Consider the following 57671-nt stretch of genomic DNA (forward strand, 5'->3'; position numbering starts at 1 on the left):
GGCGATGCCCGCCGCGAGGCCGAGGGCCTCACCGAGCGGAGGGCGCCTCCGGGCCAGGAGATCGTCCAGGGTCTCGCCCTCGACAAGCTCCATGACCAGCGCGTCCTGACCGTCAACGGTGAGGACATCGAAAACTGAAACGATCCCCGGATGGTTGAGGGCGGAGGCGGATTTGGCCTCCTGCAGGAATCGCCGGCGACGGTCGGGATCGGATGACTTGTCCGGGGGTAGGACCTTCAGGGCGACGAAGCGGTCGAGCACCGTGTCCCGTGCCTTGTACACCACTCCCATGCCGCCCTGGCCGAGCTGCTCGACGACGCGAAAGCGGTCGATGGTCTGACCTATCACTTCCATCTTCCTTCGTGAGTGCCTTGCGAGAGTATAGCTCGTACTTCGCTGCAGGAAAGCGGGGGAAAAACGGGCAGAGGGCAGCGAAGGCGTGCCGCTTTTCTCGTACCCCTCTGCTCCCCTTTTCCTTTTCTCCTCTTCTACATCGGTTTAAAGCAGGTGAGGTGCCCGTCGCCATAGAAGACCTCATAGCGATCTGAGAGGAAGTCGCGGAGACAGTCGGCGATCGAAAAAATGATGGGCGGGGATGCGTCGGATTCGACGTCTTCTGCGAAGCGCGAATAGAAGTCACGGCCGACTCCTTCCGGCCGGACGGGACGGTAGAGGTATATGAAATCGAAACCTCGAGCGGGAACCTCGCGCACGTCATCGACGATCCAGCTGACCCGATTCGAAGGTATGCCGAACCACTCTCGGAGGCATTCACCGATTTCGGCCATCCGCGCCGAGATCTCGATTTGGACGGTTTTTCCGTGAGGGTAGAGTTTCTGCAGGAGGAGTCCCTGCAGACCGTTTCCGGCGCCGAAATCGGCACTGATCGTCGCCGGATGGATCCAGGGCTGCGCCTTGAGGATCGGACTCAACCCTCCAGCGTGGTTCCAGTAACCACCTGCCTCGTCCATCCGCCGCCGTTCATCCTCCGAGTAGAGAGCCTCGTTCATGTGGACGTGCGCGTAGAGTTCGAGAAAAGCCTCTTCGATCTTGTCGCCGTCACCGGAGTGGAGGGTCGACTCCAAACGTTCCCGGAGTGCTCCGAATTTGGGGAAGAGAATCTGCTCGGGTGGCTCTGGTAGCTCGAGAAACAACCGAATGAGCGATGCCAGGCGTTTGAGCTCGTCCGGGGGGCGCTGCGACGCGTCGAGCCGCATGAGTAAATCGTCCGGTGAGCCTGATTCGACGTTACCCGTCATATGACGGTTGTACCACTGGTCGCTTTGATGCGTGTTATTTCAGCGGAAATCCAGGATCCAAGAAGTCGATGGAATCTTGGGAACTGGTGAGTCGGGGAAGCGTAGGCTAAACTTGTTGAGAGGAGCAGCTTAGGTCTCGAGTTCTTCGGCCGGAAGGGGCGGAGCTGGGTGGAAGAAGTCAAATCGATTCTCACGGTCGCTCTCGACGACGAAACCTTCGAACGCATTGCACCGCTTCTCAAGCGCAGCAGTCTATCGGTGAGGTCGGTTACCCAGGCCTCGGAGGCGGAAACCGTGGCGCACAACGAGCAGTTCCACCTCGTGATCTGCCGTTACCCGTTGCCGGATTTGAAACTGCGGGAGTTCGTGACCTCGATCCGAGGTCGATCGAGCGCCAGCCGGAGCGCGTCTCTGATGCTGCTCACCATCCCGGAGATGGCGACGGAGGCGCGATCCGGTGTTCGGGGAGGCCCGTTTCTCGTCTTTTCGGGCCAGGAGCCCGTCGGCACCCTCGGCCAGGGGGCGGCCCATCTCCTGAAGGTTGCTCCCCGCTATGCGCCGCGCATTTCGACACGCCTCAGCACCAGCCTCGAAGAGGGTAGCGACAGCCACCAGGGATGGGTGGTCAACCTCTCGAGGACCGGAATGCTGGTGAGTGATGCACCGATGCTCGCAGTTGGTGCGTTGTGCGCCTTCGATTTCAAGCTTCCCAACGGCGAGATCGTCAGGGGGTCGGCGGAAGTGGTGCGTCACGCCAAACCACGACGGGAAAGGGTCACCGGATTTGCCCTCAATTTCGTGACCTTCGAGCCGGGCTGCAAGGAGGCTCTGATGGCCTGGTGTGATGGGGTCGAGCCTGGGGATTCCTGATTGGTTCCTTCCGGGCGAAACCAGTCTGAATGGGTGTGCAGCGCGTGCGGCGTGGGTCACGCCGGACGGCTTTCGGCGGTTATTTCATGGCAGCCCGAGTGTCTTCGAGAAGAGCCTGCGCCGAATCCAGCTCCCGCCCTTCTCCCAAGGTAGCGATGAGTGCCTCGAGTATATCCACCGTCTCGCCATACCGCCGCTGATTGTAGGCGTCGATGGCGCGGTTGTACTCGTCAACGAAACGGTTGTAGTCGAGGGTTCGACGGATTTCGCGAATCCGTCCGTCGAGCCACTCCTGCTGTTCGCCTCCAACCCTGGTTCGCATCTCCTCCAGAAAGTCGATCGCAGCAGTGAATTCCCTGGCCACGATGAGACGGTTGAGCTCGTCGATTTCAGCGGCGGTCGGGGACGGGCTGAAGGTCGATATCGAAGCGGCTTCGTTCGGGCGCTCCGGGGCGTTGATCTGCGCCAGAAGACGGCGACAGGAAAACGCGATGGGCCCCTCGTCGACAAGTTCCAGCGCCGCTTCGATCAGTTCGCGCGCGCCCTCTCTGTCATCATTCGAGAAGAGTTCCTGCGCATGATTGTAGAGGGATGCCGCCCTGTACTCGGTCACCGCGCGTCGCGCGGAATCGAGGCTCAGGCGAGCCATCCCGGGGTTCAGCGAGCGTTCGATCAGCTGCTCTGACAGCTCGATCCTCTCGACTGCCGCGTCCGGTTGGCCCTTTTGAAGGGACTCGCGGGCGCGCAAGACGTCGTGTTGAATGACGAGCATCCACATTTTCTTTTGGGTTTCACGGTCCGACCGGAGGAACCTTTCGGTCAGCGAAACTGCCTCTTGACGCCGGTCGAGACGCAGGTACAGCCGAATCAGGTCGCGTGCTGCGGCGATATCGGATGGCCGCATTATGAGTGCAACGCGAGCAGCCTCCACCGCCTCCGGAGACGTGATCCCTGCATCGGCGTAAACCTCCGAGAGTGATGCCCACGCCGGAGCGAAGGACGGATCGAGCTCGGTGCTGCGCGTCAGGACATCTACTGCGTGCTCGAACCCTTCGCCCCGGCGGCTCAGAAACTGACCCCAACGAAATGCCACCAGGGCGTCTTCGGGGCTGGCCGCAAACGCTCGTTGATGGAGGCCCCGGGCGACCTCCCAGTCCGCCGCTTTTTCGGCTTCGATCGCCAGCGAGGACAGGACTGGGCCGTAGTGCGGATCAAGCTCCAGCGCCGCCTCGAAATAGGCGCGCCTTTCCGGGCGATCCGGATGTTGGCTCGCGAGCAGTTCTCCGAGACGATGGAACGTCTCTGCTCGAGACATCTTTCGAACCTCGAGGCTTTTGTCGAGGTCGATTTTCGCCTGCAACTCGATCGACGGCAGGCGAAGCGACCGGATATACGCACGGAGTTCGCGCATCAGCGTTTCGTAATCGGATGAAAAGGCTTCCGCGAATGCTTCGTCCGAAGGTGCGCCGTTGCGAATCGATTCGAGGTAGGTGGCGACCTGTGACCTGCGTTCCTCGCTCCCCAACAGAAGGTAGTGGACGAGGGCCCAGCTCTCGGCGTAAAAGACGTTCTTGCGATCGGTTTCGTTGTACAGCTCCGACATGCGATCAACTGCAAACAGCCGTTGGAGAGGTATCAGGGTCGAGTTTCGCAGGAGGATGAGATGGCGGGCGACGGGAAGGCCGATCGTGACCCTGTTTCCGGACACGTGAAAGCTCTCGTAGAACTCGGCCAGGCCTTCCGAAAACCAGACCGGGAGGTACCACAGGTTGTTATTGGCCACATAGTGGACGTACTCGTGATAGATGAGCGCGGAATCGTCCGGGGTGTCGGCGTTGATCGCGATGAAGTTCGCCTCTTCATTGGCGAAGAAGTAGCCACTGACATCGGCCGGCCGGCCGTCGTAGAGGATCTTGAAGGGGAGGAAAGAACGCCTGCCCTTGAAGACATAGATATAGGTCTGCAGGGGAGATTGGAGTTCGTAATCGGTCAACTGAGAGAGGACCGCTCGCAATTCCTCGAGATCGACAGCGATGCTCCTCGTGGTCTGCCGACCCGCATTGCTGAAGAAACGGAAGTTGGTGGTACGGACCTCGATCCAGTTGTCGCCCGGTTTCAGCAAGGTTGACTCTGCCGCCGATTTGTTGAGCGGAGACATCGCGAGGAGAAACCCGAGAACACCGGCGACCAGCTTCATTATCCGAGCCACCGCTCATTATCCCCGCACCCCGGTTCAGAGAGTATTTTCATGGTGGGTGAATACGGCGGGCGGACCGTTCAGGTTACAGCTGATCGAGGCACATCTCGAGACAAACTCGTCGAAAGCCCGTGTGCAAGGTGGGTCATTTGGTTGGATGTTATGGTGAGCTTCCAGGTGGGAAAAATAGGAAGGCTGTTAAGGCACGGGCGTATTCGAACGAGTTTGCGAAAGACCTTTTCGTCCTCGCCAAATAAATATATAAGCATAGAGTTAATTTGTCAAGAGAATCAATTATTTAAGAATGATTCTCAGCTGGCGGCAGCTGAGAATCAGACTGGAAAACCTCGATGCGCAGGGGTTGTCAGCAGACGCCGACCCGCTGCTCAGTATTGTCGACGATGCGGAGCCTGAGCAGTAGCAGAAGATCATGGGCGGAGACCGGTTTCTGAAGAAACGTGAGTCTGGCTTTGCCGAATCTCGCTCCAATCTCGAAAACCGGGTGATCCGTGAGCGCCACGATGTGGCTCTGACAGTCGCTGAGATTGGCGAGGGTGATGAGATCCATCGGTTCGTGCTCGAGCAGCGACATGTCGATGATGAGATAGTTCGGCGGATCTGCAGCACAGATCTGCCTGGTTTGCGGAAGGGTGGAGCACCCGGTCACTCGAACCGAAGAAAGCTCGGCGAAACCATCGAAAACGGCCCACAGGAGCTCCTCCTCGCGGGTCGCAATGACAACGTGGACCATTTCCGGCGTCGTCATCGGCTCGCGGAGCTTTGCGAGCTCGTTTTTCTGATTGCTTGCGGAGTCTGTGTGATTGCCCATTTTGTGCTCCCTGACCGGTGTTCGATCGGTCGCACTCGTTTTGAGCAAGCTGCGTGCCAGAATTTTCCCCAGAGTATCGGCTCGAATCCTGTCTCAAGTTGGGACGGCTGAACCGTTCAGATTCTACCTCGAAGATCCTCTCGCGGGAGCACGACGCCCGCTGGGTCTTCTGGTGGCCGACGGCGAGACGCCCTCGGCAATCACCGTGACGTTGTCGATGTACCAGCCGTCGCGACCGTTGCACCCGTCGATTCCGAAGTCCCACCGGAGCCTGACGCTGTCACCGGGATCAGCGAAGAAACCGAGGTCTATCTGTGACTGGCCCCAGCTCCCGCCGAAGACGTGCCCCTCGTCCTCGCCCGTGTAGGCGGCCTCGCCGGAGAGGGGGTTCGTGTTCGTGTACTCTTCATCTTCGATCGTCATGGTCACGATGACCGAGGAGTTGTACGGATTGTGGATGAAGGCCGCAGATGGGACGATCTGGTACTCACTTCCATTGACGCTAATCTTGAGGTTGCCGCCGTCCCAGCCGTCCTCGGTGTAGACCCAGTGGTCGAAGGCGAGGACGGCGCCAGTGGCTGTGGCCGGTATGCGGATCTCAGGGCTTTCGAGCCGGGTCACGCCCGACTGGTCGTCGTCGTTCGGTTCGCAGTTGCCGATCAAGACGCTGTTGATGGCCCAGAGGGCGCCGCCGGAGCCCTCATCCGGCACGTCATTTGTCCACCGCCAGGCGCTGCGTGCCTCGTCGTACTCCGGGTAGATGCCCTCCGATGTCACCGGCCACGCAGGTCCGGGATCGCTGTTGAAGGTCTCCGAGAAGATCACCTTGCCGCTCGGCAGGGCGGGCGGATCGGGGTCGAGGATCGTCTGGAAGTCGCACCGTGGCGCCGCACGCATGTCGACCGCCGTCATCGCCTTGGCCACCTGCTCGCAATCGTTGCCACTGATGGTGTCGCCGATCGTGTTGCCGGTCGCCAGGGAGGTAATCGGCTGTCCGACGAGATCGGCGCAGCTGAGCTCGAGAATATCTGCGTGCTCGGCGAAGTTGGTGGTCGGGCCCTGGTAGACGCTCATCGCCCGCCAGTAGATATGCGCTGCCTTCGTCATCCCGATCGGTGCGATCTCCAGTCTGTTGGCCGTTCCTCCATCCACCAGCAGGGCGAAGGCGCGGTTCGGGATGCCGCTGTTGATGTGCACGCCGCCGTTGTCGAGAGAGGTGCATTCGTAGAAGCCGTCCCAAACCCGGGCGGGGTCTTCGAAACAGTTCGGGTGCCACATGTCACGGATCGGGCCGCCGTTGATGTCCTCTCCCATCAGCCAGCGGACCGTGTCCTCGGAGGCAGATCTATCGCTCATGGAGACCCGGAGTCCCTGTGCCAAAGCCGACTTGAGGATCTGCCCGTCCGCGAGACCGATTGATATGCCCGGGATGCCCGGAGTCGTATCCAATGCTGTCATCCTGAATGGGTCTTCGCCTTCGTGGTTGGCGACGATGATGGCGGTCGCACCGGCCTCCTCGGCGTTGAACACCTTGTCGCGGAACGGACACTCGCCGCGGTCGATCAGCGCGATGTTTCCGGCGGTGAAACCGACCAGCGCCTCGCAGGCGTCGCTGGTGGTTCCGCTGCCGTCGTCGACCAGCTCAACCATGCCGGACAGCGACCACTGGTCCGGGTTCCAGGTGGCGGTCTGCGAGCTGTACGTGCGGGCAACGGTTGCTGGAGCGGTGACTTCGAGCAGTGGCGTGTTGATACCTCCGGAGTCGGTGCAGGTCCCCGTGGGGCGCGGGGGCGACGGATCGTCTATCCCGCGGCCGTTCAGCTGATCGACGATCTCACCGAAGATGTCGGAAAAGCTCTCGTTGAGGGCGCCCGGCTGCCAGGCGTAGATCAGGTTGTGGCTGGATTCGGTGTAGGCGTGCGTCCACTCGTGCGCGGCCACATCGTCGACCGCCCACCCCCTGCAGAAGTTGGTGGTGAAGCCGTTCCAGGTGGCGTTTTCGCATCTCCCTTCATCGACGAGAGCATCGGCCTCGTAGATGGTCCGCATCGCGATATCGTTGCCGTTGTAGGAGAGATAGCTGCCGCCGGTAAGGTTGGCGAAGAACTCATAGGTGTCCAACGTGGTTTCGATGACGTCGTTGACCTCGGAGTCGCGAGCGCTGTCGAGCCCGGAGAAGGGGAGGGCGTCGCCTTCCTGCCAGATCGTCGTGTTGGTGTCGTGATGGTAGATCCTGCGTGTGATGGGGTGGATCAGGTCGATCCGATCTATCACGAGCCCGTCGTGCGCATCCAGGAAGACCAGTTCCCGAAGGTTGTCGCCGGATGAGATCTCCACCTGCCACGCGAGGTGGTTTTTCCCCGGAACACCCTGAATCAGGCCCGACCGGTAGATGAGCAGGCGAGACTCCGCCACGTCGAAATGGCTCGGGCGAACACCGTTTTCCTTTGCGACCGACGAACAGGCGATTGTCTCTGCGAGGCTGCGATCGACCCGGGGCGAGGTGTCGAGCGACAGATCCGGGATCAGCGCTCCATTCACGACTCTCACCTCGCCGGCGGCATCGAGGTGGACCCTGAGCTGTGCACCGAAGACGGGCAATCCGCGGTAGGACTGATCGAACCGCAGGTGGGTCATGCCGATGCCGTCGGTCGAGCTCCTCACGAACTCCAGATCGCCGGCCCCGGCCCGGACACCGAGCAGCGCGCCGTATCGGAGGAAGAAGTCCTCTGCCTTTGCCTTCGCGGTCGGGCCGTCGAGAATCAGCGACCCGCGCGGCACGACCACGAGCCGCGCTCGGGAGGTCGCCGGATTGACCACCGATCGAGCTCTGCCGCCGGTCGCGGCCGCCAGCTCCGCCTGCGCCCTAAGAAACCTCTCAGGGTTGTCAGCCGCGTATCCTGCTGAAACACAGACGGTTGCAAGAAAGACGACACCCAAGATCCTGTGCGATCGCATCCATTTCCTCCGCTGCTGCCCGATACGGGCGCGGCCGATCATATCAAAGGGTTTGACGGGCCCGACACCTCGGGTTACGCGGCGACTCGAGAAGACGTCTCGACCGTTTTTCGGGGTTTGACAAACAATGTGCAGTAAAATGTATGTAATGGGGGAAGTGCACAGCCCCCCAATGCTCACGTCATGTTTCACAGCAGAGTGGAAGAGGAGGGCGCTCAGATGTTCCGCAAGAGCCACGTGTCGACCGTTTTGGTCGTGGTGGCGGCGATGCTGTTTGTGTGCGGAGTCCAGGCTCAAACCACCACCGGCCGCATCGTCGGCGCGGTGACAGACGTCAGTGGTCAATCCCTGCCCGGGGTCACAATCACCATCAGTTCGCCGGCGCTGATTGGCGGTGCGCAAACCAGAATCACCGATCAAGATGGCGGATTCCAGTTCGTCAGCCTTCATCCCGGTGCATACGACGTCAAGGCGGAGCTAGCGGGCTTCGTCGGCCAGGAGCGGCAGGAGGTCAAGGTACCGCTCGGCGGCGCGGCGTCGCTCGACATCGTGATGCCGGAGGGCCGGTTCGAGGGGTCGATCGAGGTTCGGGCCGAGACGCCGGTGGTCGACCCGACGCAGGTCAATACGGAACAGATCTTCGACCAATCGTTCATGCAGAACGCGGCGGTCGGATCGGACAACCGGGATTACCTGCTGATCGTCAACCAGGCGGCGGGCGTCACAGGAGGTGACAACCCGAACGTCTTCGGGTCGACGCTGGCCGAAAACGTTTACTACATCGATGGTCTGGACACGACCGACCCGGTGGCTTCCACCTGGGGGACGTTGTACAACTTCGACGCGATCGCCGAGGTCGAGATCCAGACCTCGGGTTTCGAAGCCGAGTACGGGCGCGCCACCGGCGGACTCGTCAATCTGGTGACCAAGTCCGGCGGCAATGACTTCTCCGGGACTCTCGACATTCGTTACAGCGACAGCGGGTTCCAGGAGAGCGGCGATCACTACGACGCCTCGAGCCTGGACTCCTCGTACCAGGATATCGCGGCGACCCTGGGCGGACCGATCTCTCGAGACAAGCTGTGGTTCTTCGTTGCCTACGAGTTCATCAACTCCGAGCAGACGCCGGTCGACTCCCCGGCAACACGGGATTTCGAAGGCCAGACCTACAACGCCAAGCTCACCTGGCAGGCCGCGTCGAACTGGCGGCTGGTGGCCAGGGCCTCGGGCGATCCGGCCGAAATCGCAAACGACAATGCCTCCCAGTTCGTGACACCGGAGGCGATGGCACGCCAGAAACAGGGCGCAGACGTGTACGCGATCGAGCTCAACGCGGTACTCGCCGACAACCTCATCTGGAACACGGTCGCTGGCGCCTACCGTTCGATGCTCGACGTGGTCCCGATGTCGGGAGACCTGCAGACGCCGTCCCATTTCGACTACGCGACCTTTCTCACGACCGCCAACTACCCCAATCAGCAGTACACCAAAAGGAACAGGGATGATCTCGCGACGGATCTCACGTGGTTCTTGGGCGACCTCGCCGGCTCGCACGAGCTCAAGGTGGGCTTCCAGTACTCCGGCACCGATTTCCCGGGTGCAAGCTGTTACACCGGCACCGACGGCGGAGCGTGTTCGCCGGGGACGACCGGTCACTCGTACGAGGACTTCGCGGCGATGCCCTACTTCATGTGGGAGGGCGTCACCGCCGGGGTTCAGGACTATGAGGGCAAGCTCTACACGGCCTACCTCCAGGATTCGTGGAGGGTCCTCTCGAACCTGACCCTGAAGCTCGGTGTGCGCCACGATCAGGTGAGTTACGACAACAACGCGAGCCGCGAGATCGCGGACATGAGTAAGACGCAGCCGCGGTTGGGCGTGGCCTGGGACATCACCAACGACGCCAAAAACGTAATCCGCGGGAACTGGGGGCGCTTCATGCACCCCGCCTCGCTGACGTTGCCGTACGTCTTGCGCGCGGGGAACGAACCGGCCTACCTGTGGTCCTCCTGCATGAGCCTCGGTGGGTTTTATTTGGGAATCACCGATCCGGCGGAGTGTGAGACCATGGCAGGTCTCTTCGGTCTCCAGTATCGACCCAACGATCCGGATGGACTGGATCCGTTCGGTTGGTTCCTCCTGCCTTGGGACGTTTACGGCCTCGAAGAAACGCTGGTCCAGGCGGATCTCAGGCCGACCTACGCGGACACGCTGAGCCTCTCCTACGAACGTGAGGTGGGACGGCGCGCATCGGTCGAGCTGACCTATGTGGACAAGAAGACCCGTGACATCTTCGAAGATACCTGCGCCGGGAATTACCCGGAACCGAGTGCCAACGCGCCGTGCGTGGAGTATCTGCTGGCGAATCTGCCGGATCTCGCTCGGGACTACGAGGGCTACATCGTGCGTTTCGAAACCCGTTCATTCTCCTGGTTGACCCTCCTGGCCTCGTACACCTACTCGAAGTCCAGGGGCAATCTGGAATGGAGCCAGGGCGCCAACGCGGATTTCGACATCTATCCGTGGCACTGGGAAAACCGCTACGGTTACCTCAGCGACCACCGTGCCCATCGCGTCAAGCTCAATGGGTTCTTCTACATCAAGGGTGACTGGACGATCGCGTTCGATGGGTTCTGGTCGTCCGCCTTCACGTGGGAACCGCAGGCGACGCCGTTCGACAACCCCGAGATTTCGTACGATGTCTACTTCCTCGAGCCCCGTGGCAGTCGAGAGGCGTTCGACGCCTACAGCCTCAACCTCCAGCTGAGCAAGGGATTCAACTTTGGAAACAGCCTGCGATTGGTGCTGATCGGCACGGTGTACAACACCTTCAGCACAGAGTACGGCACTGATGTCTGCAGCCTGAGCATGGGCTGCGGAGGATTCGAAATGGGCGACGCGACGGATTGGAGCCTGCCGCGAAGCTACGAACTCGGATTCCGTCTCGAATTCTGATGTGAGCCAACCTCCTTTCTCTCGCCCGCCCTTCGGGGCGGGTCTTTTTGTGCGGTCGGTTCAGCTCCAGGGGACTTTTCCGGCGGGTCGGATCACGCAGACCTATAATGACGCTGATGGCGAAGAACACTTGGCCGGACGTGCCCGCCACCATGCCCACTCGAGGCTGGGGCTGGGGCAAGGTAATGGGTCGAACGATGTTAAGTCGTGCCGGCTGGGGTTTCGAAGGTGAAATCCCTTCAATTTCGAAGGGAGTGATCATTGTCGCTCCGCACACATCAAACTGGGATTTCGTGGTTGGTGCCGCCGGGATGCTTGCCCTCGATCTGGATATCCGCTTCCTCGGGAAGCACACCCTCTTCCAGGGCCCGCTCGCTCCGTTGATGCGGGGACTCGGCGGTATTCCGGTCGATCGGTCACAGGTCGGTGGCGGAGTGGTGGAGGACATGGCAGCTCTCTTCGAGCAGGAGGAGCAGCTGCTTCTTGCGCTCGCGCCCGAGGGGACCAGAAGCTCGGTCGAAAGGTGGAAGACCGGATTTCATCGCATCGCTCTGGCCGCGTCGGTGCCGGTGGTGGCCGTTGCTCTCGATTATGTCAACAAGAAGATCCGATTCGGTCCGTGTATGAAGGTAACGGATGACCTCGAGCACGACCTGGAGGTCTTTCAACACTTTTTTTCTGACGCTGGCGGGAAACGGGGAAACCCGGAGGGCCCTTCTGCGTAGTACTCGAGACTACGCCCCAACGCGGAGGGCCTGTGAACAGCAAGGTCGAAGAGATCCTGGTCGCAGCGACGGTAGGCCTTGCAATCTCGGCACCGCTGGCCACACAGGAGACTCAACCGGAAAAAGCCTGCACGGACCCCAAGTACTCGCAGTTCGATTTCTGGAGCGGCATCTATACTCGCGACAGGAAATAGATCCGTCTGGAGGCCCCGTGCGGATAGCCCTCGTCCAGCAGCACGCCACCGACGACCGAGAGGACAACGTTCGGCGGGGCCTCGAGGCTCTGCAGCGGGCGGCGGATGGCGGGGCCGATCTGGTCTGCTTCGCCGAGCTCGCCTTCGAGCCGTTCTACCCGCAGCGGCCGGCCACGGGGAATCCGAAGGTGCTGGCCCAGGAGATTCCGGGCCCCGTGACCGAGGCCTTCGCCGGGGCCGCGGGCCAGCGAGGCGTCGTCGTCGTGCTCAACGTGTACGAACGTGACGGCGACCGGTGCTACGATTCATCTCCTGTCATCGACGCAGATGGTGCCTTGCTCGGCCGTGCGCGAATGGTCCATATCACCGACTATCCGTGTTTTCACGAGAAGGGCTACTACGCGCCGGGCGACACGGGAGCGCCCGTCTTCGAGACGAAGGTCGGGAGAATTGGCGTTTCGATCTGTTACGACCGTCACTATCCCGAGTACATGCGTGCCCTCGCGCTGGCCGGAGCCCATCTGGTTGTGGTGCCGCAGGCCGGCGCGGTAGACGAGTGGCCGGACGGGCTGTACGAGGCGGAACTCAGGGTGGCCGCTTTCCAGAACGGCTACTTCACAGCGCTCTGCAATAGGGTCGGCGTCGAGGACTGCCTGGAGTTCGCCGGTGAGTCTTTCGTGTGCGCGCCCGACGGAACGGTGCTGGCGCGCGCCCCCCGGGGCGAAGACCACATTCTGTTCGCCGATATCGACCCGGCAGAGGTGCTCGATAGTCACGCCCGGAAGCTCTTCCTGCGCGATCGGCGGCCCGAGCTTTATGCCGACTGGCTGGGCTAGTTCGGTGAGAGCCGGCCCGTTGGACGGTACGGCAGCACCTCGCCAAGGCTGAGGCGTGCGGGCAGTGTGAAGACGCTCCCTGCATCGTTGGTGACGATGCAGTCGAAGTCTCCGACCAGCGACTGGTCGACGTGGCGGATCCGAAGCCATTTGGTGCGGCTTCCGGTAATCCCCTCCCCATCCTCGAGCTCGACACTGTTGCGCCGCCACCGATAGCGAACTGGACTCTCACTGTGGGTTTCAATCGCGAAGTGGGTTCTTGAGCCTTCGCGAACCGTCACCGACCGGGGCTGGAGGGTGACGGCGGGTTCGGGGAGATCTGTTTGAACGATGCGGAGCCGCAGGGGATCGCCGAACCGGTGACCGTTGCCGAGGATCATCCTTCCTTCGAGGGTGACCTCGCGGGTCGGTTCCCCGGAGAGATCCGGTGCGGCCTGCACTTCGATCCAGAACTCGTGTGTCTCGCCCGGCGGCACCTCGACGTCGGGTCCGATGAGTTCGGTCGCTATCGCCCAGGCATAGGTTTCGGTCTGGAGATCGAAGATGTGACCCGATGCAGCGGTCCAGGTCGTCGTTCCGGTGTTGCGTACCGTGACCGACACCTCGAGCATCGAATCCGAACCGATGAAGGCCGGGATGGCGTGGGCGACGATCTCGGCATCATCGATCTCGGCTTCCGAAATGAAGTGCTGATACGCGAAAAAGGCGGGCTTACGCCGGAGAACGGCTCCGTCCTCGATGATGCCGAAGCTCGTGGGGGCCGGCTGCGGGCCGTCGAACATGTGGTAGAAGAAGATCCGATCCATCCAGCCGGCCTCGGGGTGCGGTCCGAACCAGTCAGCGAGTAGGTTTTCATAGAACGTTGCCTGCCGGTTCTCGCTGTACTCTTCGGTCTCGATCCCGGTTTCGGTCAGCCAGAAAGGACGTCCCCACCAGCCGGTGTCTCTGAGGAGGTCCCGCACGGAGGGCGAGCTCAATGGCAGGTCGGGTTTCTGGTCGAGATCGTAGGTGATTTCGCTCGCCCTGCCGTAGGAGGGGTAGACGTGGTGCGTCACGATGTCGATCGCGCCCCCCGCGCGCTGGATGACCGCTGTCAGCCAGTCTGCCCAGTCGTAGGTCGAGAGGTGGGCAAGGTCTGGTGCGCAGATCAGAGCGCCGGGGTCCGCTGTGCGGATCGCCTCGATGGCCGGGAGAAGCAGTATCTCGAGATACTGGGTGCGTGTGCCTTCCCAGAAGCGGGGGAGATTGGGCTCGTTCCAGATGCCCCAGGCGTCGACCCTGCCGCGGTATCGCGAGGCCACCAGGTAGCAGAACTCCTGCCATTCGGTAGAGTCTTTGGGCACGCCAGAGAACGCCGAACCCGAGGTGGCCCAACCGGGGGTCGAGCCAAAACTGGCGTAGATTCGAAGCCCTCGCGCCTCGAGCCGGTCGATGAGCCTGTCGTACCTTTGCCAGCTGTAGGCGTCCCGCTCCGGCTCGATCACCATCCATTCGAAATCGACTCTCACCCAGGTGATGCCGGCCTCGACGATCTCGTCGGCGATTGGGTCGAGTGGCACGTGCGCGTTGATGCCGAAGGTTGATGCCTGTGACGGACTCGCGCTCAAAACGAACAGGGCAAGAGTTCCCAAGACCAGAAATGGGTGCCGCTTCGCGGTTCGGGATGATATCGATCGATTCTTCATCGTCGCGTCGTGATGCCGTCAAGCGACTTCGGGCAGATACTTCTCGCGAGCCAGGCGCCAGAACACGACCAGAAACGCGGTCAGCGGGATCGCCAGAATCATGCCCATGATCCCGTTGAGAGCGGTGCCCCAGAAGAAGATCGCGATGATGATGACCACCGGGTGGAGACCGGTACGATCGCCCATGATCTTGGGTGTGAGGAGATAGCCTTCGATCAGTTGCACCGTGCCGACCACTACGAGCACCAGCAGCACGCGCACGATTCCGCCGTCCTCTTGGAAAAACGCGAGCGGTATCGCGGTGCAGAGGCCGATGATGTTGCCCAGGTACGGGACGATGTTGAGGAATCCAAGGGCGAGCCCTATGACAAAGCCGTACTTCAGTCCGACCAGTGTGAAACCGATTGCGAAAAGCAGGCCCTGCACGGATGCAATGACCAATTGGCCGCGGAAGAAGGCAACGATGATGTTGACGAATTCCTCGAAGAGATAGAGCAGGTCCTGACGTGTTTCCGGTTTGAGGAAGGGAAGGAACCGCTCGAGATTACCGATTTGAGAGGTGTCGGCCATGAGGAAGAAGGCGAAGTAAATCGGTGTCACTACCCACCCGAGGAGGGCTGCGATTTTCGACAGAACGCCGGCGCCAGCGGAAACCACCCGCTCGCCAACGAATTGGACCGCATCGACCACCGCTCCGCCCTGTCCCTCGACCGCATCGCCGAACGCCTGGCCGAGCGGCGTCTCGTTGAAGAACTGGACCAGGCCAGGGGCACGTTCGCGCGCCCATGCGATGGCTGATTGCCACCACGCGGGGAACGCCTCGACAAGTCCCTTGACCTGTTCGACCAACAGGTCGCCGAAAAACCACGCGAGAGCAGCGACGGGGATGATGAAAGACAGGAAAACCACGATGACTGCCGGGACTGGCCCGAGCTTCAGCTTCGTCGAAATAAACTCGTAATACGGTTTGACGACCAGGGCGGCGACGGCCGCGACCGCGAGAGGTAGGAATACCGCCGAGAACTTCGCGAGAAACGCGCCGACGATCCAGAAGAGAGCCCCTACCGCGACGATAATGACAACAGTCGCCAGAATCGTGATCGCAGCGGCAATTGTCTTGCGCTGTCGCTCGCTGAACTCGATGGCCATCCAACCTCCGGATGCAGATGATAGCAAGATTGCGACCGAAAGAATTAGGAACTAGGAATTAGGAATTCGGAATTTCCACACGCACCCCCGAAAGAGAGGGTCCGGTGGAGGAGAATTCAAAATTGAGAATTCTCAAATGGTGGCCATTCTTCCCGGATCGGTGTCAAGCCGCTGACCGGGCGAGGTCACGGTCGATTTGGTGGGCGGGTGTGAGAAAGCGCAGATTCGCGTAGAACTCGGCACGATCGATGAACTCGCCGATCGCTGCTCCAAGCATGGCCACTGGGGCTGGAATCAAACCAGTTGCCGCGAGGGCGATTGCCGGAAAGAGCCCGACACCGATGCGGATCGGGGCGAGGGCGTTGCCGCCTGGCCTCGGCCGTTTGTTCCGCGCGAGATAGAGCACGAGCTTGAGCACCACCACCGGCCAGAGGATGGCCGGGTTGCCGGCAAGAATGCCGACGTAAAGCGCGGCCGTGAGCGTCGCCATGGCACTGTGGGGCACGGTATGAACCGGTTGGTCGGGTGCCCGGTAGACCATGTCCATGGCGAACATCGAGGCAAAACCGATGCATGCGATCGCCTGTTGCGGCCAGAAGACCGTCCTCGCGCCCATCAGGCTGACACAGGCGGCGGCGAAGAAGCTCGAAAAAAGGACGACCTCTCGGCTCACCCAGGATCGGCGCAGGTTGAGCGGCGCACGCCACGCACGCGAGATTCGCCCGAGGTGAAGGGTGCTGATCCCCATCGCGAGCAGCCCCGCAACGGAGAACACCGGCAGAGAAACCCTCGTGAAATCTGCTGCGGATGCGGTGAACCACGCCACTAACATGGCAGCTACCCAGGAAAAGAAAAGCAGAGACCACTCGTTTCTCAGACCGCTCCAGTCGATCGAGGAGGGTCGGGCGGGGAAATTGAAGGCGACAGGAGCCGCTGTCATGGCTGGGGCCGTCTCGTGCCGCGAGCCTTCGAAGCGCACCGCAGGTCGCAGGCCGGTGTCCGGGAAGCCCGGCTGATGGTTCGCCACCGGTGTGTTGATCCGCTCGAAATCGAGCGCATCGGTGGGGCATGCCGAAACGCATGCCGGACGCCGCCCCTGTTGCAGCCTCTCGTGGCAGAACGTACATTTCTCCATCAACCCGGATACCGGGTCGAAACGAGGTGCGTCGTAGGGGCAGACCCAGGAGCAGTAGCGACACCCCATGCACCGCTCCCGGTGGATCAATACCGCACCGGACTCGGGCTCTATGACGTATGCGTCGGCCGGACAGTTCGCCTGGCAGGCGGGGTCGAAACAGTGGTTGCAGGCGAGGCTGAGGTGGAAGACCGGTTGCGTTGCCAGTCTCTGGTGATTGAAGGTGTAAACACCACGCCAGTTTGATTCCGCGGCGACGGGGTTCTCGTTGTTGCACGCGACCACGCAGGCCGCACAGCCGGTGCATCGGTCGAGGTCGAGCACGAAGGAGCCATGGCTGCCGCCCGCCATCAGGTGGGTTCCACCTCGACCGCGTTGTCGTGAAAGGCCGCGCCGTGCCCCATGTCCGTTTCCCGAGCGGCGGAGAGGCGGTTCACTCCGCCACCTTCCGAGAGCCACCATCCGTTGTGGACCACCACGCACCCCGGTTTCAGGCTGTGGTCGATCCTCACCACGAGCTCGAGTGAGCCACGGCGGTTGAAGATCCGAGCATGATCGCCGTCGGTCAGTGCGCGGTCCGCGGCATCAACCGGGCTCATCTCGAGGACAGGATCGGGATCGAGCCCGCGTATCGTCGGAAGGTTGCCGAACTGTGAGTGAATACGGTTCTTGGTGTTCGGTGTCAGAATATGGAGAGGGAATCCTTCAGCACTGCCGCGTTCCGGCCGTTCGGCGGGCGGTTTCCACAACGGCAACGGATTGCTTCCCCACCGTAGCTCGGCCTCCGTGGAGAGCAGCTCGATCTTGCCCGAGGGAGTGGGGAAGACGAGGTCCTCCCAGGCAACCTCCTGGGTGCCTGGTGCGAGGATCGGGCCGCAGCGAAGACTGTCGAGGGAGATGTCGGGGAATTCCTCGAGCCGCTGCTCGAGCCAGGTTTCGAGCGCGGAATCGGAAGGGAAGGGTATTGCAGCTGCAACCTCGTCCCGGGGCAGCTCGAGCCGTTGCGCCAGCTCCCAGTAGATTTCCGTCTCGGGTCGGACCTCCCCGGGGGGATTGATCAGCTTGTCCTTGATCTGGATATAGGGGTGCCAATAGGCACCGATGACGTCAGTCTGCTCGAACATGGTCTTCGCCGGCAGAACGATATCGGCCTCGCGGGCGGTGTCGGTGAGAAACTGGTCGACGACCACGCGAAAATCGAGCCGCCGAAATGCTTCGACGACCGAATGGGTGTCTGGGTTCTGGGTCACCGGGTTGCCACGTTCGACCCAGGCGACCTTGAGCCCCGGGTCACGCTGCTCAAGCATCTGGGGTCCCAGGCGCGCAGTCGAGATCGAAACTCTTATCGGGTGGTCGTCGATTTCGGGGGGGTAGAGTGCGAGCGGATCTCTGATCGTACTGAAGACATCGCTCTGAAGATTGGCGTAGATCCAACCCGACCCGGCTTTGCCCAGATTCCCGGTGATGGCGAGAAGGGCGATTATTGCGCGCATGGTCTGCGCCGAGTTCGTGTACCTCTGCATCCCGAACCCTGCACAAATGCTGCACGGAGCTCGCGAAGCGACCAGACTCGCAAGGTCATCGATGACGTCCTCCGGCACGTCGGTGATGTCGGCAACGCGGTCGGGCGGAAAGTCGCGGACCATGGCAGCGAACTCCGGGAACCCATGTACGTGCTCACGGATGAAGTCTTCGTCGATCGCGCCACGCGCGATCAGCAGATGGGCGACGCCGAGCGCTAGCGCCCCGTCGGTGCCGGGTCTGACTTGCACCAGGAGCTCGGCGCTCTCCGCCGATTGTGTTCGCCGGGGATCGATGACGACGACGCGCGCGCCGCGTTCCACCGCGTCTTCGACGAATCGCATCTGATGGACATTGGTTTCGGCGGGGTTCTTGCCCCAGAAAATGATCAGTCGGGCGTTGACGAGATCCCATGGGGCGTTGTGCTTGTTTTCGCCGAGGGTGAGGCGCGTCGCTTCGAGACCGGCCGGCCAGCAGAGATCTCCGTAGGTCGTGGTGCAACCACCAAATAGACGCCAGAACTCCTTCGCAACACCGTTCAGCAGCCCCTTTGTGCCGCTCCCGTTATAGAAGAAGACGCTGCGCGGACCGAATTCCTCGCGTGCTCGGCTGAGCTCGCTGGAGATACGGGAGATCGCCGAGTCCCACGAAATGGCCTCGAAGTCACCGGACGGGGTGCGCCGAAGCGGCTGGAGGATCCGCTCGTTCGAGTACACGCGTTCGATGTATGAGAGACCCTTGAGGCACACGCCCTCCGATGTAGCGCGGTTGCCGGAGTGTGACTCGATGGCCCGGATCTTTCCATTTTCCACCTCGACACGCATGCCGCAGGTTGAGTAACAGTTTCTCGGGCACGCGGTGGTAAATACATCTCCCACCGCACGAGTATAGGTTGAACCCTGCGGCTATCATCCTTCGCCAGGTGGCAAGTCTCATTTCCCTGTGAAACCGAATGAGCAAGCAGTAACCGTCATCGCCATTGCCAATTCGATCGGGGAACACCGTGAGCGAACGACGAAAACGGTGGAGAAAGCAAAGGCGCGCCGATGAAAAGGCCACAGATCCCTTGATCGTACGCTTTCCGCTTCGTCCTCAGGCCTTCTCTGTGACAGATCGCTCAACCGGTCGGGATGGCATCGCAAAACCGTGTTGCAGCATCGCTCGGAATGACGGATTGACGATGCATCGCGCGCTGTCAGCGGTCGGTGACGTACTCCGCCAAATTCCTCCAGAATTCGAGGTTGGGAGCCTGTCCCCCCGGGGCACCGAGAATTCCGAGGTCCGCGAGCACCAACACCTCCCCGGCGCCCGCATTTGCCAGCGCGACCACCGGATGGACGCCGACGCGGGCCAGCATTTCGAACTCGGGAGCGGAGAATCGAACGGCGTTGTCGTCTGCCAGCTGCAGATCGGGGATCCCGGCGACTAACTCGTGGTTGGACGTGATTGTGGCAGTCGTCTGGGCGAGGCCCAAATGGCCCACGGTGAAGCTCACGCCGAAGCGTTCGGCCAGCAAGTTGGCGTCTTCCCAATCCTCGTTGTCCTCGTAGGCGTAGTTGACGTACTTGAGGCGACGAGCGCTGTTGGTGATGATGAGCAGCCCTCCATCACGGACCCAGTCTTCGAGTAGATCGACCTCGGCGATCGTCCAGGCCTCGTCGTAGAGTGAAAGGTCTCCTTCGCTGCTTGGATAGTCGTAAACCGGGAGGGCGATGACCATGTCCGTGTCCTCGAGATCCGCGGCCGTCAGCGCACTGCCATAAGGCACTGTGTCGACGTCGATGCCTTCCCACGCCATTGCCATACCGAACTCGGTGAAGCTCGGCGCCGACATGTGGGCAGCCTCGGTGTGTGAGCCGACGAACAGGGCGCGGTGGGTTGCCGGCGGCGTCACCCGGAGCTGCGGGTTGTCCTCTGCCGTCCGCAGCGCCGCCGTCAACAGCACTTCGGCCATTTCCTGGTAGACGCCCCGGACCTCCTGGGCGAGCTCAACCGTGTCGTAGGGATCGTGCAAGTGGTTGTCGTAGTGCACCTCGAGCTCATCATAAGGATTCATGAAAATCATGTTCGCGCTCGGAAGGTCGAGCGCCACGAAATTCCCGTTGTCAGACCCCAGCCCATAGTAGGGAACCGGTTCGGTGTGGATGCCTCTGATCAAAGCAGCGTCCTCGAGGTATGCCGGCCAAAGAATGCGATCATCGCCGAAGCGCCCGTAGGGCCAGGTTTCCAAAGTGATGTAATTCGAGATGTCATCGACCGGTCGCCCCAGGCAGTCCATCTGGAGCATCGCGATACTTCGGTCGATCAGCTCCGAATGGGCGGACACGAACGACGCGGAACCGAAGAGCCCGCGCTCGTGGCTGCCGAACCACACGAGATGGAGATCCACCGGCGGTATGGTGCGAGACCGGTCGAGCGCGCGAGCGACCTCCACTAAAGCCGCGGAACCGCTGCCGTTGTCCAAAGCTCCGGGTGTGTTCGGAGAGTCGATATGGGCACCGAGAATCATTGCGCGTGAGGGGTCTCTTCCGGGGATACGTGCCATCAGGAAGGAGGAGACGCCCGGAGAGAAGAGATCGACGTCCCAGGTCAACCTCGCTCCCTGGAGATTCGCCAGGTCGTTCCAACTGTCCACCCCAGCGACGTCCAGGTCTTCGAGGCGGACCACCATGACCGGCGGCAGGGGATCGACCTCGACCCACGTGAAGGCGGGAAGGTCGCTGGCAAAGCTTCCGTGACTCAGCCCGCGCCGATTCGAGTAACTCGTAACCAGGACGATCCCTGCCGGCTGCAGCTCGGCGATGCGCCAGGCCCGTTCGACCGCGACCGAAAGGTCGTTGATGACGCGGTCGATCACCTCGTAGTCCAGGAACACCACGCGTCCGGCGACCTGAGGCGCCGTCAGGGAGTCGATTTCAGCTGCGGAGCGGACCAGAATGGGAGCTCCTTCGACGGTCACCGGATCGCTTCGAGTGTCATTGAGGGTGCCGTCCGAGTCGAATCGGATCGCCAGGTCGATCCGGTCGCGATGGCCCGGCGGCGCGCTGGCCGGAACCTCGATGAAAGCATCATTCGTCCTGAGATAAACGCGCGTCTGCCAAAACTCGATGCCAAGGAATGTCCGGAAGTACTGGCGTTCCAGCTGGAGACCGCGAACCCGGAGAAATCCCATCCTGGAGAGGCGTTTTTCGACCCACGATATAGCCTGCTCCTCACCTCGAGTCGTAGAGTGCCGCCACCCGTTGTTGCTGCCGATGGAGGTGAGCTCGGTGAGCGTGGTGAGAAGGCGATCGGCGGTGATCTGCGAAAAGGGATCGCCTTCGACCGACCGGCGCCCGCTCGCGCGGTGAATCGCGGCGCCTTCGTTGGTGAGTCTCTTTTCCGGTGCGGATTCTGGCGTGGCGCCCAGAGATAGGCCGACTGCCACGAGCGAAACCACGATTCGCGAAATCTGGGGCATTACTTCCTCCTCCGGAGAAGTCCCACCATAGATATACCGCGGATTCCAAGCGAAGTTTCCACAATCTCGACCGCGCGCCGGTGGACGGAGCCCGTGGTACCCTCGGCGAGAACATCTTCAATGTGGTGAGGCTCAACAAAAAATGACGGATTGGCAGCGAGGGCGTATGATTTCCTCGATCGGGACCATAGAAGTGTCGGTGGATGACGCGGGTGCCCTGACAAGCATCTCGTTCGTGGATGACACCTCGACGGAATTGGGAAAACCCGACGACGCCTGTGTCCGTGTAATTCGCCAACTCCAAGAGTACCTCCGGGGCGAGAGGCGGCGTTTCCGGCTCCCCCTCGCGCCCGACGGAACCGAATTCGAGCACCGAGTGTGGGCCGAGGTGTGCCGGATCCCTTTCGGTTCCACCGACACCTACGGTGAGATTGCGCGCCGACTCGGAGTTCCCGATTCCGCTCGCGCGGTCGGGGCAGCCAACTCCCGAAATCCGATCGCAATCATGATTCCGTGCCATCGCGTAATCGGTGCCGGAGGAGGCCTCACCGGATACGCTGGAGGCATCGATCGCAAGAAGTGGCTGCTCGACCACGAAGCGGGTCAACTGCGCCTCGGATTTTAAAACGTTAAAACGTTAAACGTTTAAACGTTATAGCGTTGGGAGATTGAAGGGCAGGGCAGAGGCAAGCAGGGGGCGCGGGTGGAACGTTTCAACGCTCGAACGTTCAACCGTGTTCTTTTATCAACGACGCCATCTCTTGCTGAAAAGCGTCGATGATGGTTTCGGGGTCCGGCACCAGACCCGAGTCCGTGGCGACGCCCAAGCGCACCTGTCCGGCGTAACTGAGAATGCTGACGCCGAGGCCGAGGCGAGCCGATTGCGGTACCCAGAACATCATGCTGCGCATCGCCTTGCCCGCCAGGTAGATTTCTTCACGCGGTCCGGGAACGTTTGTCATTACGGCTGTCGCCTTTGATCCGAATAGCTGCAGGGCGACGCTTTCGACCTTCGGCCCCGTGAGGCCGACCGCGTTCAGCAGGGCGAAGATGACCATTGGCTCGGACGATCTCTTGATCGCGTCCATCCGCTGCTTGAGCTCGGTCAGCCGGTCATCACGATCGGCGATGCCGATCGGCAGGGCGAGGAAGACCAGTCCGAAGCGATTCCCCAGGTTGATGATGTCGGACTCGGGACGCAGGTTGACCGGCACCACGGCTCGAATGTCGAGATCGTCCTCGACGTCGACGTTGCGGCCGATGAGGTAACGCCGGATTGCGCCGGTGACGCCGGCTAGAAGGACATCATTGATCGTCGCGCCCTTGGACTTCGAGTAGGCCTTGACGTCCTCCAGTGGCAGAACGCGAGACCAGGCGCAGCGCTTGGAGGTCGTGAGCTCCCCTTTGAAGATGGTCTCGGGGTCGGCAGGCATGGTTGCCAGCCGGGCGAGAACAGCGGTCCCTTTCGCCCCTTCCGTCATCATCTCGGCGGCTCGCGAAGGGTCGGAAAGGGTTTCCAGCGTTTTGTCGACCAGTCGGGCGGTCACCCGACTGACGGAATACACCGCGTCGTTGACGACTTCCGGCAGCCAGAAACCCTGGCCCAACGGTTTTCGCCGCCGGTGCCCACGTCGCACCTTGGCAGAGCCCTTTGGCGAGTCGTCGGTGAGGCTGAGCAGCACCCGCACCAGGGCGATGCCGTCTGCGATGCAGTGGTGGATCTTTGCGACCACCGCCGAACCGCCACGGTAATTCTCGATGTATTGGAACTGCCACAGGGGCTTGGAGTAGTCGAGCGGGGTGCTCATGATCGTGCTCACCAGCTCCTGGAGCTCCTTCTGGCCTCCTGGATCCGGCAGTGCCACTCGCTGCAGGTGCGCGCGGAGGTTGAAGTGCTCGTCGTCGACCCAGCGCGGACCGAGGCCAGGCACGGTCGACAGCGCGACCTTCTGCCGAAATCGTTCGAACGGCAGGAGGCGGTCCTCGATCAGCTCCTTGAGCTCGTCGAAATCCAGCTTTTCGTAAAACGACATCACCCCGGTGATGAGCATCAGGTTGGTGGGGGACTCCATGTGCAGCCACGCCGCGTCCACGTTCGACATCGGCTTGCCTTCGAGCAGAGCCATTTCAGACGTCCTCCCCGCTGGTTCTGTGCAGACTTTACCAGAGCCGACGGGAGGGCAGTGGTTCGACTCGACGGCCTTTCCCTACCGCCCGCCCACGGCACTATGGCTCGACGGGTTCCCCTGCCCACCCAACCTCGGCTCGTCGGCACCTGTTCTCATCGATGCCGATGGCATGCCTGATCGATGAGTCCCCGCCGTTTTGCCGTCTGGCCGTCTCGCCGTCGAGCCGTCAGCCCTTCTACGGTGCCGCCCTGCCCTCCGATGAAATGCCGAGGGTTATTCCGGGATTGGGCGGCTTCAAGTAACGCGCGAGAAAGGCGTAGGTCTTCTTCCGATAGCCCCACGCCTCTGGCGTGTCGAGACGGTCGAAGCTGTGCCCGCCGGGGACGTCTGAGACCTCGTGCTCGAAATCCTTTCCCGCCGCGGTCAGGGCCTCGATCAGGTGCTGGACCTCTATATAGTTGACGTCTTCGTCGTGGATGTTGGTGTGGATCCGTAGGGGCTTGGTGAGCTTGTCGACCGACCACACCGGCGAGCGGCGCTTGTACTCCGCCAGGTTCTCCTCTGCGGACTTGCCGATGAAGTAGTCCGCTTCGTAAAGATCGCGGTATCCCTGGGAGGCGTAACCCATGCGCTGGACGAGATCAGAAACCGGAACGCCGGCGAAGCCGCAGGCGTAGGAATCGGGGTAGCGAAAGAGGCTGAAAAGGGTGATCAGTCCGCCGTGGCTCCAGCCGAGAATGCCGACCCGGCTGCGGTCGACGCGCGGGTGGTTCTCGACCACCCAATCACGGGCGGCGAGCGCATCCGCGACCTCGAGGCCACCGTAATCGATGTCCTCGTACATGCCGCGGCCGTAACCGGTGGAACCGCGATATTCCGGAGCAACGACGATGTAGCCCTGGGTGATCAGCTCGCGCACGATGTGCGCGTAGTAGGTGGTGAAGTCGCCGTGGACACCGCCGTGTGGCAGGACCAGTAACGGGAGTTTGCCTTCATCGTCGAAGCCTTTCGGCGTGAAGAGATAGGCGTAGAACTTGAGCTGATTGCCAGCATTGACGCCGGTCGGGTTCTCTTCCTTCCATCGTGGTGGACCGTAGATGCGGCTCTTGTCGACAACCGCTACATCACCGACCCGTTCGTACCAGAGGATGTCATCGATGCGCTTGGCGAGAACGTCGAGCTCGTGGCCGATGCTCTCGCGTGATTTCTTGATGGCTTCGACAGTCTCGTTCTCCGGGGAATCTGCGAAGACGGCGAGGTTGCATGAAAGAATGGTGGCGAGGAAGAGCACGGCGATTCGTTGCATGGCGCGGCCTCCTTCGGAGCACAATTCTATACCGGCGCCACAGGGCGGGTGCGCGGCAAATTCGAAATCCGAAATTCGAAATTCGAAATGCGTCGGGCGGCCGGTCACGCGTACCGTTCGAGAAACAGCTCGAGCAGGCGGTCTGCCTCGATCGACGGACGAAGACTCCACAGGATCTTGCGGTGTTCCTCCTCGTCGGCCACGTAGTCCCTGAGGAAAATCTGGATGCGCTCGCGCAGCCGTTCCTCGTCCATCTCGCTGTGGAACTGAGTGCCGTAGACCGGCTTTCCGCCAAGTCGTATGACCTGATGCGGACAGAGATCGGATCGTGCGAGTTCGAGCCAGCCGGGACCGAGCTCACGGACGCGGTCGTTGTGGCCGAGCTGGACGTGAAATGTCCTCGGAAACTCGGTGAAGAGCGGATCGGCCTCGCCGGCTTCGGTGAGTTCAATCGGAAATGTCCCGACCTCGGACCGCTCCCTGTCCTCGGTCACGCACCCGCCGCCGAGATCGGCCAGGAACTGATGTCCCCAGCAGGCGCCGAATACCGGGCGCTCATCGTCGATGAGTCGCTGAATGACCTCGCGAAGAGGTGCCGTGAACGGGTGCTCCCGGGTCACGGAATACGCGCCCGCGCCGCCAATCAGGACGGCATGGGCATCCTCGACATCCGACCACTGCACCTGCGGCGCGTCCGGCAGATTGATGAAACGGAACTGGTGTCTCGCGACCCGACAGCGCTCGATGAAACAGCTCTGCTCCTGTTTCAGCGAGACCAGCTCGTTTCGCACCTGCAGAAGGACCAGCCGGAGTCGGGTTCGCGGCGTCCCCATCAGCCTCGCCAGCCGTCTTTCCAGGAGCGAATTGTGGCAAAGACTTCGACCTCCGACGTGAGATCTCGCCCGGCAAACTGTCTCGCAGCGCTGATCACCGCCGGCTGTTGGCAACGGAGAAACGGGTTGGTTTCGAGCTCCTCCGCGATAGTGGATGGTACCGTCGGACGCCGAGCTGCGCGAGTGGTCCGAGCCCGTTCCGCGCGCGCCTCGAGAGCCCGATTGTCCGGCTCCACCTCGCGAGCGAATTGGAGATTGGCGACGGTGTACTCGTGCGCGCAGTAGACCAGGGTCTCTCCCGGGAGACCGGCGAGTAGGTTCAGCGAATTGTGCATCTGATCGGCGGTGCCCTCGAATATCCGACCGCAGCCGCCCGCGAATAGGGTGTCGCCGACGAAGGCGAAACCGTCGCCAAGATAGGCGATGTGCCCGGCGGTATGACCGGGGACGTCGATGACCGCCAGCTCGAGGCCGGTTTCGGGTAGAAGCGCTCGATCGCCACCGCCGATGGGTCGGTCGACCGTCGAGATGCTCTCCCGCGCAGGACCGTAGACTGGCGAGGAATGACTCCCGAGCACATCGCTCACGCCTCCGACGTGGTCGCCGTGATGGTGGGTGAGGAGGATGGCCTCGAGCTTCAGCTCGCGTTTTTCGAGAATCTCGAGCACGAGCTCGGCCTCACCCGGATCGACGACGACCGCTCCATCCGAGGACGGCGCCGTCATCAGCCAGATGTAATTGTCGGAGAACGCGGGAACGGGTTCGATGATTGCCATTGGCTCATGCTGCCAAAGCCCGGCGGCGACAGTCAAATGATCCCCGTTCGATCGGGCAAATCGATGGACGTGGCAGAATGCTGAAATGAAAACCCGCTATCTGTTGGTTGCCGACAGTCTGGACGATCTCAATCCCGAGTTTGACCTCGGAGTCTGCTTGAGCACCGAGCTCATTGATCGCGGTATCGGTGTCGACTATCTCGACCTTCCGGCTACCGATCCCGATCAGAGTTCTGAAGGATATCTCGCGAGCCTTCCGGTGCGCGAAATTTTTTCGTCGGAAGCGGCACGAGTCCCGTTCTGGGAACTCGGACCGTCTCGAAACGCTGATGTCCGTGAGTATCGGGTCATTCTCCAGCGCAAGGACCCACCGGTCGACCAGGCGTTCATTTTGCGGGCTCGGCATTTCGAGGCCGCGCCGGAAGAGATCGTCCAGATCAACCAACCCCCGGCCACTTACAAGCTCTCAGAGCACACCGCCGCCCTCCGCTATCCGGAGTACGCCGCGCCGACCCGGGTATGTTCGAGCCTGGATGAGGTACTGGCTGCCGTCCGCGAAATGCCCGGCGAGGCAGTGCTCAAGCCAGAGAACACCTACTGCGGCATCGGCGTCACCTTTGTCGAGCCAACCGCGTCGGAGGCCTTGATCACGGCCTATTGGGACGAGTGGAAGCCGCACGTAATCGTCCAGCCGTATCTCGACGCAATCGAGTCGTCCGGCGACCTCAGGATCCTGACGATCAACGAAGTGGTCCTGGGATCAGTGCTGCGCGTCCCCGCGGATGGCTCCAGGCTCGCCAACCTGCACCAGGGTGCGACCGCGGCGCCGCTCGAGCCGACGCCCCGCCAGCTGGAAGCCTGCAAGGTGGTAGCGAAGGACCTCAATCCCCTCGGACTGCACCTCCTTGGTCTCGATTTTATCGGCGAACACCTGACTGAGGTGAACTTTACCTCGCCGACGACAATTGTTCAGATCAACAGGGTCAACGGCATCCGGGCGGACATTGTCCTGGTCGACGAGCTTGAGCGAATGTGGAGAGCAAGAGTCTTCAACGACTTCGGCTGACTCGCGAAATCAGTGGAGCATTTCGTTGAGGTATCCGGTCAGGCGCGCGCGATCGCCCTCGCGGAAGCCGTCGAACCGTGCACCGACACCCTCCATCTTCTCAGACTCGATGTTGGTAGTGCGGGCAATGGTCGCGCGGCCTCGTATCGATTCGGGTTGGCCAGGGATGTTGATCTCGAAATCAATCGTCGTGCCAGGCGGATAGTGCCCGAAACCACGAAGCAGCATTCCGGATTCCGAGACGTTCTCGGTCTGGCAGAACGTTCGAAGCGGACGGCGGTCGAGGTGGAGAACGACCCGGGTCGGGGCGCGCAGGGGCGCGCGAGGTGCGACCGACGAAAGTTCCAGAATCGCCGGTGCGAGACGATCTTGCATCTGATCGACGGAGATGGCTCGATTGATGCCGACGCCGATGCCGACGAATGTCTCGGCGGCTTCCATGTGTCTCGGCTCGGAGAGCAAGATGATGCCGCATTGCTGATTGACCGAGCCTGGAGATCGAACGCAACGGACGAAACGGCGCAGGGCGTTGATAGACCCGGGAAAGCCGATCACGATGGCGTCGAACGAGTAGGTTTGCACGAGTTCCAGCGTATTGTCGTCCCAGGGGGCCATCTGGAGCTCGATATCGCTCGCGGCGACCGCTCTGTTCGCCTCGGAAAAGGTCGCTGTGTCGACGCGGGTCATGAGGACGTTGGCAGTCACAGGTTCTTCTCTAGCTGGTCATTATAGTCACAGAATGAGGACTTTGCGAACACCTCGGGTGTTGATGATCACAAAAGCCCTGGAACTCAGGCATGCTCTCGGGCACACTGATCGCGATGACATCTCGGTCTGGCGACGATACGCGGTCCAAATTGCAAATTAGTCGCAATACCTCTCTGGCTTCGATGACCAGCCTCGAGCTCGGGGGTGCGGCCGACAGATTCGTGACAATCGGGAGTGTCGATGAAGTGCGAGAGGCGGTCTGCTTCGCTCGATCCGAGCGGCTTCCGATCTGCGTTCTGGGCTTTGGATCCAACGTCGTGATCGCAGACGAGGGCGTGCTGGGTCTGATGATCCACCCGGCCATCAGCGGCTTTGAGTTGGAGAGAGAAAGACGTGGCAGGCGCGTTCAGCTGACAGCCTCCGCTGGAGAATCGTGGGACGACCTCGTGGCGATGACGGTGGACCAGAGCCTCGCTGGCGTCGAATGCCTGTCCGGCATTCCCGGGTCGGTGGGTGCGGCGCCGATCCAGAACATCGGCGCTTACGGACAGGAGGTCGCATCGGTGATCGATCGGGTCCGGGTCCTCGACCTTGCGAATCTCGAGGTGAGCTGGATCTGGCACGAGCGGTGCGGCTTCGGCTACAGGACCAGCATCTTCCGCAGAGATCCGGGACGGTACCTGGTTCTGGCGGTGAGTTTTAGCCTCGTTTCTGGTGGCCGGGCCGCGATCCGGTATGACGAGTTGAAACGTACGCTCGGAGTCGGTCGGACTTTGCCTCCCGTGGAAGATGTGCGCGAGGCGGTGCTCGAACTCCGGCGGTCAAAATCGATGTTGATTGAAGAGGGTGACCCGAACCGGCGCAGCGTGGGGTCCTTCTTCCTCAATCCTGTGGTCGATCCGAGGAGCCTTCGGTCGTTGGAGGTCTACGCACGCGAGACGGCGACTTCCGGCCAGACGGACCATGTCCCCGCCTTCCCAGTTGCGGACGGAAAATTCAAGGTGCCTGCTGCCTGGCTGATCGAACGGGCGGGTTTCAAGAAGGGGATGCGTAGGGGATCGGTGGGCATTTCGACCGCCCATTCGCTGGCCCTGGTGCATCACGGTGGCGGTACGACTGCCGAGTTGATCGAGCTGGCGCGGGAGATCCGCGACGGGGTTCGGAGGGAGACCGGAATCGAGCTCGAGCCTGAGCCGACGTTTTTCGGCTTCCCGACCGCAAATCCACTCGCGGATACAGTTGAGAGTTAAGAGTTAAGAGTTAAGAGTTGAAAGTTGCGCTCGTCCTCCCGTTGCCAGGTGCGCGTGGGTGGGAACTCTAAACTCTCAACTCTGAATTCTGCACTCTGCAACCGTAACGCTAATCAGCCGAGTACGTCACCTCGAGACGCCGCGCGACTCGACCGGCGAGATACACCAGCACTGCCGAGCTGACCAACAAGGCCAGCAACGCGATCCATCGGGGGACGGGATCCGCCAGCAGGGCGAATGCGCCGAGGCCAACGGGCACCGGTGCGAAGGACACCAGATAGTGAATGAAGCTCAGGAACTTGAGGACGTTCGGCAAAAAGGGTGTCAGCGTTTCCCACCCGAGGAAGAGAATGGCGGGCACCATCGGGTTTTTGAAGTACAGCCCGGCAAGCATGAAGAGGGCGCCATAAGCGATGCACGCCAGAACGACGATCAGCTCGTAGCTCGCGAGTTGAGAGATGCCGGCGCCGGAGAGGAGCAGGCGGATACCCGCCGAGCCGTGCGGCAGATAGACCAAGAGATAGGTCAGGGCAGTCGTCGGAATCAGGACCAGAGAGGCCGCCAGGACGCCACCGAGGTACTTTCCCCATACGAGCCGATTGCGGGGCACCGGTGCGAGCAGGGTGTAGTGGAGTGATTTCTCGAGCATCTCTCCGCGAAAGAGGCGGACGAAGATCAGGGCGTTGGCGAAGAAGACGACGAAACGGAGGAGAAAGAAGTGAAAGACTTCGGCAAACTCGTTGGTCGCGTGAATCGCGTCGGCGCGCATCGAGGGTGGCATGAACAGCGCCCGCAGCACCATCAGGGCAAACGGCATCCCAACCAGCACGTAGACTGGAAGCGAACGGCGGCTGACGAGGCTACGCCGGATTTCGCTCTTGGCGAGGGTCGAGACCTGCAGTCGGCGAACGGTGGTCGCGTCGGTCATGCGCTGCCTCCGCCCGGAGCTTCACCAATCAGGTAGTCGTAGACCGCGTGCACGCTCTCGTCCGCCGGAGCGATGGTCTCGACCACCACCTCGTCGTCGATGACGATGCGGTTGAACTCCGTGAAGAAGGCCGATGCGTCTTTGGTGCGCACGAGCAGGGCGTCGTCCTCGACGATGCGCACCTCGACGACGTGTTCGAGCTCGACGACTCGTGATGCCACCAGATGCGGCTTGTCGCTGCGGATCAGGAGCTGGATGGGATGGGCGGTGATCTCGCCGCGGACCTCGCGGATCCCGCCCTCGGCGACGATCGTTCCCCCGTGGATCATGATGACACCGTCGGAAATCACGTCGACCTCGTGCAGGATGTGGCTGGACACGATGACGTGCCGTCCTTCCGCGGCGAACTGTGTGAAGAGATCGATCATCTCGGCGCGACCCATCGGGTCAAGCCCGTTCAGTGGTTCATCGAGGACCAGGACGCGGGGATCGTGGCAGTGCGCGTGGGCGAGCTTGATGCGCTGCCGCATACCCTTCGAATAACCCGCTATCTTCCGGTTTGCGGCTTCCGTCAGCCCGACACGGGTCAACGCCTTCCAGGCCTTTTCGTCGATCTCCTCTGAGGAAAGGCCATGCAGGGCAAGGGCGTGGCGAAGAAACCCGAGGCCGGTCGATCCGTTCGGAAAATTGTCGTACTGGGTGCAGTAGCCGACCAGGCGGAAGAGGTCCTCGGGCCGGTCCGGTGGCAGACCGAGGACCGAGATGTCGCCACGGGTCGGGCGCAAGAGCCCCGTCATCAGGTGCATGAGCGTGCTCTTACCGGAGCCATTGGGTCCGACCAGCCCGGTCAGCCCCGGCGCGATCTCGAGGTTCACCCTGTTCACGCCGAGGACCTCGCCATAGAACTTCGAGACCTCGCGGAAGACGATGTGCTCCGAGGTCATGTGACAACCTCATGGGGACGGAGCTTGCGGCCGAGCAGCCATATGCTGAGCGCGGTGGTGGCGATGAGCGTGGACCAGTTCAGCCACACCGGCAGTCCGCTCGGTGTCGGCGCTCCGAAGAGCGAGAGCACGACGCTGTTGATGGCGCGGACCAGGTGGAAGAGATCGCCGAACGAGGTACCAGTCACGCCGTTGACCGCTTGCGCGAATCCCGCGAGGATGAAGATGATGGCGAAGAGTGCACCCCGCGCGGCCGGCTTGAATTTGACCCAGGCGGAGATCGCGAGGGTCAGCGTCGAGATGACGACGATCCAGGCGGCATGCCCGCCGACGTAGGCGATTCCAATCCGGTAGTTCTCGAGTGCCCAGTCCGCCCCCTCGAAATACGCCTGAAGCAGGAATATGGCCAGCCCCATGACCCAGGTCATGGGTGACAGCAATATTGCCAGCACCGCCGCCTTGCCGAGGACATACTCGTGGCGGTCGATCGGCCGACCGAGATAGAGGGGCAGGGCGTTGTTGGAGAGGTCGGAAGCTATCAGGTTCGGCGAGATGATCACCGCGACGAGGAAGGCCGGGATGGCCTGCCAGGAGAAGAGGACCATGAAGAACTGGTCGGTGAGAACGTTCATCAGGTCGGGCGGCGCGCCGAGCTGTTGCAGCAGGGACGCGTTGTGGCTCAGATAGATGAAGAAAATGCCGGCGACCGAGGGCAGGTAGCACAGTGCGTAGAATGCGGTGAATAGCCGCGAGGCGAATGCGTCGGCGATGGCGTATCGAGTGACCACGAGCCACCGCCGCCGGAGCGAGGTCAGCTCGCCGTGGTACCGGCGCCAAGTGCGCTCATAGACCGCCATGGTCGCCCTCCATGGCCCGCAGGAAGATGTCCTGCAGCGAATCGCGTTTGAGGTCGAGTCGGCGGATACCGACGCCGAGATCGCGTGCAACGATGTAAAGGTCACGGACGTTGCGCTCCGCGGGGAGCACGAGCTTGAGCCGACCGCCATCGCGCACCGCGATCTCGCACCCCAACTCCGAGAGCTTCGCCGCGAACCTGTCGTCAGGCGACTGGAGCTCGATCTCGACGAATGACAGATTGGCCCTGCGTTCCGCCTGCAGATCGCAGCTGGCGGCGATCTCCCCGTTCTTGAGGATCAGGACCTCGTCGCAGACCGACTCGACGTCGCCGAGCAGGTGCGAGGACAGAAGGATGCTCGTCTCGCCGCCGTCGCGGATATCCGTTACCAGGTCGAGCATGCGCTTCCTCGCCGGCGGGTCGAGACCGTTGGTGGGTTCGTCAAGCATCAGCAGCTGCGGTCCGTGGACCAGGGCCTGGGCGAGCTTGACCATCTGTTTCATGCCGGTGGAGAAGGTCCCGAGCTTGCGGTAGCGGGCCTCGCCGAGACCGACGTAGAAGAGAGTCTCGTGCGCACGTTCGAGAGCGGCCTCGGACGGCAGGCCGCTGAGCTCGGCCATCAGTCGAACGAAGTGAATAGCGGTCATTCCAGCGATGAAGCTGTCGTTTTCAGGCATGTATCCGACGAGAGACCTGAGCTCCTTGCTCTGGTCGGTGAGGGACAGGCCGAGTATGTTCGCGCTTCCGGCTGTGGGAGGGAAGAAGCCGAGCATGGTGCGCAGCAGCGTCGTCTTACCAGCGCCATTCGGACCGAGCAGACCGATCACGCGCCCACCGAGAGTGGCGTGCAGATCCATCAGGATCGGGCGACCGCCGAGGTCAACCGAGAGGCCATCAAGCTCGACGGCCGGCGGTTTCGGGGCGAGGTCTGGCGTCATCCGGAGGATGATACAGGGTCGCCCGTGTCGACCTGTTGCACCGGGCTCGACTGCTCGAGAGAGGCGCCGAGCATGCCGAGCGTCGAAGCCACGCCGACCAGACTTCCGCCGGTCGCGGAGGCGGTGATCCTCTCCGGCTCGCCGAAGACACACACCAGGCCTTGGCTGAGACCATCGTCGAGCGAAGCTGCGAGCTCGAGATCACCCAGAATCTCGGGCGGGACGGCGTCGATGAGCGAGCCGAGGTCCCGGTAAACGAGTGCCGAGCAGTCCGTGAAGCCGTTGTCCGGCAAAAGAGCCTTGAATGTTGCCGAGCTCGCCAGGGTCAGGTTCGAGTTGCGGTAGGCGATTGCCTGTTCGATCAGCGCCCGGCTCGGCGCAACCACCAGGAAGCCGTCGACTACGGTCATGACCGCTACTCTGTCGAAGCCCTCGCGGCGGACGCTGACGTAGTTACGACCGGACTCCACCGAGCTCTCGATGACCAGAAGCGCTTCACTCTGCGCTGCGAGTTCCTGGTTGACGCGCGCAATCACCTGTTCCACGGTGTGCATGAGCGTGCCGGGATCGTAAACCTCGACGATCAGCTTCCACGAGGGCACCGGCAGCATCGGCCCGTCGATCGCGAATGCCGCTTCACCTCCGAAGGTCGCCGCCAGGTCAGCACGGAGGTCGAATCCAATCTCCTCTTCGCAGCGCCGCAGCTCATCAATGGTGGCCGGATCCTCGGAGGCGGCGAGCTCGAGCAGGTCGTCAAACATCCGTGAGGCGTCGACCGTGACCGCGGCAGCGACCAGGTAGGCATCCGGGGAGACGAAGTCCAGGCTTCCCATGGGCGCCGGTTCGGCAAGCCACGCGGCCATTCCGTGCCTCGGTTTCGTGAAGCGGATATCGGCGTTGGTGGCGTACCAATCGCCGTCGCGATGGCGTTCAATGAGCACAGTGCTCGCGTCGAGCAGCCCGAGCCGATCCAGGGTCGCCGCATCTTCTTCCGAAGCATCCTTGAGGTTTTCGGAGATCGCTGCTGCCAGGTCGGCGCCGAGTAACCACGAAATGCCTCCGGCGTAGGCCTGTGCGAGCTGTGTGTGGAGGGCACTTCCGGGGAATGTGCGCTGTGACGGGTCGTCGACTCTCCGGGCAAGGACGCGCAATGATTCGAGGTCGCCTGCAGCGGCGAACACATCGCCTTCGACCCAGAGAAAGAGATCTTCGCCGCTCGCCGTGGCAGTTCTGGGATCGTCGACGATCACCGCAGCGGGCTGGTCGGGGCTCTCTGAATTGGCAATCTCGATCACCGCGCCAAGCTCTGCTCGGAAGGCGGTCGGGTCATCGAGTCCGGCCATGAATAGGGGCATGCCCTGTTCGTGGATAGCGGACAGCGGGACCGTCAGCACCGCCTCATCGCCCATCGCCTCACCCAGGGGCTGGAGTCGATCGAGCAGGTCGTCGATCTCGGCGTCGATTCCGTTTGCGACGACCTCCTCCTGCCACCACTGGGCGAGCGCCGCACTCGAGGCGAGCCTGTCGTAGAAGGCCGCGCGCACCTCATCGAGGTCGGTCGTGATGTTGGGCATGGCCACATACACAAAGGTGTCGCCTGGAGCGAGGTCTAGGAGGAAGGTCGAGGTGCGGGGCGGGGCATTATCGACGGCATCGACAATCGCCTTGCGCAATTCCGTTAGCTCGTGCAGGAGCGCCCTGTGTTTCTCGGCGTCTCGACTCCACGCAATTTCGGACTCGACCGGCACCGGCCGGAGGCGATCGCCGGTCGTGATCTGATCGCCTGGGCTGAGAAACGCGCTGACTGAGCCCTCGCGGACCTCCACCTCGCCCTCGATCACGGAGACCCGCGAGCCCTTGAGCCCGTGGTTGACGGCGAAGATCGTCCCCTTGACAGCGACCTCGCAGTCGTTGGTTGCGACGTAGAGGCGGCCGCTGCCCTGGTCCGCGGCGGTGACGATGATGTTGCCGCGGGCCAGGTCGATTGTTGTACCTCTCCTCGACGCGCCGAGCTCGAGCTCCGACCTTTCGGCCATTTCGACCAGCGAACCGTCGTCGAGCCGCAGCACCGCACCGGAACTCTTGCCGCTGCGAAGCACCTGGCCGGCTCGGATCTCGCTGGCCACGGCGAGCGTCTGGATCGAGTTCCGGTCGACGATCTGCAGACTGCCATCGATCGACTCGACGCTCGCTCGAAGCTCGCGATTGGCAGTGATGTTTCCAATCATGCGCCAGGCGACAAACCCTCCTAGCAGCACCAGTGCGATCGCAGCGGCCCGCAGCGCGGCGCGGATGAACCGCGGCTTCGCGTGGCTTGAGATAGCCGGTGCCACCGGAGCGGCGACGCCACGCTCCTCCATCAACACGCGACGGCACGGGACACATTCACGCGTGTGGTCGCCAACCAGCAGCGCGCGCGGAGGGGGAAGCTCTCCGGCGACGTAGGCTGGGATCTCGGCCTGGTAGTCCGCGCAGGTAATGAGCGGACGGGAGAGGCCACCTGCGAAACCGAGCCGCCTGCCGACCTTCTCGGTGATCGACCGTGTCGTGTCCTCGTCGAGGTGCTGGCCGCGAATCTCGGCCGCGGCACGATCGAGCGGGTTGCTGTCTTGATGTTTATCGGTCATTGCAGACCTCCCATGAACGGGGCCATTTCGTCTTTGAGGCGGCCTCGCGCGCGGTGAAGGGTCACCGCGACGGTGTTGGTCGATGTGTCCAGCGTTCTGGCGATTTCGGTGTTATTCATTCCCTCGAAGTAGCGCATGACGAAAATCTCCGCGCTGCGACGACCGATCTTGGTCAGCGCCCGGCGGAGGAGCTCCTGAAGCTCGCGACCGTGGTGAACGCGGTCGGGCGCGGGTGTCGGATCGTGCCCGATGTCCTCGCCTGTAAGTTCGAGGGATACGCCGCTGCGGGCGTATCTCGACTGCACGATATCGAGCGCGGCATTGGTAGCGGCGCGCCGAAGATAGGCGCGTGATCCACTCGAGAAATCGGGCGGCTCGGACCGGTTGGCGAGGCGGGTGAAGACGGTTTGCAGCACATCTTCGGCGTCGTCGGCGCTGCCGGTGACCCTGTAGGCGGTCTGGACGACCGCCGCCGCATCTTCGCGGTATATGGTCTCGAGCCAGCTCGATGCGTCGGTTTCTGGTTTGACGAGAGCAGCTTGCACTCGGTCCTCCTCTTTGCGTTCGTCAACCATAGAAACGCACCTCCGGCGCCTAGATTAACGAATTCTGTCGTCCCAGGATGCAAAAACTTAGCGATGGCTGGGCGTGCAGGGAAGCAAAGGAGAAAGATGGGAGGGAGGAACGGGACCCGAAATCGGAGTCCTGAATTCGGAATTCGGAATGCCGCTCGCTTTTTCCTGTCTCTATCGTTCCTTTTCTCGTTTTCTCCTTATCCGCTTTGCAGCCTTGCAGTCACGCAAACCGACGTGGCATAGTGCGGCATCAGTTCCAAAGGGAGGCGCATGGCAGAACACATCGTCGAGTTGGAGGCGGACCATCCAGGGTTCAACGACCCCGACTACCGGCGGCGCCGTGACGAGATCGCCAAGCTCGCGCCGCCCCTCGACTCTGGGGAGCCCCCGCGGCGAATCGCGTACACCGCTGCGGAGCGCGCGACATGGGCGACCGTGTTCGACAAGCTCACGGACCTGTATCCGACCCATGCCTGTCGCGAGTTCGTCGAGGTGGTGGGGGAAATCGGCTATGCCGAGAGCGAGGTGCCCCAGCTGGCCGACGTCAGTGAATTCCTGACCGAGCGGACTGGCTTCCGGTTGCAGCCGGTCGCTGGCCTGGTATCGGCGCGCCAGTTCCTCGGCGCCCTCTCGCGACGGGTCTTTTCGGCGACCCAGTATATCCGCCATCACTCGCAACCGCTCTACACCCCGGAGCCTGACATCGTCCACGAACTGATGGGCCACGCACCGATGCTGGCGATCCCCGAGTTTGCCGACCTCTCGCAGAAGATCGGCGAGGGTTCTCTGCGAGCCGACGACGATCAGGTAGAGCAACTGGCTACCCTCTACTGGTTCACGATCGAGTACGGGGTGCTCTTTGAAGGCGATGAATTGAAGGCCTACGGCGCAGGCCTGCTTTCGAGCTTCGGAGAGCTCGAGCACGCTTTGTCCGGGGCGGTGGAGATTCGCTCTTTCGACCCCTGGCAGGCGAAGGACACCGAGTATCCGATCACGTCCTACCAGCCACTTCTGTGGAGCGTGACTTCGATCGGCGAAGCGTTCGAGAAGATGAACAAGTTCGTGGAAACGATTGAATAATCGAAAGTTTAGAGTTGAGAGCTTTGAGTTTCGAGTGTGGAAGGTATCCCTAGGCGAGTGGACTGGGACTCTCAACTCTTCAATCTCGACTCTCAACTTTGTAGAGCCTGAAGTTAAACGTCGAAAAACCCGCCGATCTTCGAGGTGTCGAGGAAGACCTCGCCGTCCGTCACCTCGATTGGAAGCGACTTGAGGTGTGAGCCTTCGCAGGGGCCGCTCACGCATAGACCGTCGTTCGGCTGATATCGAGCGCCGTGGGACGAACACACCAGGTACCGTCCCGTCGGGTCCCACAGGTCCCTCGGCTCGCGGTCGTCGAGCCGCATCGGCAAGTGACGGCACTCGTTCTTGTACGCGCGCACGCCTCCGTTTGGCAAGCTCAGGAGGATACCTTCCTCATCGAAAGGTCCGTCACGATAGCTGAAGCGGAGGCCTTCGGTGGGAATCTCGTCGACCCGGGCGATGCGTTCCATTCGAATCATGATATCAGCGGGGCTGAAGCCAGAAATGCCTTCAGATTGTCACGGTTCAGTCAGCCGTTCCCCGAAGGCACTTCATGAGCTCCTCGAGATCCTCAGGCGGAGGCGCTTCGAACACGACGGTTTCCTTGGTGGCCGGATGGGTGAAGGCGAGCCTCCACGCGTGCAGCGCCTGCCGCGGGAAGCTGCGCGTTTTCGCCTGAATGACCGGGTCGCCGAGATTTCGCCACTGCCGCCCGGCGTAGAGGGGATCGCCGACTATGGCGTGGCCGATGTGGGCGAGATGCACCCGTATCTGGTGGGTGCGCCCCGTGACCGGTCTGCAGCTGAGGATCGAGGTGCCGTCGAAGGATTCCTCCAGCTGGTAGAGAGTGCGCGCCGGGCGACCGTTGGCAATGACTGCCATCTCTTTGCGTTGACGAGGGTTGCGATCGATCGGTGCGTCGATCACGCCATTCTCGAGTCGGGGATTTCCGTAACACACCGCGAGATAGGTCTTGCGTACCTCGTGCCGCCGGAAGGCGATCGACAAACCGAGATGGGCGCGATCAGACTTGGCCACGACCATGATCCCCGTCGTGTCCTTGTCGAGGCGATGGACGATTCCCGGTCGTTCGACGCCGCCGATCCCCGAGAGATCCCTGCAGTGGTGGAGGAGGGCATTGACCAGAGTGCCCGAGGGGTTTCCGGCGGCCGGGTGGATGACGAGTCCGGCCGGCTTGTTGAGGACGAGGATGTCGTCGTCCTCGAACATGATGTCGAGTGGAATGTCCTCCGCCTTCGCTTCGAGTGGCGCTGGTGATGGTTCGTCAACCCTGATCAGGCTTCCTTCGCGCACGGCGGTGGACGCCCGTGCCGCCGAACCGTCGACGAGGACATGGCCCTGGTCAATCAGTTTACGGGCTCTCGATCGACTCCACTCGGCGTGAAGCTCGTGCAGGCATCGGTCGAGGCGGATACCGGCGAGTTCGCCGGTGACGGTGAACTCGAAGGTGGTCACGCCGCTTTGCGACGCGTGAGCCACAGGTGGAGCCCGGCGCCGGTGCAGACCAGAGCGAGGGAGATCAGCTGGCTGGTCGAGAGAAGACCGTCGAGCACGAAACCTCGGGCCGCGTCACCTCGGGTGAACTCGAGGAAGAAACGGCCGACGCCGTAGAGCAGGAGGTAGGACGCAAAAACCCTGCCCGAGGCTGGTCGTTTCATGTACAGGAGTGCGAGAAACACGTAGAGCCCGAAATTGAAGAGAGATGAGTACAGCGGAAATGGGTGCAGCGCCTGGTGGAGCGGGGTCCCCAGCCTTTCGGCTGCGATCGGATCGGTGTAGGTGATGGCCCACGGCAGGTCGCAGGAGGCGCCCCAGCAACAGCCGGCGAGCAGACATCCGATCCGGCCGATGGAGTGTCCGAGCGCGAGGGATGGCGATATCACGTCAAAGGTCGGCAATGCGGGGAGCTCGTATCGGCGGAGAAGAACGATTGCCGCGATTGCGGCAGCGATGAAGCCCCCGAGGAAGACGCCGCCTGCGCGAATCGTCCCGAGGATCGAAGCAGGGTCTCTGATGTAGCGCGGAAACTCGACCAGGATGAGCAGAAGTTTGGCGCCGAGCAGAGCCCAGATCACCAGCCAGAGACCGAAATCGACGAGGCGGGTTCCATCCATTCCGGCCCGGTCAGCACGAAGGCGAAGCGTCCACAGCGCGACAACGACCGCCGTCGCAAGCAGTACCCCGTATGAGGGGAGCTGGAAAAAACCGAAATCAATCAGGATCGGATGCATCGTCCGACCCGGATCGTGAGTGACGGAACTCGTTCGCGATTAATAAGAGAGCGCCAACCGTGATGGACGCATCTGCAACGTTGAAGTCCGGCCAGGACCAGGTGCGTCCGCCAACCTTGGCCCACAAATGGACGAAATCGACTACCGCGCCGTAGAGCACCCGATCGATCAGGTTGCCGATCGCGCCGCCGAGGATCAGACCGAACGCGATGCCGCCGAAGCGACTGTGATGGCCGTGGCGCACGACCATCGCCGCGATAATGACCACCGAGGTGAAAATGATCAGGTGGAGCACTATCCTGGTCAGCGGCCCGCCTCCGGCGAAGAGGCTGAAGGCGATCCCGCGGTTGAGGATGTGAGTGAGCGCAAACCCGGGCACGACCTCGATCCACGAGCCCGGTTCGATCCGGTCCATGACGAGTCCCTTGGTGATCCGGTCGGCAATGATCACGACGGCGGCGGTGATCCACGGCAGGAATCCGCGCATCAGCCCTCGACCTCGCGGAGTTCCGCCCGGCCTTCTGCGAGCAAACGGCTGACGACGTTGTGGCAGCGCGGGCAGAGGTCCGGCAGATCTGCGTCCTCGACGGGATTCTCGACTCGCCTCCAGCAGCGGCTGCAGGTGTGGGCCTCGTACGGAGCGACCGAGATTTTCAATCCCGGGTACGCAGGGACTTCAATCCCGTTGCCGTCGATATCACCGTCCCCGGCCGCGGACACGATCAGCAGTTTCGCGAGATCGATCCCGGTCGCCTCGAGGTCGGAATGCAGAGCCACGGAATCTCCGCTGAAGCTCATCCGCGCCTCCTCGGACTTGCCGATGGCGCCCTGCTGGCGAAGGTCCTCGAGGCCCGCGAGCACCACGTCGCGCAGCCCCAGGAGGTTACGGAACGCCGGATCGTCGACCGTAGCCTCGAGCGAGTCCCTGTCGGGGAAGTCGAGACGCGCGAGGTGAACCGATTCCTCCCGCTCGCCCGGAAGGTGCTGCCAGACCTCCTCCGAAGTGAAGGAAAGGATCGGCGCGAGCACGGTGGCGAGGATCTCGGCGATGCGGAGAATCACGGTCTGAGTCGCGCGGCGGGCCGAATCCTCCGGGTGATCGCAGTAGAGCCTGTCCTTGTTCACATCCAGGTAGAGGCTGGAAAGGTCGACCGTCGCGAAATTGACAATTCGATGCGAGAGCGTCGCCAGCTCGTAGGCCTGATAGGCCTTGGCGGCGTCCTCGGCGAGCCGACGTGCGGCTCGCAGGATGTAAGCGTCGAGGCCGATGAGTTCGGTTTCCGGGACCGAGTCAGTGGCCGGGTCGAAATCCGCCAGGTTGCCGAGCAGGAATCGAAAGGTGTTGCGGATCTTCCGATAGGCCTCGGCGTTGCGGGTCATGATCTCGTCCGAGATGCGGATGTCCTCGCGAAAGTCGACCATTGCGGTCCACAGCCGGAGGATGTCGGCGCCGTATTTCTGCAAGAGCTCGCCCGGCGTGATCACATTGCCGATCGATTTCGACATCTTGCGTCCCTCGGCATCGACCACGAAGCCGTGGGTGACCACCTCCCGGTACGGGGGAGCGCCCTTGAGACCGACCGACGCAACCAGGGACGACTGAAACCACCCACGATACTGGTCCTGACCCTCAAGGTAGAGGTCGGCCGGCCAATCGAGTCCGAAGCGCTCCGTGTCGCAGACGGCGAGGTGGCTGACCCCCGAGTCGAACCAGACGTCGAGGATGTCGGTCTCCTTCCTGAACGTCGTTGCGTTGCACGAGCCACAGGAGTAACCGGGCGGGAGCAGATCCTGCGTGTCGCGCGTGTACCACGTGTCGGACCCTTCGTCGATGAAGACCTGGCGAATGTGGTCGAAGACGGTTTCGTCGATTGCGGCGGTGCCGCATCCTTCGCAGGTCAGGACTGTGATCGGAACGCCCCACATCCGCTGGCGCGAGATGCACCAGTCCGGGCGGTTTCCGACCATGCCGTCGATCCTGGCTTCACCCCAGCGGGGGACCCAGTTGGCGTCGTGAAGTGCTTCCTGAGACCGGGCGCGGAGGTCGTTGCGGTCCATCCGGATAAACCACTGATCGGTGGCGCGGAAGATCACCGGGTTCTTTGATCGCCAGCAATGCGGATAGGAGTGAGTGACCTCCTCGTGAGCCAGCAGAACGCCGAGATCCCTCAGCTTTTCAACGATCGGACCGTTCGCCTGGTGGACATGGAGGCCCGCCCACTCGGGAACATCATCGGTGAAACGCCCGTCGGCGTCGACCGGCGCATAGACGTCGAGTCCGTACTGGACGCCAATGACGTAGTCTTCGGCGCCGTGGCCCGGTGCGGTGTGGACGAGGCCGGTTCCCTGGTCCAGCGTCACGTACGGGGCGAGGATGAAGACGCCCGTCTTCCCGGTCAGAGGATGACGATAGTGCGTTCCCTCCAGCTTTCCACCCTTGAAAACTTTCACCGTTTCCGGATCTGACCAGCCGATGGCCTCTGTGGTTGCCTTGAGGAGCTCTGCGGCAACCACCCAGAGTTTGCCGTCCGCGCGGACGACGAGGTACTCGAAGTCCGGATGGAGGGCGGTCGCGAGGTTAGCCGGCAGGGTCCACGGTGTGGTTGTCCAGATCAGGGCCGCCGCCTCTTCGCCGTCAGGAATCTCGAGTGCCGCGCGCGCATCGTCGTCGAGCTCGAAGGCGACGGTCACCGACGGACTCGTGTGATCCTGGTATTCGACCTCGGCCTCGGCCAGCGCGGTCCGGCATTCGGAACACCAGTGGACCGGCTTGCGGCCGCGCTCGACGTAGCCGGCGAGCATAAAACCGTGCAGGGCAGTCGCGATCTCGGCCTCATAACGGTAGTCCATCGTCAGATAGGGGTCGTCCCACTGCCCGAGTACTCCCAGGCGAACGAACTCGTCCCGCTGGACCCTGAACCAGCGGTCGGCATATTTCCGGCAGGCGCGCCGGATCGAGGGGATGTCCATATGGAGCTTCTGCGAGCCGAGCTGTTTGTCGACCTGGTGCTCGATCGGCAGCCCGTGGCAATCCCAGCCGGGCACGTAGGGGCTGTCGAAACCGAGCATAGTCCTCGATTTGACCACGATGTCCTTGAGGATCTTGTTGAGCGCCGTGCCGGCGTGGATCGAGCCATTCGCGTACGGCGGGCCGTCGTGGAGGATGAACCGGGGAGAGCCTCGGCGGGCGTTACGAATCTTGCCGTAGAGATCGATCTCGTCCCAGTGCTTGAGCATCTCAGGCTCACGCTGGGGCAGATTGGCTCGCATCGCGAAACTGGTTTTCGGCAAATTCAGCGTTTTTCGGTACATCTGGCGTTCTCCAAGGCCTCTACCTACGGCTTGTGAGCCTACGCGGGGAGGCCAATTGCGTCAAGGAGGTGGCGCAGAGGATCGCCGAGCAGAAAAGGGGGAAAAGGAGAGGAGGGGAGGGCAGGTCCGCCTTTCCCCTCTGCAAGACGCGCGCTAGCCGAGGAACGATCGTACGCGCCGGATGACCTCTTCCGACGTGAAAGGCTTGGTGATGTAGCCGACGGCACCCACCTCGCGGCCCCGGAGAACGTCCGAGGCGAATCCCCGCGCGGTCAGCATGATGACCGGGAGATGCTGCGTTTTTGCGTTCCGCCGGAGGCGTGCAGCGAGGTCGAAGCCGTTGGTCGGGGTCGAAAGAGCGACGTCGAGCAGCACGAGATCGACCTCGTTTTCGCCGAGAAGGTGCTCCGCGTCCTCGGCAGATGCGGCCTCGAAGGTCGCGAATCCCTCTCGGCGGAGCTTGAATGACAGTATCCGCCGAATATATGGCTCATCGTCGACGATCAGTACGCGGCGCCCCACGTTCGAGAGTTTAGGCCTTCAACACCACCAGATCAAGGCCCTGCGTTCTCATGAGGTTGCGTACCGGAGTCGGACTGAGGGCTCAGCAGGGTCGGGTTGATGAGTTCCCAGGTAACCATGACGAGATGAAGGACGCCGAATGCGCTCAGTAGTCCTCGAAACCACGGGGCATCGAGATAGCTGGCGATTGAGATCGGAAATCGAGTCAGCAGCAGTCCCCAGGCCCGCGACCAAGGCAGGAGAATGAGCATCAGGCCGGCGTTGACCATGTAGCCCATGTAGATGACGATGAGGATGAAGCGCCCTGGTTTCACCTTTTGATCATAGCCTGTGATCAAATCCGCATTTCGAATTTCGGATTTCGAAATTCGAATTTGCCGCCCACCCTCCCTGAGAACTGGGGGACGGAGGGGAATTGAGAACTGAGAATTCAAAATTCAAATTTCAACATTCGTCCGGTCGCCGTGTGGTAGTTTTCTCCCATGAGGATCCTCTGGGGTTCGCCCTTGCCGCCGACGCGTTCCGGTGTCAGCGATTACGCTGTCGAGCTGCTTCCCGAAATCGGAGCTCTGGCCCGTCTCAGAGTGTTGACGCCTCCGGATGCATCCCCCCCGGAACCGGGTTCGCTGGGCCCCGGTGTCGAGTTCGTACCATTCGACACCCCCGCACACGAGGACGAGGTGTCGCTGATCCACCTCGGAAACAACCCGCATCACCTGTGGCTGCTCGATCGCCTGAAAGCTCGGAACACGGTAGCGGTCATGCACGATCTGGTGCTCCACCACTTGCTCGTCGAATCGTCAGGCGAGGAGAGTGACGACCTCGGGAAGGGGCTTCGGGTCGCTCACGGCGATTCCGGCGCCGCCCTCGGCGCCGCCCGACGCTTCGGCCTGACCGGTCAGAGAGATCCATTTCTGTTTCCCGCCCGGTCAGCTTTCGTCGAAGGTTTGAACGGAGCTATCGTCCATTCGCGATGGGGCCGGGATGTGCTGCGGAAGGAATTTCCGGACCTTCGTGTTGGGCTCACGGGACTCGCGGTCGCTGACCCGGGCCCGATCGACAGGGGGATGGTGCGGCAGGCGCACGGGATCGCCGAAGACCAAACGGTGCTCATGCACCTCGGTTTCATGACGCCGGAGAAAGGTCTCGAGGCGATTCTCACGGGCTTCGCGACCGCCAGACAGGCGGGGGTCAACGCCCACCTATTGGTGGTCGGTGAGGGTCGCGGTGGTGAAGGTCTGATGGCAGCTGCGAGTGCGGTCGATGTGGCAGACTCAGTGTCCTTTGCCGGTTGGGTGAAATCAGAAGAAATGCGGTCGATTCCTGCGGCCGCGGATCTCGGCATCGTGCTGAGGACGCCGTCAGCCGGGGAGACTTCTGCGGCTGCGGTACGGTTTTTGGCCGCAGGTACGCCGGTGGCAGTCGGAGGGCAACACCAGTTCCTGGAATGGCCGGAGGAGGCGGCGCCGCGCATAACGCCCGGCCCGTCTGCGGCTGCCGAGATCGCGCGGTTGATCGCTTTCGCGGCCGAGCGCGATGAGCGTTGGGATGGGCGCAGGGTCGCAGCGCGCCGCGCATACGAGGAAAATCACCGGCCGGCTCAAGCAGCGGCGACGATGGTCGGCTTTCTGGAATCGCTCTGATCGAGACCTCATGAACAATGGGGGCTGACGGGTTGAGTACTACTGGGGCAGGGCCTTGACCGGCCGGGCGCTGTCCGCGAGCGCCACCGCGGCAGCTGCAGCCCGCGCCTTTTCGAGATTCTGGGCCACAATGACGAGGGCGGGATCGATTTCGTACGCTCGCTCGAGGAGAATTACCGCATCCCCGTACCTTGATTGAGGGTAAACGCTCGAGGCGAGGAGATTGATGGACGCAGGATCGTTCGGACGGTTGTTGACGACGGAGGCAACGATCATCTCGGCGTCTTCATACTGCCCTCTGCTGAGCTTCACGTATCCGGCGACGATGTCTTGGTCGCCGTCACCCGCTGTGGTGACCGCATCGAGGACGCGGAGGCTCTCGGAGTATTTCCCGTCCAACGCCAGAGCGAGGGCCAGCGAGCGTTGCACGTCGTCCGGGCCGAATCCTCCCGCTACGGCTGCCTGAAGACTTGGGAGGGCCTCCTGGCTCCTGCCCGCTGCGAGCAGGGCCTGACCGTATCGAGCCGCGAGATGCGGGTCGTTGGGCATCAGCTTCGCGGCCGCCTCCAACGACTCGAGAGCCCCGTCATAGTCACCCTCAACCAGCAGCAGCTCTCCGTTGGCGAGTTGCACGGCCGGGAGCATGGGGTTCTCCGCAAGAGCGTGATCGAGGGCATCGAGGGCGCGCTCGTTGTTGTGGAGCCTCGCTTCGAGGAGACCCAGGGATGCCCAGGCGCGATCTGATGTGGGATAGGCCTCGGTCAGGGATTTGAAGATGTCGCGGGCAGCGGAAGCTTCGAAGGTCGCCAAATAGACCTCACCGAGACGGAGCTTGAGCCCGATATTGTCGGGCTGCAACCCGAGCGCGGATTTGAGGGCGAACTCCGCCGATTTCCAGTCAGCCGTCTGCATCGCGGCCTCGGCCATTAGCTCGAGAGCGTAGGAATTGCTGGGCTGGCGGTTCACCGCCTGTCTCGCGAGCTCGAGCGCGGTGGTTGCGTCGCCTCCCTCGAGAAGGCGGTTGGCGCGAAGAATGAGGTCGGGCACCGAATACGCTTCGTCGACGGCCGCATCCCCGACAACGGTCCCGTGCGAGCGACTGACACTTTCGGCTTCTTCCGCTCTGCCGAGCTGGCGGAGGATCTCGACCTTCAGGGGGACCAGGCGACCGTCGCGGGGGTACGCCGCGATGAGCCGATCAACATCGACGAGTGCGCCCTCGAGGTCGACCCCTTGGCTGATCCGGTCATTGATGCCGGCGACTGTTGCCTCGAGGTCAGGCGGCGGTGCGCCGTCGTTGGCCGCGTTCTCGAAGTTCGTTCGTCTCGCTCTTTCGTAGAGATCGAGGAATTCCTGGCTGTAGTAGGCGTCGTCGAGGGCCAGATTCGGGTCCTCGACCAGCGCCGCTCTGAGGTGGGTCCTGACCTCCTCGGTACGACCGAGAAAAAACAAGTTCCACGCGATCTGCACCTGTAAACGCGCACGGTGATTCGGATCCTCGGTCTCTGACAACGCCTTGGTGTAGAGATCGACTGCGCGGTCGATTTCGCCCTGACGATAGGCCTGGAGGGCGAGCTCTTCGCTCGGCGTCACGGATTGTGCCAGGCCCGTTGTCGGGAGAAGGAGCAATAAAGCCAGGGTGCCTGCTACGGATCGAAGCAATAGCGCAAACATGGGTTTACTCTAGCGTCATTGGTTGAAGTCGGCAACCATCGCCTCGATGCCACGAGGCTCAGTTTTTCGGGGGTGCTACCGACGGCACGATCAGCGCCGGGCTCGGGAGGCGGGGGATGACGATCCGCTTTCTGAACGGCTCCTGACCGCTCCATCTGACCACCAACTGGTGTTCTCCGGCGGGTACCTTGTGCCGAACCAGTGGCACTGGCCCCAGTGTATTTCCGTCCAGATACGCGATCCCACCCGGAGGGGCCCGTTCCGGATCCACTGTGACTGTGAGTAGACCGACCTCGAGGGTGAGCGACAGGGTGGTCGTGGACGGTGTGACTTCGCGGGTCAGGGTCCGCGTCGGAAAATCCGGAAGTGACAAGGTAAATGTGTGTTGTCCCGGCATCAGGGAGATCGATCCGCCTGGCGTCCGGCCGCTCCGGAATGGACGCCCATCGATTGTGACCTTTGCAGGAGGATCGATGATCAGCCGCACGCGCACCGGCGCCGGCGTGGGCGTTGGACTGGGGATCGGCGTTTGGGTCGCGGTTGCAGTTGCCGTGCCCGTCGGTGTAGGTGTCGAGGTCGGGGTTGCGGTAGGCGTCGGAGTGGGAACCCACGGCGGACCGGCATCTCCGAACACCAGCTGTTGCGCCCTTTCCGAAAAGTAGAGGGTGGCTGCGGCGGCAATCAACAGTAAAAGGAGTGCGATGAAGATGAAGAGGAAGGGGCTACGCCGCCCAGTGTCGTCATCATGGACCTCTGGCGTCCTTTGGAGCTTGGTGTTTTGTGGCGTCGACGGCGAATCCGGCGGCTTCGGTTGCGATTGAGGGGTCGCCACGCGACGGGTGGTTTGTTCGAAGCTCCCTGACGAGGTCGGCATCTCCCGCATTGCGCGCCGCAGAACGCCTGTCGAGAGATCCTTGGTCGATGTGGCGTCGGGCACGGAGGCCGGAGAGATTCTGCGGAGGGCCTCTAACATATCCGCGGCACTTTGATAACGCTCGTCGGGTTCTTTCGCCATGCACCGCCGGATGACAGCCTGGAGCTCCTCGGAGCAGCGGCTGTCCACATTGGGTGGGTACTCCGGCTCGTCGTTGAGGATCTTGTAAAGAACATTTGACAGGGTCCCGCTCTCGAACGGACGGCTTCCGGTGACGAGCTCGTAGGCGACAACTCCAAGCGCGAAGATGTCGGTGCGGGCATCTATAGTGCGCCCCTGAATCTGCTCTGGTGCGAGATAGCCGGCGGTGCCGAGGGCAATTCCGGTTTGTGTCAGTTTGCTGGCCGAGAGCACCGACTTGGCAATGCCGAAATCCATGATCTTGACGGTGCCGTCTTCGAGGACCCGGATGTTCGATGGCTTGATGTCCCTGTGAACGATTCCCTTCTCGTGGGCAAATTCCAGCCCTTCGCAGACCTGCATGAGGATTGAGACGATCGACTCTTCGTCATTCAGAACGCCGGCTTTCAGCAGTTCGTCCAGGTCGTATCCGGATAGAAACTCCTGCACGATGTACGGGACCTTGTCCTCGACCCCGAAGTCGAAAACGAGCGTGATGTTGCGGTGTACGAGGTTGCCGACGAACTCCGCCTCCTGCTGAAAGCGCTGGCGCACCTCTTCGTCGGGAGTTGCGCACATCTTGATGGCGACCTTTCGCTTGATGAAGGGGTCCCAACCCTTGTAGATGACGCCGAAACCACCAACGGCGATCTGCTCGATGACCTCGTATTTACCGATCTTCTCCGGCGAATCCATGGAGCCTACTGTATAGGAATCGGTGTCGGGAAGCTACAGAGAGCTACAGCCAAATCACGGCATTCATTGAGCCTTCTCTGACGGTCCGGCGATCATTCCTTGGTGGAGTGGGCGAGGAAGAAGCACAGTTCCTCGAGGTGGACCTTGAGGTCGACGGTCTTCACGAGCACACCCTCAGGCGCGCGCACGCGGACGGGCGCGAAATTGAGGATCGCACGAAGACTCGCTTCGACCATCTGATCGCACACCGCCTGAGCGGCGGTCGCCGGCGTTGTGATGATGCCGATATCGACCGAACGCTGGGCGACGATTTCGCTCATCCTCTCTGAATCTTCCACCAGGAGGCCACCCGGAGTGGCATCGCCGATGCGGCTCGGATCCGAATCGAGAACGCCGACGATGAGAAAATTCCCACCCGACAGGCCCGAGTAGTGGCACAGGGCATTCCCGAGATTGCCGGCCCCCACGATCAACAGCCGCCGCTCGCGATCGAGTCCCAGGATTTCGATCACGTACTGGCGGAGTTCGCGAAGGTTGTAGCCGACTCCGCGCACCCCGAACTCTCCGAAGTACGCCAGATCCTTGCGGATCTGCGCCGAGTTGAGATTGAACTTCTGTGCCAACTCCTGGCTGGAGACTGTTTCGACGCCTTCGTCGAGGAGCTGGTCCACGCATCTCAGGTAGATGGAAAGCCGTGAGATTGTGAGTTCAGAAATGTTTGCGGTGTCGATATGACGCTTGTAAGCACCCATGCGCTACCTCGCGAGACTGAGAATAGCATCCTGTGCGGCTGCCATCACAGGTGTTGGGTAGATTCCCAGCAGCAATGTGCCAAGAGCAGCCACGGAGGCAGCAGCGGCAACTGAAAACGTGAGGTCGAAATTCGGGGGGCGATCCGGCAGCGGCCGCATGTAGAGGACGAAAATCACCCGCACGTAGTAGAAGACCGATAAGAGCGAGTTGAGGACACCTATGACGGCGAGCCAGATGAAACCTTCGTTGACAGCCGCCCTGAAGACGAGGAACTTGGCGGTGAAACCGATGAACGGCGGGATGCCCGAGAGGGCGAAGAGACAGGTTGTGAGGGCGAGCGCAGCCGCCGGTCGGTTGTAGCCCTGTCCGGACAGGTCGCTGATGAGATGGGGTCGGTCCTCGCGCTCGGAGAGCTGGGCAACGCACGCGAAGGCACCCATGTTCATGAGGGTGTAGGCGGCGAGGTAGACGAGAACCGCAGTGCCCCCCTCTGAACCCGCGACTATCACAGCCACCAGTGCATATCCCATATGAGCGATGCCTGAGTAGGCGAGCATTCTCTTGACGTCCCGTTGGACAATAGCGACCAGATTGCCAAGCGTCTGAGAAGCCACCGCAATCACGCTCGCCGCTACCACCCATCGGGGCGAGATGTGGAGCAGGCCCATCCCGTCCACCATTCGCAGCAACACGATCAGCGCCGCACCCTTGGGCACCACCGAAAGAAACGCGGTGACCGGAGTCGGGGAGCCCTGGTAGACGTCGGGTGCCCAGGCGTGGCAGGGGACGAGCGCGAGCTTGAACGCGAGGCCGCCCACCACCATCGCCAGACCGACCGCGACGAGGGGATTGAGAATCCCGACATCGACAACCTGGCGACTGATATCGACCAGAGAGATCGAGGCGGAGGCCCCGTAGAGGAGCGCCATTCCGTAGGCGACAAAGGCCGACGCAAACGCACCGACGACAAAGTATTTGAGCCCCGCCTCGACACTCGCCTGGTGTCGCCGCAAAAAAGCGTTCAGCACGTAGAGCGGAATCGAGAGGAGTTCGAGCCCGAGGAAGATTGGCAGAAGGTTGACAGAGCTGGCCATGACCATCGCGCCGACAGTGGCAAGCATCATCAGGGCGTAGAACTCACCGTATTCGCTCTTCGTGCGACGAAGGAACGGCCCGGCGATCCAGACCGAAAAGAAGAGTGCAATCAGGATATAGCCATCGACGAACGCGGTGAGGCCGTCGACGTGGAGCATTCCGGCCCACACGGGTCCTGGAAGGTCGAGGGAGAGACGCGCCCACAGGGCACCGGCGATCGCGATCATAGACAGGCCGTTCAGCGTGCGGCGCAGACCCGGAAGGAACGCCTCGATCAGCAGCACGAGTCCCGCCGCGATCGTCAGGATGATCTGCGGCATTACGGCGACGATGTCAACGAGGTTGGGCGTCGGCACGATGCTACCTCCTGATCATCGCGTGAGCAGGAGGCGGACGGACGCCTCCATCGGTTCGAGAAATGTGTTGGGATGGACGCCGATCCAGATGATCAGAACGATCAGTGGGGCGACCACGAAGATTTCGCGCAGATTGACGTCAGGTAGGGCTTCGTTGGCCCTGATGTCCAACGGTCCCCAGAACACGCGCTGCACCATCCACAGCATGTAGACAGCTCCAAGGATAATGCCGAGCCCGGCGATCGCGACTGCGACAGGGTGTTCCGCCCAGGCGCCGGCGAGGATCAAGAACTCTCCGATGAAGCCGTTGAGACCGGGCAACCCGATCGAACCGAGGGTCACGAGCAGGAAAATCGCGGTATACACGGGCATCACGCTGGCGAGGCCGCCGTAGCGCTCGATCAGCCTGGTGTAGGTGCGCTCGTACAGCATGCCGACCATCAGGAAGAGGGCGCCGGTCGTGAGTCCGTGGTTGACCATCTGCAGGATCGCGCCCTGGGTCGATGCTTGCGTCCCGGCGACCAGACCGAGGACGACGAAACCGAGATGGCTGACGGAAGAGTAGGCGACGAGCTTCTTTATATCCGGCTGAACCATCGCAATCAGAGCGCCGTAGACGATGCCGATCACCGCCAGCACCATCAGAAAAGGTGCGAAGACATCCCAGGCGTCCGGCAGGAGGGCACGATTAAATCGTAGGAAACCGTACGTGCCCATCTTGAGGAGCACTCCAGCCAGGATTACCGACCCGGTGGTTGGCGCCTCCACATGGGCATCGGGCAGCCAGGTGTGTAGCGGGAAGAGAGGTACCTTGATGGCGAAGGCGAGAGCGAAGGCCGCGAAAACAAGGAGCCCGGGCGCGGACAACCCTCCGCCAATCGGCAGCAACGGAGCCGTGGTGAGCAGGTCAATGTAGTCATAGGACCATGCCCCCGTCTGCTCGTGGTGGAACCACGCGAGATAGAGGATCGCGACCAGCATGAGGACCGAACCGGCCATCGTGAAGATGAAGAACTTGACGGCGGCGTAGATGCGCCGGGGGCCCCCCCAGACCCCGATGATGAAGTACATCGGGATAAGCGTGATCTCCCAGAAGATATAGAACAGGAAGAGATCGAGAGAAACAAAGGTGCCGATCATTCCCGTCGTGAGGAGCAGGAAGGTGATATGGAGGGATTTGATGTGCTCGATGTTCAGCGACCAGGCGGCGAGCACGACTACCGGGAGCAGTAGCGTGGTGAGCAGGACCAGCAGGAGAGAGATGCCGTCGACGCCGATGTGAAAGGTGATTCCGAATTGCGGCACCCAGGGAAACTGGTCGACGAACTGGAAGCCAGGATCATCCGGGTCGAATCTGGCCCACAGTCCCGTGGATACGGCGAACATCAGGGTGGTGACAGTCAGTGTGACGACCCTGTGCACCCGTTTGTACTGCATCGGGATGAAGAGCAGGATGATCGCGAAAACGGTCGGTCCGAGTGTTACGACGGTGAGCAGGTGGTCCTTCAGCACGTGCCCCCCATCACCACAGGAATACCGCCAACGCGAGCACGGCGATGGCCACGGCAAGCGCGTAGTTCCGCACATTGCCGGTTTGTACGAAGCGCAACACGTCGCCGGTCAGCTCGACCGTGAATGCGGCGCCGTTGATGAAAAGAGTGTCGATGATGAGTTCGTCGACCACCTTCCACAGGAAGTTGGCGAGGCGATGGATTGGTCTGACGATCAACGCATCGTATATCTCGTCGACCCAGTACTTGTTGAACAGGAGCTTGTGCAGGAACGGCAACCGTTCGGCGAGCTTGCGCGGCAACTCGAATGCATGGTCACCGGTATAGAACCGTCTCGCCACCAGCCACCCGATGACTGCGACCGCCACCGAAATGCCGACTAGTAGCCATTCGGTACCCGTGCTGACTCCATGGGTTGCGTGTTCCGCCGCATCCGCAGCTGCGTGAGAGGCGGTATCGCCCAGCTTCGGGAACACCGGGTGGAGGAAATTCTCGATCAGATTCCACCCCGTCTTATGCACCAGTTGGCCGGGGAACCCGATGAAACCGCCGACGACCGAAAGCACTCCTAAAACTGCGAGCGGAAACGTCATGCTCGTCGGCGACTCGTGGAGGTGATCCCGCGCCGTGTCGTCCCCACGAAATGACCCGTGGAAGGTCATGTAGACGGCGCGAAACATGTAGAAGGCTGTCAGGAGAGCGCCCGCCAGTGCGAGGAGCCACAAGAGGCGATACGTGTCGCCGAAACCGTTCAGGTCGGTAGCTCCGGCGGCGAAGGCGCGCGCGAGGATTTCGTCCTTCGAGAAGAAACCGGCAAACACCGGGATGCCCGCGATGGCCAGGGTCCCGGCGAGAAAGGTCCAGTAGGTGGTCGGCATGTATTTTCTCAGACCACCCATCCGGGTCATGTCCTGTTCGCCCGAATTGGCGTGGATCACGGAACCCGACCCGAGGAAGAGGCAGGCCTTGAAGAAGGCGTGAGTGACAACGTGGAAGATGGCCGCGGTGAAAGCACCGACTCCGGCTGCAAGGAACATGTAGCCGAGCTGTGAAACAGTCGAATAGGCGAGGACCTTCTTGATGTCGTTCTGCACGAGACCGATGGTGGCTGCAAAGATCGCCGTCAAGCCGCCAATGCAGGCGACGACGATCATCGCGGTCGGGCTTAATCTGAAGAACACGTTGCAGCGAACCACGATATAAACGCCGGCGGTGACCATGGTCGCGGCGTGAATGAGCGCCGACACTGGAGTCGGCCCGGCCATGGCATCGGGAAGCCACACGTAGAGAGGAATCTGCGCGGATTTGCCGATGGCGCCGACGAACAGGAGCAGGGCGATCACGGTTGCTGCACCTGCGTATTGATCGGGAGATCCGGCGGCGGCGCTGAAGATCTCACTGAATTCGACGCTCCCGAAGACCGCGAAGGTCGTGAAGATCGCGAGCAGAAAACCGAGGTCTCCGATACGGTTGACGATGAACGCCTTGCTACCGGCTGCCGCGCACCATTTCTGTTCGTAGTAGTAGCCGATCAGGAGGTATGAGCAGAGGCCAACGCCCTCCCAACCGACGAAGAGTACCGGCAGGTTCGACCCGAGTACCAGCAAAAGCATCGCGAACATGAAGAGGTTGAGGTAGGAGAAGTAGCGCGCGTAGCCCGCTTCACTTTCCGAGTCCATGTAGCCAACGGAGTACACGTGAATCAGGAATCCAACAAGGGTGACGAAGGCGAGCATGACGGCGGACAGAGGATCGAGTCGGCACGAAGCGTTAACCGTGATCTCTCCGGCGGATATCCACGTGAAATACTGTTCGATGATCTCCGCGTGAGGCTGGTGCAGGTACTCCCACAGTGCCGCGTATGTCGCCACCGTCGCAGCTCCGACTGAACCGACACCGACCACCGTGACAATGATCTTCCGTGCCTTGAAGGCACCGAGCAGGAGGTTGACCACTGCCCCTGCGAGGCAGAGGATCGGGATGAGCCAGAGATAACCAAGCATCAATCCCCCCTACCAGCGCAGAATGTTTGCCCGATCGACATCGATGGTTCCCTTGAGGCGATTGAGCGCGATGAACAGAGCGAGTCCGACGGCGGCCTCCGCGGCTGCGACGGCGATCACGAAAAACACGAACACCTGGCCGTCCACCGCGGCTGCGGCGGTGGTGTGCGCTGTGGCAAAGCGATAGGCGAACGCGCCGAAGGCGAGGTTCGCGGAGTTGAGCATGATTTCCAGTGACAGGAAAATCGCGATGCCGTTTCGGCGAAGCAGGACGCCGACGGCGCCGATGGCGAAGAGAACTGCCGACAGGGCCAGCACCCAGGTGTAAGGGATGGGGACGACATCGGCCGGTGTCAACCTTCATCTCTCCTTCCGAGATACACCGCACCAATGATCGCCGCCACCAAAAGCAGAGTGATGAACTCGAACACGAAGAGGTGCGTGCTCAAAAGAGCCCGGCCGATCGGGAAGGCGGTCCCACTCTCGACAGCTCCGGGCAGCGGTGACCCGTGCTCCGGAACGAGGAGACCGGCGATCACCAGGAGAGTCGCCCCGATCCCTGCGGCTACCAGGGTGCCGATCAGGGCCTGCCATGGCCGGCCACTGCCGAAGGCTTCAACCCGGCGGATGTTGAGGAGCATGATGACGAACAGAAAGAGAACTAGGATCGCGCCGGAGTAAACGATCACCTGGATCGCAGCCAGGAAATCCATTCCGAGCATGGCGAATATTCCAGCCATGGCAAAGAACAGCACCACCAGGGAAAGGACGTTGGTGATTGGGTTTCGAGGCACCACTGCAAGGATCGCGAAGACCACCGCGATGGCTGCTGCAACGAGGAAAGCATAGGTCACCATCGTCTACCGCCTAGAAGAAGCCGACGGCGAGGCCGACAGCGACCCAGAGAAAGTTGAGTGTGGCCAGGGGAACCATCACCTTCCAGCCGAGGGACATCAATTGGTCATACCTGAAACGGGGGAGGGTCCAGCGAATCCAGACGAAGAACCACATAAAGAAGGCTACTTTGAAGGCGAAGACCGCCATCGACGCGATTGCTCCTGCCCAGCCGTGAAATGGAACGTCGACCCATGGCAAATGCCATCCTCCGAAGAAGAGCACTGTAAGCAGCGAAGAGGCGACGATCATGTGGAGATATTCGCTCATATAGAAGGCCGCGAATCCCATCGAGGAGTACTCGGTGTGATAGCCGGCGACCAGCTCTGCCTCCGCTTCGGGGAGGTCGAAGGGCAGGCGGTTCGTTTCGGCGAAGACCGCGACCATGAATGTCACTGCGCCGATCAATTGCGGAAAGACATTCCACCGCGGTACCACTCCGAACCAACTCCCTGCCTGGGCGTCAACAACCTGTTGCAGATGGAGCGATCCGGCGCTCATGAGCACGCCGACCACCGCGATCGTCATCGCGAGCTCGTAGGAAATGGCCTGCGCCGAGGCGCGGATTCCGCCATAGAGCGAATACTTGCTGTTCGAGGCCCAACCGGCGAGGATCACCGGATACACGCCAAGCGAGGCGATGGCGAAGATGTAAAGCAGGCCGATGTTGAGGTCGGGAGCGACGATGAAACCGTCCACCGGCGTGCCGAAAACTTCGAGGTCAGCGTCCTGAGCAAAGGGGATGGCGATGAAGGTGCTGAGCGAGATGGCGATGGCGATCGCCGGTGCCAGCAGGAAGAGGAAGGTGTTGACTCCTTCGGGCCTGAGATTCTCCTTGGTCAACAGCTTGACGACATCGATCACCGGTTGTAGGAGACCGAAAGGACCGACCCGGTTCGGTCCGAGACGATCCTGAATCAGGGCCGATCCTCGCCGCTCGACCCACACCATGATCGGAACCGTGGTCAGCATCACGGCAAGAACAAAGGCGAGCTTCACGCCGACCAACACGACCTCAGTCCACACGCCGGACCTCCTCGTTGATCGGAATGCTTCCCTCGGTCGATAGGCGGCGCCAGGTCATGCCAGAGAACGCCGGCATGGTCGCTGCCATCTCCGTGAACAGGACGCGCGGCGAGGTCTCCGTTTCTTCGGCCTCTCCAAGCTCGAAGGCCAGGTGATTCACTACCGACCACGCCGGACGCGCCTGGCCGCGCGGAGGCAGAGCTCTCGCCGCGAACTGCACTCTCCCGGTGGACGAGGTATAGGTGCCCTCGGTTTCGGCCCAGGACGCGAGCGGCAAGACAATAGACGCTGCGTCGACCAGGGGTGTGCGGTACCTCGCGAGCACCGCCACGCTCCTGCCGGCAGCGAGATGCCGAGCTCCGTCCGACATCAGCCAGGGAGCCGCATGAGCGTCGAGGACGAGCACCGGACCGGTACGATCGCACACAAGGCTGTCGATTTCCGAGACGTCGATGGTGGTCAGGCCGAGGCGTCGGGCTCCGGTCGAGTTCGAGTGTGAGTCCACGCTCGAGATCCATTCCCCATGGCCGTTCTTGATGCTGCGAGCCTCGCCTGCGAAGACCGGAACGACGACCTCCAACCGGTGTATGTCGACCAGATGCCGGCGGATGGCATAGAGGGTCTCGTTGCTGAAATCTGCGGAGGCGAGCACGAGCGGTTGTGTTCCCTGCAGCAGCCAGCTGGCCACTTCGGAGATGGCGGCCTGCCAGGAAACCCGCCGCTCCTCGCTTTCGGTGTGCAACAGGGGACGATCGACATCGCGCCGATTGAGCCCTTCAGCGAGAAACCTGCCGAAATCGCACATCCACCATCCGTTGACGTCGAGATTCTCTCTCGGCACGAATCGGTGGATGGTGCCGCCGAGGTGGCCGAGCAAGACGTTGCAGCCAATGCTGCATCCGGGACAGATGCTCTCGGTCTCATCGAGGTGCCAGACTCTGGCCCTGAAGCGGAATTCGTCGACTGTGAGCGCCCCAACCGGACAGACGTCGGCGACGCAGGCCGACCACGGGTTGTCCAAGGGCTGCCCGTCAAAAGTGTCGATGTAGGAGTGGTTCCCCCGGGATTTCATCGTCAGATCTCCGGTT

At 61.8% G+C, this 57671-nt stretch carries 48 protein-coding genes and 2 pseudogenes (1 of these 50 running past the window's edge); 10 read left to right on the forward strand and 40 right to left on the reverse strand.

Annotation, left to right across the window (positions count from 1 at the left end; genetic code table 11):
- A partial coding sequence (locus tag LJE93_07175) for a serine/threonine protein kinase (GenBank protein MCG6948676.1) occupies positions 1 to 348 on the reverse strand: 348 nt, incomplete at its 3' end.
- Between the two features lie 140 nt (positions 349 to 488).
- Complete coding sequence (locus tag LJE93_07180; protein ID MCG6948677.1) at positions 489 to 1259, reverse strand: hypothetical protein; 771 nt, start codon at positions 1257 to 1259, stop codon at positions 489 to 491.
- Between the two features lie 168 nt (positions 1260 to 1427).
- Between LJE93_07180 and LJE93_07185 the strand changes: the two genes are divergently transcribed.
- Positions 1428 to 2129, forward strand: coding sequence for a PilZ domain-containing protein (locus LJE93_07185; GenBank protein ID MCG6948678.1), 702 nt, complete (start codon positions 1428 to 1430; stop codon positions 2127 to 2129).
- Between the two features lie 79 nt (positions 2130 to 2208).
- On the opposite strand, the gene LJE93_07190 is transcribed toward LJE93_07185, so the two are convergent.
- The 5 genes and pseudogenes from LJE93_07190 to LJE93_07210 form a co-directional block, all read right to left on the reverse strand.
- Entirely contained in the window at positions 2209 to 4326 is a 2118-nt protein-coding gene (locus tag LJE93_07190) for a DUF1570 domain-containing protein (GenBank protein ID MCG6948679.1), read from the reverse strand.
- Positions 4327 to 4690: 364 nt separating this feature from the next.
- A complete protein-coding gene (locus tag LJE93_07195) occupies positions 4691 to 5155 on the reverse strand; it encodes a hypothetical protein (GenBank protein ID MCG6948680.1) in 465 nt (154 codons plus the stop codon).
- A 123-nt stretch (positions 5156 to 5278) separates the two neighbouring features.
- Positions 5279 to 6805, reverse strand: coding sequence for a M4 family metallopeptidase (locus LJE93_07200; protein ID MCG6948681.1), 1527 nt, complete (start codon positions 6803 to 6805; stop codon positions 5279 to 5281).
- A 186-nt stretch (positions 6806 to 6991) separates the two neighbouring features.
- Positions 6992 to 7705, reverse strand: a pseudogene (locus LJE93_07205) (bacillolysin).
- Positions 7685 to 8113 (reverse strand): annotated as a pseudogene (locus LJE93_07210) (hypothetical protein). Before LJE93_07210 ends, LJE93_07205 begins: the two co-directional pseudogenes overlap by 21 nt.
- Positions 8114 to 8296: 183 nt before the next feature.
- Between LJE93_07210 and LJE93_07215 the strand changes: the two are divergent.
- The 4 genes from LJE93_07215 (at position 8297) to LJE93_07230 (ending at position 12823) form a co-directional block, all read left to right on the forward strand.
- Positions 8297 to 11068 carry a TonB-dependent receptor gene (locus tag LJE93_07215; protein ID MCG6948682.1) on the forward strand — a complete coding sequence of 924 codons (2772 nt, stop codon included), beginning with the start codon at positions 8297 to 8299 and terminating at the stop codon, positions 11066 to 11068.
- Between the two features lie 116 nt (positions 11069 to 11184).
- On the forward strand, positions 11185 to 11793 hold the full coding sequence (locus LJE93_07220) for a 1-acyl-sn-glycerol-3-phosphate acyltransferase (protein ID MCG6948683.1): 609 nt from the start codon (positions 11185 to 11187) through the stop codon (positions 11791 to 11793).
- Positions 11794 to 11825: 32 nt separating this feature from the next.
- Positions 11826 to 11987 (forward strand): hypothetical protein, encoded by a 162-nt coding sequence (locus tag LJE93_07225; protein MCG6948684.1) that lies wholly within the window; start codon positions 11826 to 11828, stop codon positions 11985 to 11987.
- 17 nt (positions 11988 to 12004) lie between these two features.
- The gene (locus LJE93_07230) at positions 12005 to 12823 is read left to right on the forward strand and encodes a carbon-nitrogen hydrolase family protein (protein MCG6948685.1); all 819 of its coding nucleotides are present in this window, start codon (positions 12005 to 12007) and stop codon (positions 12821 to 12823) included.
- Here the strand turns inward: LJE93_07230 and LJE93_07235 are convergent.
- From LJE93_07235 to LJE93_07255, 5 genes are all read right to left on the reverse strand, one after another.
- Positions 12820 to 14508, reverse strand: coding sequence for a cellulase family glycosylhydrolase (locus LJE93_07235; GenBank protein MCG6948686.1), 1689 nt, complete (start codon positions 14506 to 14508; stop codon positions 12820 to 12822). The two genes, LJE93_07230 and LJE93_07235, sit on opposite strands and share 4 nt — an antisense overlap.
- 18 nt (positions 14509 to 14526) lie before the next feature.
- Entirely contained in the window at positions 14527 to 15657 is a 1131-nt protein-coding gene (locus tag LJE93_07240; GenBank protein ID MCG6948687.1) for an AI-2E family transporter, read from the reverse strand.
- A 163-nt stretch (positions 15658 to 15820) separates the two neighbouring features.
- Complete coding sequence (locus tag LJE93_07245; protein ID MCG6948688.1) at positions 15821 to 17143, reverse strand: 4Fe-4S dicluster domain-containing protein; 1323 nt, start codon at positions 17141 to 17143, stop codon at positions 15821 to 15823.
- On the reverse strand, positions 17143 to 19191 hold the full coding sequence (locus tag LJE93_07250) for a molybdopterin-dependent oxidoreductase (GenBank protein ID MCG6948689.1): 2049 nt from the start codon (positions 19189 to 19191) through the stop codon (positions 17143 to 17145). Before LJE93_07250 ends, LJE93_07245 begins: the two co-directional genes overlap by 1 nt.
- Positions 19192 to 19508: 317 nt before the next feature.
- On the reverse strand, positions 19509 to 21773 hold the full coding sequence (locus LJE93_07255; GenBank protein MCG6948690.1) for a M28 family peptidase: 2265 nt from the start codon (positions 21771 to 21773) through the stop codon (positions 19509 to 19511).
- Between the two features lie 166 nt (positions 21774 to 21939).
- On the opposite strand from LJE93_07255, the gene LJE93_07260 reads away from it, so the two are divergent.
- Complete coding sequence (locus LJE93_07260; protein MCG6948691.1) at positions 21940 to 22398, forward strand: methylated-DNA--[protein]-cysteine S-methyltransferase; 459 nt, start codon at positions 21940 to 21942, stop codon at positions 22396 to 22398.
- 103 nt (positions 22399 to 22501) lie between these two features.
- Here LJE93_07260 and LJE93_07265 read toward each other — a convergent pair whose 3' ends face one another.
- From LJE93_07265 to gloB, 4 genes are all read right to left on the reverse strand, one after another.
- Positions 22502 to 23899, reverse strand: coding sequence for a wax ester/triacylglycerol synthase family O-acyltransferase (locus LJE93_07265; GenBank protein ID MCG6948692.1), 1398 nt, complete (start codon positions 23897 to 23899; stop codon positions 22502 to 22504).
- 238 nt (positions 23900 to 24137) lie between these two features.
- On the reverse strand, positions 24138 to 25208 hold the full coding sequence (locus LJE93_07270; protein ID MCG6948693.1) for a prolyl oligopeptidase family serine peptidase: 1071 nt from the start codon (positions 25206 to 25208) through the stop codon (positions 24138 to 24140).
- A gap of 104 nt (positions 25209 to 25312) precedes the next feature.
- Entirely contained in the window at positions 25313 to 26041 is a 729-nt protein-coding gene (locus tag LJE93_07275) for a type 1 glutamine amidotransferase (protein ID MCG6948694.1), read from the reverse strand.
- On the reverse strand, positions 26041 to 26817 hold the full coding sequence (gene gloB / locus LJE93_07280) for a hydroxyacylglutathione hydrolase (protein MCG6948695.1): 777 nt from the start codon (positions 26815 to 26817) through the stop codon (positions 26041 to 26043). The genes LJE93_07275 and gloB overlap by 1 nt, the downstream gene beginning before the upstream one ends.
- An 85-nt stretch (positions 26818 to 26902) precedes the next feature.
- Between gloB and LJE93_07285 the strand changes: the two genes are divergently transcribed.
- Positions 26903 to 27883, forward strand: coding sequence for a hypothetical protein (locus tag LJE93_07285; protein MCG6948696.1), 981 nt, complete (start codon positions 26903 to 26905; stop codon positions 27881 to 27883).
- 9 nt (positions 27884 to 27892) lie between these two features.
- Here the strand turns inward: LJE93_07285 and LJE93_07290 are convergent, their stop codons facing one another.
- Positions 27893 to 28588: a PilZ domain-containing protein gene (locus tag LJE93_07290; protein MCG6948697.1), complete on the reverse strand. Its 696-nt coding sequence runs from the start codon at positions 28586 to 28588 to the stop codon at positions 27893 to 27895.
- A gap of 116 nt (positions 28589 to 28704) precedes the next feature.
- Here LJE93_07290 and LJE93_07295 point away from each other — a divergent pair, with 116 nt between their 5' ends.
- A complete protein-coding gene (locus LJE93_07295; GenBank protein MCG6948698.1) occupies positions 28705 to 29841 on the forward strand; it encodes a UDP-N-acetylmuramate dehydrogenase in 1137 nt (378 codons plus the stop codon).
- A 109-nt stretch (positions 29842 to 29950) separates the two neighbouring features.
- Here the strand turns inward: LJE93_07295 and LJE93_07300 are convergent, their stop codons facing one another.
- The 6 genes from LJE93_07300 to LJE93_07325 are packed head-to-tail and all read right to left on the reverse strand — an operon-like array spanning position 29951 to position 36679.
- A complete protein-coding gene (locus LJE93_07300) occupies positions 29951 to 30769 on the reverse strand; it encodes a hypothetical protein (protein ID MCG6948699.1) in 819 nt (272 codons plus the stop codon).
- A complete protein-coding gene (locus LJE93_07305) occupies positions 30766 to 31713 on the reverse strand; it encodes an ABC transporter ATP-binding protein (protein MCG6948700.1) in 948 nt (315 codons plus the stop codon). Before LJE93_07305 ends, LJE93_07300 begins: the two co-directional genes overlap by 4 nt.
- Positions 31710 to 32570 (reverse strand): hypothetical protein, encoded by an 861-nt coding sequence (locus tag LJE93_07310; protein MCG6948701.1) that lies wholly within the window; start codon positions 32568 to 32570, stop codon positions 31710 to 31712. The genes LJE93_07305 and LJE93_07310 overlap by 4 nt, the downstream gene beginning before the upstream one ends.
- Entirely contained in the window at positions 32557 to 33507 is a 951-nt protein-coding gene (locus LJE93_07315; protein ID MCG6948702.1) for an ABC transporter ATP-binding protein, read from the reverse strand. The genes LJE93_07310 and LJE93_07315 overlap by 14 nt, the downstream gene beginning before the upstream one ends.
- Complete coding sequence (locus tag LJE93_07320) at positions 33504 to 36134, reverse strand: FecR domain-containing protein (protein MCG6948703.1); 2631 nt, start codon at positions 36132 to 36134, stop codon at positions 33504 to 33506. The genes LJE93_07315 and LJE93_07320 overlap by 4 nt, the downstream gene beginning before the upstream one ends.
- Positions 36131 to 36679, reverse strand: coding sequence for a sigma-70 family RNA polymerase sigma factor (locus LJE93_07325; GenBank protein ID MCG6948704.1), 549 nt, complete (start codon positions 36677 to 36679; stop codon positions 36131 to 36133). Before LJE93_07325 ends, LJE93_07320 begins: the two co-directional genes overlap by 4 nt.
- 300 nt (positions 36680 to 36979) lie before the next feature.
- On the opposite strand from LJE93_07325, the gene LJE93_07330 reads away from it, so the two are divergent.
- Positions 36980 to 37789 (forward strand): phenylalanine 4-monooxygenase, encoded by an 810-nt coding sequence (locus LJE93_07330; protein MCG6948705.1) that lies wholly within the window; start codon positions 36980 to 36982, stop codon positions 37787 to 37789.
- Between the two features lie 113 nt (positions 37790 to 37902).
- Here LJE93_07330 and LJE93_07335 read toward each other — a convergent pair whose 3' ends face one another.
- The 7 genes from LJE93_07335 to LJE93_07365 form a co-directional block, all read right to left on the reverse strand.
- On the reverse strand, positions 37903 to 38262 hold the full coding sequence (locus tag LJE93_07335; protein MCG6948706.1) for a Rieske 2Fe-2S domain-containing protein: 360 nt from the start codon (positions 38260 to 38262) through the stop codon (positions 37903 to 37905).
- 55 nt (positions 38263 to 38317) lie between these two features.
- Positions 38318 to 39268 (reverse strand): RluA family pseudouridine synthase, encoded by a 951-nt coding sequence (locus tag LJE93_07340; GenBank protein MCG6948707.1) that lies wholly within the window; start codon positions 39266 to 39268, stop codon positions 38318 to 38320.
- A complete protein-coding gene (lgt, locus tag LJE93_07345) occupies positions 39265 to 40044 on the reverse strand; it encodes a prolipoprotein diacylglyceryl transferase (GenBank protein MCG6948708.1) in 780 nt (259 codons plus the stop codon). Before lgt ends, LJE93_07340 begins: the two co-directional genes overlap by 4 nt.
- Positions 40025 to 40531 carry a signal peptidase II gene (gene lspA / locus LJE93_07350; GenBank protein ID MCG6948709.1) on the reverse strand — a complete coding sequence of 169 codons (507 nt, stop codon included), beginning with the start codon at positions 40529 to 40531 and terminating at the stop codon, positions 40025 to 40027. The genes lgt and lspA overlap by 20 nt, the downstream gene beginning before the upstream one ends.
- Positions 40531 to 43356, reverse strand: a complete 2826-nt coding sequence (gene ileS / locus LJE93_07355; GenBank protein MCG6948710.1) for an isoleucine--tRNA ligase — start codon at positions 43354 to 43356, stop codon at positions 40531 to 40533. Before ileS ends, lspA begins: the two co-directional genes overlap by 1 nt.
- Before the next feature lie 153 nt (positions 43357 to 43509).
- Positions 43510 to 43878 (reverse strand): response regulator, encoded by a 369-nt coding sequence (locus LJE93_07360; GenBank protein ID MCG6948711.1) that lies wholly within the window; start codon positions 43876 to 43878, stop codon positions 43510 to 43512.
- Positions 43879 to 43910: 32 nt separating this feature from the next.
- A complete protein-coding gene (locus tag LJE93_07365) occupies positions 43911 to 44192 on the reverse strand; it encodes a hypothetical protein (GenBank protein MCG6948712.1) in 282 nt (93 codons plus the stop codon).
- A gap of 168 nt (positions 44193 to 44360) precedes the next feature.
- Between LJE93_07365 and LJE93_07370 the strand changes: the two genes are divergently transcribed.
- Positions 44361 to 45521, forward strand: a complete 1161-nt coding sequence (locus LJE93_07370) for a glycosyltransferase (protein MCG6948713.1) — start codon at positions 44361 to 44363, stop codon at positions 45519 to 45521.
- Between the two features lie 39 nt (positions 45522 to 45560).
- Here the strand turns inward: LJE93_07370 and LJE93_07375 are convergent, their stop codons facing one another.
- The 10 genes from LJE93_07375 to LJE93_07420 form a co-directional block, all read right to left on the reverse strand.
- Positions 45561 to 47195, reverse strand: coding sequence for a tetratricopeptide repeat protein (locus LJE93_07375; protein ID MCG6948714.1), 1635 nt, complete (start codon positions 47193 to 47195; stop codon positions 45561 to 45563).
- Between the two features lie 58 nt (positions 47196 to 47253).
- Positions 47254 to 48945, reverse strand: coding sequence for a protein kinase (locus LJE93_07380; protein MCG6948715.1), 1692 nt, complete (start codon positions 48943 to 48945; stop codon positions 47254 to 47256).
- Between the two features lie 92 nt (positions 48946 to 49037).
- The gene (locus LJE93_07385) at positions 49038 to 49697 is read right to left on the reverse strand and encodes a redox-sensing transcriptional repressor Rex (protein MCG6948716.1); all 660 of its coding nucleotides are present in this window, start codon (positions 49695 to 49697) and stop codon (positions 49038 to 49040) included.
- Between the two features lie 3 nt (positions 49698 to 49700).
- Positions 49701 to 51149: an NADH-quinone oxidoreductase subunit N gene (locus LJE93_07390; protein ID MCG6948717.1), complete on the reverse strand. Its 1449-nt coding sequence runs from the start codon at positions 51147 to 51149 to the stop codon at positions 49701 to 49703.
- 15 nt (positions 51150 to 51164) lie between these two features.
- Complete coding sequence (locus LJE93_07395) at positions 51165 to 52661, reverse strand: NADH-quinone oxidoreductase subunit M (protein ID MCG6948718.1); 1497 nt, start codon at positions 52659 to 52661, stop codon at positions 51165 to 51167.
- Between the two features lie 10 nt (positions 52662 to 52671).
- A complete protein-coding gene (nuoL, locus tag LJE93_07400) occupies positions 52672 to 54663 on the reverse strand; it encodes an NADH-quinone oxidoreductase subunit L (protein MCG6948719.1) in 1992 nt (663 codons plus the stop codon).
- A gap of 9 nt (positions 54664 to 54672) precedes the next feature.
- Positions 54673 to 55020 carry an NADH-quinone oxidoreductase subunit NuoK gene (gene nuoK, locus LJE93_07405; GenBank protein MCG6948720.1) on the reverse strand — a complete coding sequence of 116 codons (348 nt, stop codon included), beginning with the start codon at positions 55018 to 55020 and terminating at the stop codon, positions 54673 to 54675.
- Positions 55017 to 55520 (reverse strand): NADH-quinone oxidoreductase subunit J, encoded by a 504-nt coding sequence (locus LJE93_07410; protein ID MCG6948721.1) that lies wholly within the window; start codon positions 55518 to 55520, stop codon positions 55017 to 55019. Before LJE93_07410 ends, nuoK begins: the two co-directional genes overlap by 4 nt.
- Before the next feature lie 10 nt (positions 55521 to 55530).
- Positions 55531 to 56583 carry an NADH-quinone oxidoreductase subunit NuoH gene (nuoH, locus tag LJE93_07415; GenBank protein ID MCG6948722.1) on the reverse strand — a complete coding sequence of 351 codons (1053 nt, stop codon included), beginning with the start codon at positions 56581 to 56583 and terminating at the stop codon, positions 55531 to 55533.
- Positions 56573 to 57671, reverse strand: the 3' portion of a protein-coding gene (locus LJE93_07420; protein ID MCG6948723.1) for a (2Fe-2S)-binding protein. It continues 491 nt past the right edge of the window; only the last 1099 of its 1590 coding nucleotides appear in the window; the start codon falls outside the window, past its right edge — the gene reads right to left on this strand; it ends in the stop codon at positions 56573 to 56575. Before LJE93_07420 ends, nuoH begins: the two co-directional genes overlap by 11 nt.

Source organism: Acidobacteriota bacterium (assembly GCA_022340665.1).
Taxonomy (GTDB): Bacteria; Acidobacteriota; Thermoanaerobaculia; order Thermoanaerobaculales; family Sulfomarinibacteraceae; genus Sulfomarinibacter.

What these genes read in the sequence shown, in the direction of transcription:
- LJE93_07315 (MCG6948702.1), bottom strand. Translation starts at nt 33,507, where the DNA reads ATGACGCCAGACCTCGCCCCGAAACCGCCGGCCGTCGAGCTTGATGGC.
- LJE93_07255 (MCG6948690.1), bottom strand. Translation starts at nt 21,773, where the DNA reads ATGCCCCAGATTTCGCGAATCGTGGTTTCGCTCGTGGCAGTCGGCCTA.
- nuoL (MCG6948719.1), bottom strand. Translation starts at nt 54,663, where the DNA reads ATGCTTGGTTATCTCTGGCTCATCCCGATCCTCTGCCTCGCAGGGGCA.
- LJE93_07330 (MCG6948705.1), top strand. Translation starts at nt 36,980, where the DNA reads ATGGCAGAACACATCGTCGAGTTGGAGGCGGACCATCCAGGGTTCAAC.
- LJE93_07260 (MCG6948691.1), top strand. Translation starts at nt 21,940, where the DNA reads ATGATTTCCTCGATCGGGACCATAGAAGTGTCGGTGGATGACGCGGGT.
- LJE93_07295 (MCG6948698.1), top strand. Translation starts at nt 28,705, where the DNA reads ATGACATCTCGGTCTGGCGACGATACGCGGTCCAAATTGCAAATTAGT.
- LJE93_07190 (MCG6948679.1), bottom strand. Translation starts at nt 4,326, where the DNA reads ATGAAGCTGGTCGCCGGTGTTCTCGGGTTTCTCCTCGCGATGTCTCCG.
- lgt (MCG6948708.1), bottom strand. Translation starts at nt 40,044, where the DNA reads ATGCATCCGATCCTGATTGATTTCGGTTTTTTCCAGCTCCCCTCATAC.
- LJE93_07385 (MCG6948716.1), bottom strand. Translation starts at nt 49,697, where the DNA reads ATGGGTGCTTACAAGCGTCATATCGACACCGCAAACATTTCTGAACTC.
- LJE93_07320 (MCG6948703.1), bottom strand. Translation starts at nt 36,134, where the DNA reads ATGACCGATAAACATCAAGACAGCAACCCGCTCGATCGTGCCGCGGCC.
- lspA (MCG6948709.1), bottom strand. Translation starts at nt 40,531, where the DNA reads ATGCGCGGATTCCTGCCGTGGATCACCGCCGCCGTCGTGATCATTGCC.
- LJE93_07285 (MCG6948696.1), top strand. Translation starts at nt 26,903, where the DNA reads ATGAAAACCCGCTATCTGTTGGTTGCCGACAGTCTGGACGATCTCAAT.
- LJE93_07200 (MCG6948681.1), bottom strand. Translation starts at nt 6,805, where the DNA reads ATGGTTGAGCTGGTCGACGACGGCAGCGGAACCACCAGCGACGCCTGC.
- LJE93_07310 (MCG6948701.1), bottom strand. Translation starts at nt 32,570, where the DNA reads ATGGCGGTCTATGAGCGCACTTGGCGCCGGTACCACGGCGAGCTGACC.
- LJE93_07300 (MCG6948699.1), bottom strand. Translation starts at nt 30,769, where the DNA reads ATGACCGACGCGACCACCGTTCGCCGACTGCAGGTCTCGACCCTCGCC.
- LJE93_07240 (MCG6948687.1), bottom strand. Translation starts at nt 15,657, where the DNA reads ATGGCCATCGAGTTCAGCGAGCGACAGCGCAAGACAATTGCCGCTGCG.
- LJE93_07220 (MCG6948683.1), top strand. Translation starts at nt 11,185, where the DNA reads ATGGCGAAGAACACTTGGCCGGACGTGCCCGCCACCATGCCCACTCGA.
- LJE93_07245 (MCG6948688.1), bottom strand. Translation starts at nt 17,143, where the DNA reads ATGGCGGGCGGCAGCCATGGCTCCTTCGTGCTCGACCTCGACCGATGC.
- LJE93_07215 (MCG6948682.1), top strand. Translation starts at nt 8,297, where the DNA reads ATGTTTCACAGCAGAGTGGAAGAGGAGGGCGCTCAGATGTTCCGCAAG.
- LJE93_07180 (MCG6948677.1), bottom strand. Translation starts at nt 1,259, where the DNA reads ATGACGGGTAACGTCGAATCAGGCTCACCGGACGATTTACTCATGCGG.
- gloB (MCG6948695.1), bottom strand. Translation starts at nt 26,817, where the DNA reads ATGGCAATCATCGAACCCGTTCCCGCGTTCTCCGACAATTACATCTGG.
- LJE93_07195 (MCG6948680.1), bottom strand. Translation starts at nt 5,155, where the DNA reads ATGGGCAATCACACAGACTCCGCAAGCAATCAGAAAAACGAGCTCGCA.
- LJE93_07275 (MCG6948694.1), bottom strand. Translation starts at nt 26,041, where the DNA reads ATGGGGACGCCGCGAACCCGACTCCGGCTGGTCCTTCTGCAGGTGCGA.
- LJE93_07235 (MCG6948686.1), bottom strand. Translation starts at nt 14,508, where the DNA reads ATGAAGAATCGATCGATATCATCCCGAACCGCGAAGCGGCACCCATTT.
- LJE93_07370 (MCG6948713.1), top strand. Translation starts at nt 44,361, where the DNA reads ATGAGGATCCTCTGGGGTTCGCCCTTGCCGCCGACGCGTTCCGGTGTC.
- LJE93_07375 (MCG6948714.1), bottom strand. Translation starts at nt 47,195, where the DNA reads ATGTTTGCGCTATTGCTTCGATCCGTAGCAGGCACCCTGGCTTTATTG.
- LJE93_07335 (MCG6948706.1), bottom strand. Translation starts at nt 38,262, where the DNA reads ATGGAACGCATCGCCCGGGTCGACGAGATTCCCACCGAAGGCCTCCGC.
- ileS (MCG6948710.1), bottom strand. Translation starts at nt 43,356, where the DNA reads ATGTACCGAAAAACGCTGAATTTGCCGAAAACCAGTTTCGCGATGCGA.
- LJE93_07305 (MCG6948700.1), bottom strand. Translation starts at nt 31,713, where the DNA reads ATGACCTCGGAGCACATCGTCTTCCGCGAGGTCTCGAAGTTCTATGGC.
- LJE93_07265 (MCG6948692.1), bottom strand. Translation starts at nt 23,899, where the DNA reads ATGGCTCTGCTCGAAGGCAAGCCGATGTCGAACGTGGACGCGGCGTGG.
- LJE93_07410 (MCG6948721.1), bottom strand. Translation starts at nt 55,520, where the DNA reads ATGGTGACCTATGCTTTCCTCGTTGCAGCAGCCATCGCGGTGGTCTTC.
- LJE93_07270 (MCG6948693.1), bottom strand. Translation starts at nt 25,208, where the DNA reads ATGCAACGAATCGCCGTGCTCTTCCTCGCCACCATTCTTTCATGCAAC.
- LJE93_07380 (MCG6948715.1), bottom strand. Translation starts at nt 48,945, where the DNA reads ATGGATTCGCCGGAGAAGATCGGTAAATACGAGGTCATCGAGCAGATC.